Genomic DNA, 57,671 nt, shown 5'->3' on the forward strand with positions numbered 1-57,671 from the left:
TGATAAATTGTTAAAGAACTGTCGCTAAATTCAAATCTATAAAACAAGAATTTAAGCGAAAATAAAACGACGCACCGCTAATCTCATTCACAACAGCGCGTCGTTGTGTGGGGCGTATTATAGATAAATACAAAATCAATGCAACCCCTTTTTTGAAATTTTTTCCGCTTTTTGATTAAATGACTATTTAATCAGCAATACCCTGCAGAAATCCTCAAAAAAAAATACCGCACTTTCAATAAAAGCACTTGGATATTCCAAAGGGGTTTATCTATTAAACTACCAGCCTTTTACAACACCATCTTTGAAATGTTTCTTAGCCTCAGCTTCAACTTCTTCAGTTTGATAAGCTTTAACAAAATCTTGGATAGCTTTGCTGTCTTTATTATCGTCTCGTGCCACGATGATATTTACATATGGCGAGTCCTTATCTTCTACGAATACACCATGCTCAGAGGCGTTTAACCCAACTTGACCTGCATAGGTATTATTCACAACGGCAAGCGCAACATCATCTAATGCGCGCGCGGCTACTGAAGTGTCTACCTCTTGGATTTTGAGTTTTTTCGGATTTTCAACGATATCTAATGATGTAGAAAATAAATTTGTGTTATCTTTTAACTTAATTAAACCTTGTTTTTCCAACAAAATTAATGCACGTGCAAGGTTACTAGGATCGTTTGGCACGGCAACAACATCACCTTCTTTTAACTCGCTAACATTTTTAATTTTTTTCGAATAGCCGGCTAACGGATAGACAAATGTGTTACCGACGATAACGAGATTATTCAAGCCTTTCTCTTGAGAATCTTTATCTAAATATGGCTTATGTTGCATTGCATTGGCATCTAAATCTTTACTTGATACTGCTGAATTTGGCAATGCATAATCATTGAATAATACATATTCTACATCTAAGCCATATTTTTCTTTTGCAACTTTAGCTGCAACTTCTGCCACTTCATGTTCTGGCCCTGCCATTACACCCACTTTAATTTTTTCCGCTAATGCATTGGTTGAAACGAGTGCGGCTAGCGCGGTTAAAGCAAATACTTTAGTTAATTTCATAATAATCCTCACTTAATCAATATTTAACGATGATCGACTTTTTTAGCAAGATCATCACCTACTTTCTGACTAATCATGACAATTAGCACAATAATAATGGTAGACAGCCATTTCACATAGCCCATGTTACGGTATTCACCATAATTGATCGCCAAGCTACCTAAGCCACCGCCACCTACAATCCCCGCCATCGCGGAATAACCAATTAAGGTCACGAGAGTTAAGGTAATACCGTTAACTAACATTGGCAAGGCTTCCGGTAAATAAAAGCGGCGGATAATCTGCCAATTTGTCGCCCCCATCGCCTTTCCTGTTTCCGTTAATCCCACCGGAATTTCCATAAAGGCATTGGCGGTTAAACGAGCAACAAATGGCATTGCCGCGACACTTAACGGAACAATTGCAGCCGTCGTCCCCAATTTTGTTCCAACAATAAATTTCGTAACAGGTAACAAAATAATGAGCAAGATAATAAAAGGTACAGAACGTCCAATATTAATAATAACATTGAGTATTCTATGTAATGATGGCTTTGATAGAATCTGTCCTTTGCCTGAAGTAAACGTTAAAATACCTAAAGGCACCCCGACAACCACTGCGAATAGGGTTGCAACAAAGCTCATATAGACCGTTTCCCATGTCGAAGTAGCAACTAACTCCCACATTTTTGGCGTTAACTGCGCCATGAAATCATTCCACATACCCTAGCACCTCAACTCTCACATTGTTTTCCATTAAGTAAATTTTAGTTTGCGTAATAGCATCTTCATCGCCTTCTACTTCAGCAATCACAAAACCAAATTTTACCCCACCGGCATAGTCGATTTGTGAACTTAAAATGCTCAACTCTACCCCAAATTTTTTTGAGGCTTGCGAAAGCAATGGTGCATCAACAGATCGCCCAGTAAATTCAAATTTAATAATTGGCCATGCTTGGTTGTGTTTTGGACTATCACTCAATTTTTCCAAATATTCTTCTGGCAAGTTAATATGAAAGGTCGAACTAATAAATTCTTGCGCCAGTTCACTTTTTGGATTTGAGAAAATTTCACTCACCGTGCCTTGTTCAACTAATTGTCCCTTATCAATCACAGCCACTTGATCACAAATACGCTTTACTACATCCATTTCATGCGTAATTAATAGAATCGTAATGCCCAAAGTGCGGTTAATTTCTTTTAATAATTTTAGTATAGATTGCGTGGTTGCAGGATCTAATGCACTGGTCGCCTCATCACATAGCAACACTTTGGGATCGCTTGCTAACGCACGTGCAATCGCAACTCGCTGTTTTTGGCCGCCCGATAAATTAGCTGGATACGCGTCTTTTTTATCACTTAAACCAACCAACTCTAATAATTCATTCACTTTTTGCTGAATAATATTTTGAGGCTTATTTTCTAACTCTAGTGGTAATGCTATATTGTCAAAAACAGTACGAGAACTCAGCAAGTTAAAATGTTGAAAAATCATGCCAATATGGCGACGAGCATGCACAAGCTCTTGTTCACTCAGTTGAGTGAGCTCTTGACCACCAACGACAACCTCTCCGAAAGTCGGACGCTCTAATAAATTCACACAACGAATCAGGGTACTCTTACCCGCACCTGACGCACCAATAACACCAAAAATCTGTCCTTTAGGAACATGCAAATTAATATTATCCAATGCCGTTAATCTTTTGCCTGAAACGTCAAAAATTTTACTGACATTTTTTAGCTGAATCATATAAAAGACCTTTTATTATTGTTTTAGTAAAATGCGCATTATGCAACTTATTTTAGACGTCTAGATTGCCATGTCAATAAGTATTCACCATATTTTTATAATGTTCGGTTATTAATTAGAATATTTGCCAAAAAAAAGCAGAAATAGCATAATGCAATAAAAATAGAACAAAGTAGGTATAACAAATGAATAAAGCGATTTTTTTAGATCGTGACGGCACTTTAAACATCGATCATGGCTATGTCCATGACATTGATCAATTTGAATTTATCGAAGGCAGCATTGAGGCATTACAACAATTAAAAGCGATGGGATATTTATTAGTGCTTGTCACAAATCAATCCGGTATTGCACGTGGTTATTTCAGCGAAGACCAATTTTTACAACTCACTGAATGGATGGATTGGTCCTTAGCTGATCGTGGTGTTGATTTGGACGGAATTTATTATTGCCCACATCATCCGGAAGGAATCGGCGAATTCCGTCAAAACTGCAATTGTCGTAAACCTAAAGCAGGCATGTTGTTACAAGGCATAAAAGAACTCAATATTGATCCCAAACAATCTGTCATGGTAGGTGATAAAATTGACGATATTATCGCCGGTAAAACTGCAGGAATTGCGACCAATATTTTAGTTCGCACGGGTAAACCGATTACCTCTGAAGGCGAGAATTTAGCAGATCATATATTAGATTCAATAGCCGCATTACCTACGATATTAAAAATCAAATAAACTAAACCGCACTTTGGAAAGGTCAAAAGTGCGGTTAATTTTATGATATTTATTTTTATCTTCGACGTTTAGGCGATTTTATTCATTACTGGAGCTGAGCTAAATAATTTGCAATAAATGGCAATGCCGCTCCTTGCACCGTGACATTATCGCGTAAATTCGCAATTTTGATAAAATTGTCTTGTAATGGGAAGGGATAAAGTTTTCTTACTTCTTGCTCAAGATAAACAATATCCTCGCGGCACAAATAGCGCGCAATGTCTCCTCCTAATACAATATCTCTTTCAATAATGAGATAAACTGCATTTAACCCTTTTGCTAAATAACGTAGAAATTGTTGCCAACGCTCAGTAGTTTGAGGATCAGATTGACGAAGTTTCGAGAAAAAATCACTTAATTTCTCATTATCATGTAATAATGCGGATAATGAACAATACGCCTCTAAACAACCACGCTGCCCGCAATAACAAGATTTGCCATCATGATGAATTTGTAGATGCTCCAATGCGCCTGAAAAGCTATTTTTCCCCTTTTCAATTTGGTTATTAAGAATAAATGCGCCACCTAAATGTTCACTAATAGACAAATAAAACGCATTATCTAAATCCTGATTTTTCCACAGTTCCATTCTCGCTGCGCATTTTACATCATGGAACAGATGTATAGGATAATCGAGCATACATTGCAAAGTCTCAATATTAAAGTGTTCAAAATTTAAGATTTTGCTATATAACAACGATTTGCTGTCTCGCCCCACAATCCCCTGAACAGAAATACCAATACCCAAAATTTGCATTTTTTCATATCCTAATGCCTCAATAAATGTATTAATCATCTGAGACAATTCTTCAAGATACGTTTGCGTATGCTGATATTGTAATGTTTTTTTTTCCAGCTTGATTGGATTTGCATTAAGATCTAAAGCGACAAGTTTAATTCTTTTTTGTTGAATTTCGACACCTATCGCAATAAAGGCATCATTGACTAACTGATAGGCTGTGGCTGGACGCCCTCCTTGTGATACCAGTACACCATTTTCCTTAATTTTATTTTCACGTTCCAATTCAGCCATATTATTTAATACGGTAGGAAGGCTTAAACCAAGCAAATTGGCAATCTGCGGTTTCGAGAGCTGCGAGTAAGAAAAAAATAACTGATAAATACTATTGTAGTTATTTTGTTTGATGTGTTGTGCTTTGACCGTATTAACCATTTTTCTCTTTAAAGTGTTATTTAGCTGCGCAACATCTTGTTACTAAATCGTGATCTTTGTCACAAATTTGTAACAAAATGCTAGTTTATTCAATTTATTTTAATGATGTGGCTTGCTAAATGCAAATAAACCCAGTAACCTAAAATTACTTTAATAAAATAACTTAATTAAAGTTAATTTATATATTATTGGAGGACACGATGGGTATCTTAGAAAAAATGCGCTTAAGTGGTAAAACCGCTTTTGTCACAGGCGGGGCGCGAGGCATTGGTAAAAGTGTAGCAATTGCCTTTGCTGAGGCTGGCGCGAATGTTGTTATTGCTGATTTAGATTTACTTGAAGCAGAAAAAACGGCACAAGCACTTGCCACAACAAATGGGGTGAAAAGTATTGCGGTCAAAACCGACGTGACTGACCCTGAAAGTGTGAATCTTTTAATTGAAACAGTAAAAAAAGAATTTGGGCAGTTAGACATTGCTTTTTGTAATGCGGGGATTTGTATCAACGTGCCGGCAGAAGAAATGAGTTATGCGCAATGGGCGAAAGTGATCAACATTAATCTAACAGGCGTGTTTTTAACGGCGCAAGCGGCCGGCAAGCTTATGATTGAGCAAGGAACAGGCGGATCGATTATTAATACCGCCTCCATGTCTGCCCATATTGTTAATGTTCCTCAGCCACAATGTGCTTATAACGCGTCAAAAGCAGGTGTCATTCAATTAACGAAATCTTTAGCAATCGAATGGGCGAAACATAATGTGCGAGTAAATAGCCTAAGTCCAGGTTATATCGGGACAGAACTCACTTTAAATTCTCCGGATTTACAACCCTTAATTAAAGAATGGAATGCCATGGCGCCTATGGGACGTATGGGAAAACCGGAAGAATTGCAATCTATCTGTGTTTATCTTGCGGGTGACACCAGTAGCTTTACTACCGGTTCGGATTTTATTGTAGACGGTGCATTTACCTGTTTTTAAATTTTTATTCGTCTCTTTAAAAAGAGCGGTCAAAATCACCGCACTTTTACAACGGAGGAACTATGACACAAACGATCTCTGCATTGATTGAAAATGGTGAAGCATATTTGGGAATAGAACTTGGTTCAACCCGAATTAAATCCGTACTGATTGATAAAAAAGGCACGATTCTCGCAACAGGTGGATTTAACTGGGAAAACCATTTTATCGACGGTATCTGGACTTACTCTTTAGATGAAGTTTGGACGGGTGTGGCGCAAAGTTATCAAGCGTTGGCGAATAATATTAAAAAACAATACGGCATTACATTAACCCGACTAAAAGCGATGGGTGTCAGTGCCATGATGCACGGTTATATCCCATTTGATCAGCATAGTAACCAGCTGGCAGAGTTTCGCACTTGGCGAAATAACAATGCCGCAGAGGCCGCAGATCAGTTAACCGATATATTAAATTTTAATATCCCCCATCGCTGGAGTATCGCGCATCTTTACCAAGCTATGCTTAATAAAGAAGAGCATGTAGGTAAGATTGACTTTATGACAACACTGGCAGGATATGTGCATTGGCAATTGACGGGAGAAAAAGTACTAGGCATTGGCGATGTCTCCGGCATGTTCCCAATCGACAATCATACCCGCAATTATGATGCAAAAATGGTGCAAATATTTAATAACTTGGTAGCAGAAAGGCAATATAGCTGGAAATTGGAACAAATATTGCCGACAGTTCTAGTGGCGGGACAACCAGCCGGCATGCTCACGGAAAAAGGGGCAAAATTGCTTGATCCTAGCGGCAATTTACAAGCAGGCTGTCCACTTTGCCCGCCTGAGGGAGATGCGGGGACAGGTATGATGGCCACCAACAGCATTCAAGTGAAAACAGGGAATGTCTCTGCCGGCACCTCTGCTTTCGCAATGGTGGTCTTAGAGAAGCCATTATCCAAAGTTTATCGTGATCTAGACATGGTTACGACACCAGCAGGGGATCCTGTCGCCATGGCACATTCGCAAAATTGCAGTTCAGATTTAAATGCATGGCTTCAACTTTTCAAACAAGTATTAAATACATTTAATACGGAAGTCAGTACGGATATGCTTTATGAAAAATTATTTGAACAGGCACTATCCGCTGAACCGAGTGGCGGTGGCTTACTTTCTTACTGCTTCTATTCCGGTGAGCACGGTGTAGATTTAACCACGGGTTGTCCGTTATTTCTCCACCCTGCTCAAGCGGAATTTAATCTTGCTAATTTTATCTTAGTTCAACTCTATACCGCATTTGGTGCAATGAAGTTAGGTATGGATACATTGACAAAAACCGAACAAGTCAATATTGACAAAATTTATGCTCACGGGGGCTTATTCAAAAGTAAAGGTGTGGCGCAAAAAGTCTTAAGTGCAGCACTTAACGTACCGGTTGCCGTATTAGAAACAGCGGGTGAAGGTGGTGCTTGGGGGATTGCATTATTAGCCGCCTATATGGATCAAACCGAAAATACGCTTGCGGAGTATCTTGATAATCTCATCTTTGCAAACAGTGTAGATAACATCGTTCAGGCAGAACCTCATTGGGTAGCGGGTTATGAAACCTTTATCCAACGTTACCAAGCAGGATTAGCCGTCGAACGTGCAGCTGCAATATTTGCAGAGAGCTTTCACTAATTCACATTCATGGGGTATCCCATTTTATGGGGGATTCTGACCGCACTTTCTGGTTCAGTCAGTATCTCATAATATTTTATTTACATTAACCAAGGTGGTTTATATGAAAAAATTACTCACAGCACTTGCGCTTTCTTTATCCCTTGTTGGTACAGCGGTTGCAGATGAAAAAGTGAAAATCGGTTTTGCAAATAGAACCTTAAATGGTGCATTTTTTAACGGTTTAACTGAATATATGAAGATCCATGCAAAAGAAGCCGGTTATGATTTGATCACAACAGATGCGCGTGGTGACATGACTAAGCAAATTGCAGATGTCGAAGATATGATTTCTCAAGGAATTGATTTTCTTGTTCTCAATCCGCAAGACCCTGTTGCAGGCATTAAAATTGCACAATCTGCAGCAAAAGCGAATATTCCTGTTATTGCCTTAGACAGCGATATTGCTCTCGATGCACCAGTTATCACGCGAGTCATGGCAAATAACGCTGCAAATAACCGTATGATCGGTGAATTAGCGGTTAAACAGTTTGGAGATAAGCCAATTAATTTGGTGATTATCAGTGGCAGCCAAGGTAATTTGGTTGGTGAAGATCGTCGAATGAATTTCTTACGTGGCGTACTTGATTCTCAAATCCGTCAATATAATCACAGTAATATCAACGTGTTAACACAAGTATGGGGAAATTGGGATCAACAAGGTGGATTAAAAGCGATGGAAGACGCATTAGTCGCCAACGGTGACAAAATTAATGCGGTTTATTCTGAAATGGATGATATGGCATTAGGTGCAATTCATGCATTAAAAGCCGCCGGTCAATTAGACAAGGTAAAAGTCTATGCTCATGACGGTTATAAATTTGGTTTAAATGCGGTTAAACGAGGTGAGTTACAAGCGACAGCTTCGAATAACCCTAACCAACTCACTAAATTAACCGTTGATATCATCACCCAATATAAAGACGGAAAACGTGATTTCCCTGATTATTCCTACATTAAACCACTTCTCATCGACAAATCAAATGTTGATGAAGTCTATGATGAAAACTCTTTATATTAATTTTACGTAACACCCATGCCACATTTCAGTGTGGCATTTTCAAAATATAAGGAGACTTGAGTTATGTCCGATTATGCAATTGAAATCAGCAATGTTTATAAACATTTTGGCGGGGTCAAAGCCTTGCAAAATATTAATCTCAATGTAAAGCGCGGTGCTATTCATGCCTTAATTGGTGAAAATGGCGCAGGAAAATCGACCTTAATGAAAATCCTGTCGGGCATTTACATTAAAGATGGCGGTGAAATTAAAATTAACGGTAAAACCGTTCATTTTACAAATCCCAAACAAAGTAAAGAAATGGGGATCGGGATTATCCATCAAGAATTAGCTTTAGCGCCTGATTTATCTGTTGCTGAAAATATTTTTTTAGATGATTTATCTTTTGGCGGGCCATTTATCAACTGGAAATTACTGAATAAAAAAGCGCAAGAGGCGCTAGAAAAGCTTGGTTTTCATATTGATCCGAAAATGCGTTTAGGCGATCTCAGTGTGGCTTATCAGCAAATGGTCGAAATAGCCAAAGCCCTTGCCAAAAATGTCAATATTTTGATTTTGGATGAGCCTACCGCAGTATTAGCCGATCCAGAAATTGATATTTTGTTTGAAAATCTGAAAAAACTCCAAGCAAGCGGCGTGACGATTATTTATATTTCCCACCGTCTAGAAGAGTTGTTCCGTATTTCCGATACCATCACAGTTATCAAAGATGGCGCAACGGTTATTGAATTAGATCCTAAAACCTCAACCGAAGATGATGTGATTACTAATATGGTTGGGCGTGAGCTTCAAAGTTTATATCCAGCCAAAACGCCTTGCCAAGATATAGAAATGCTGCGAGTCAGCCATCTAAACCGTAAAAACTTACTTAACGATATTTCGTTATCTGTCAATAAAGGGGAAATCGTTGGGCTAGCCGGATTAGTCGGCGCAGGTCGAACCGAAGTGGCAAGATGTATTTTCGGCATTGATAAATTTAACTCAGGTGAAATTTATAAAGATGGACAAAAATTACGATTAAATAGCGTCGTGGATGCGATGAATTATGGCATAGGATTAGTGCCTGAAAGCCGAAAAGAACAAGGAGCAGTACTCTCTCGTTCAATTTTGGAAAATATGACAATGTCTTCTCTAGATAAAATCACCCCATTTTGCCTTATTGATCACACCAAAGAACGGCAACTTGGCGAATAATTATCACATTTATTACAAATCCGTCTCGGTAAATTAACTGACCCGGTATCCAGCTTAAGCGGTGGCAATCAACAAAAAGTCGTTCTCGCAAAATGGCTAAATACTGATTGTGATTTTCTGATTTTAGATGAGCCCACACGCGGTGTCGATGTCGGCGCTAAATCAGAAATTTATCGAATTATCTCAGATTTAGCGAAAACCGGTTATGGCTTATTAGTGATTTCCTCTGAACTCATCGAATTAATCGGTCTCTGTCATCGAGTGTATGTAATGAGTGAGGGCAATATTACAGGTGAATTAAAAGAGAATGAAATCACCGAAGAAAATATTATGCGCTTAGCCATTCCAAAACGAGCAACAAATTAGGAGTAACTCATGAGCCAATCAAATGAATCCATATTCAAAAAAGTCTATACATTGCTTTTAACTCACTCAACTTTAGTTTTCTTTATTGTGATGTTAGTCGCAGCTGCATTTTTATCTGATCGATTTTATACGGTCAATAATATCACTAACGTCTTACGACAAAGCGTTCCCCTTGGTATTGTTGCATTAGGTTTATTATTTGTCATTTTAACCGGCGGCATTGATTTATCTGTCGGTTCCATCATGGCTTTAGTTTCCGTTGCTGTCGCCTTATGGATTCCCGATTATGGCATATTCGGCAGTAGCCTATTTGCCATCGCTTTAGGGGCATTTATTGGTGCCGGTGCAGGTATTCTTATTGCCTATTTCAAAGTCGCCCCCTTTGTCGCCACGCTCGCAATGATGACCATTGCACGAGGCATTTCCCTCATTATCTCAAAAGGCCAACCCGTCTTTATCGACAATGTCGCTTTCACTGATTTTGGCACCGCCAATTTATTGAATATTCCTACTTTATTTTGGGTCTTACTCCTTATCTTAGCGTTTGCGCTATTTATTTACAAAAAAACCGCTTTCGGTCGATTGGTAATCTCCTTAGGTAGTAATGAAGTCGCCACTCAATTTGCCGGAATCCGAGTAGAACGCTATAAATTCGCAGTATATGTCATCAGTGGTATTGCATGTGCAGTTGCCGGTATTCTTGCAACAACACGTACCGGCGTAGGATCACCTGTTTTTGGCATTGGCTTTGAACTTGATGCTATCGCAGCCGTAGTTATCGGAGGAGCCAGTTTATCCGGTGGGCGAGGTACGGTCATTAATACGCTAATCGGTGTGTTAATTCTTAGCATTATCTCTAATGTCATGAATTTAATGAACATTCCAGGCTACCATCAACAGGTTGTAAAAGGCGGCATCATTATCTTGGCGGTATTGTTGGAAAGTTTAAAAAACAAACAGCAATTAAGTCGTTAAGTGAAAGTCATTTCAAAACATCAATAATAGGTAAGCATATGGGATTATTTAAATCAAAACAGGTCACAGACAAACAAGATAAAACAAATTTATCTACATTGGCTACTGACATTATTACAGCCTGCGGTGGCAAGGAAAATATTAACCAAGTAGATTCCTGTATCACCCGCTTAAGACTGAATATAAATGATGTGGATAAAATCAATTATTCAGCATTTGAACATTTAGGCGCAAAAGGCGTTGTATTATCTGAAAATAACCAACTTCAACTGATTTATGGCACTAAGGCACACCTGATATTGGAAAAATTGAAAACGTTAATCTAAGCATTTATCACATAGAAACATGAAGGAGAAAATATGACAATTCTTACAGGAAAAGTCGCCGCAATAACAGGGGCAGCCTCAGGAATCGGATTAGCCTGTGCAAAAGCCTTACTTGACGCAGGCGCGAAAGTCGTATTGATAGACCGAGACAGTGCCAAATTACAAGATCTTGTGGCTGAGCTGGGAGAAAACGCGTTCGGTTTGGAAATTGATCTATTAAATCCACAGCAAGTCTCCGAAGAAATGCTACCCAAGATTTTAGCATTAACCGGAAGATTGGATATTTTTCATGCGAATGCTGGCGCTTATATCGGTGGGGCTGCCGCTGAAGGCGATCCGGATGTGTGGGATAAAGTTTTAAACCTGAATGTTAATGCATCATTCCGCGCCGCCAGAGCCGTATTGCCACACTTTATTGCTCAAAAATCAGGTGATCTGGTGTTTACGAGTTCGATCGCCGGCGTTGTACCTGTGGTTTGGGAGCCGATTTATACCGCATCGAAATTTGCTGTTCAGGCATTTGTTCATTCAACACGACGTCAAGTTTCACAATATAACGTACGAGTTGGTGCGGTGTTACCAGGCCCGGTGGTAACTGCATTATTAGACGACTGGCCAAAAGCCAAAATGGAAGAGGCTTTAGCAAATGGGAGTTTAATGCAGCCTATCGAAGTGGCAGAAGCGGTTTTATTTATGGTATCTCGGCGACAAGGCGTAACCGTGAGAGATTTAGTTATCGTGCCAAGTACAGTAGATTTATAAAAATATCGCCTAACACACCAAACATAAATCACGGTGTTCCTGCTTGAAACACCGTGATTTAGCGAGCTAGTTACCGACAGAGTAAATTAAACCTACTTACCTTTTAATTTTCTAATTTTTTTCTCTTCCGCAATCGCCACAAAAGCTAATAACACAATACAACATACGACGGAAATATCTAATGCAGCGAAAGTACCTGCCCAACCCGTTAAACCAAAAATAGGCGTACCATCGGCAATCATACCTAATCCTAATTTTGCAAAACTATCTCCAATTAAATAAGCGAATGTGCCTTTAATCCCATCTGCTACAGCGACACCTTTTTTCGGCACAAATCCTACCGCCGCGACACCGATTAATAACTGAGGACCAAACACTAAGAAACCAAGTGCAAATAATGTAACTAAATACGCAATTTCATTTGTTGCATATTGATAATATTGCAACGCAAAGATAATCAAACCTAACGCAATACAAGCCATTAACGCTCGACGACCATTTGCTAAATCCGATAACCAACCCCATAAGAATGTCCCGACTAATGCGCCAACTTCAAATAAAGCAAAACCGGAAATTGCAGCATCTTTTGAAAACCCTAACTGTTCATAAGCATACACCGGAGACCACTGATCGATCCCAATACGCACAATATAAAGGAAAATATTCGCAAAACATAACAACCAAATGACTTTATTTTTTAACACATATTTCTGAAAAATCTGCCATTTTGTTAATTGCTCTTCTTCCGCAAGGCGATCTTCTTCACTCACCTCTTCATCAAACAGCTCCTCAGCCTTACCCAAACCATAAGCTTCTGGCGAGTCAGAACCATAACGTAAGCCGATAAAACCAATAATTAATGCAATAATTGATGGAAAGATAAACATACCAATAACATGTCCATCAAAAAAGACATTCGCCCCAAACAACGCAACCGCAGCGGCCCCCGCCCCTCCAGCATTATGGGATAAATTCCACATACCTAAATACGCACCACGTTTTTTACGAGGCGTCCATTTAGTAATGGTAGAATAACTTGATGATCCTCCTGTGGATTGGAAAAAACCACTCAATGCATAAAAAGCGATCATACCAAATAGGGCAACACTTCCCCCACCCATACTGGCACTAAACCCAAGCATACAAATCGCGGATAGAATCAGCATAAAGGGAACAAATTGTTTGGTATTTTTACCGTCTGCATAATAAGACACTACGGTTTTACCGATACCATAAGTGATGGAGAACCCCAACCCGATTAAGCCAAGATCCGTTTTGGTTAAACCATAGGTTTCAATCATATCGTTTTGAGCAACATTAAAATTCTTACGAATCAAATACATTGCCATATAACCGATAAAAACCACTAAATAAGATTGCATGAATGGTTTAAACCACATTTTACGACGCTCTTCCACTGGAAGGTCTAATGTTGGTTTACGCACTTCATTAAGAAATTTAAGCATAATGTGCCTCTTTTAGAACAATGTGATATTTGGGCAGATATTACGCAATTTCCATAAAATTGGCTTGAGACAAGCTTTTATAAAAGATAGGAATTATTCCTAGATTGAGGGATTACTAGGGAAAAATGTGATATACCTCACATTTCTCCCTATAAAAGTAAAATTCACTTTTTAAGAAAAATTTCGGCCTTATTTAACATCATCAGCACGAATGGCTTTGACTGGAAACAACCCTAATTCACCCGCTGATGATTTGCCTTGTACATCACCAACAAACAAAGCGATTTTAGCGCGAAATGCTTCAACGGCTTCACGATCTGCCATAAATGCTTCAAACTGCTTTAAATTAGCATTTGGATATTGCCAAATTGGCTTGTAGCCTTGTGGTGCTGGCACATCTTCACGCACCGACCACATATACCACACATTTTGTTGTGTATCTTTATCCAATAACCAGCTTAAATAGAGTTTCGCTGCTGCTGGGTGTTTAGCCTCTTTTAAAATTGCCGCACGCTGCGCCCATGCAACAAATCCACCTTGTTCAGGCAACATAAATTGAGATTGAGCCTCAGCACTTGGTTTTAACATACCGTCTGTTGAAAAAGTGGTAGCATATTTGCCAGATTCCACATCGTCCGCTGGCGCTTGTGTTCCACGCACAAAGTGCGGTTCATTTTGCATGAGTTTTTCAAGCCACTGCCAACCGTTTTCATCGATCATCTGTTTATATTGGAACAAAACTGCATCGTCATCGTTTGGATAAGTAGAGATAATTTTTCCCTTTAAAGCCGGATTTAAGTAATCTTTCGCTTCACGAGGAGCAGGAATATCTCCTAATGCCTTCTGGTTGTTTACGTTACTAAAAGCATCTACAAACACGCCTGTCCAAGCACCATCTTGATCTTTAAAATCCGCGTAAACCTTGTCCCAGCCTAGTGGTTTATATGGCATTAACACACCTTCGGCTTTCCATTTCGGAAAATCTTGTAAGGTTTGTAGTTGTACTACGTCTGCCACCACATTTTTCACCTCAATTTGATAGTTAATACGGGCATCGTGAATTTTGCTGTAATCCACAATCGTATCTAAAATGATACCTGGGAAGCGTTTTTCAAAAGCCGCTTTAATGCCATCTTGTTGATCAGGCGTATCGCCACCTGCGTAAACAACCAAACGGCCACCTTCTTTGAGCGCGGCTTGGTATAATTCATCTAAACTTTGAGTTTCAACGCCATTTTTCGCCTGAACACCAAATGCAATCACACTACCTAATACTAAGGTCACTAAATTTTTAATCATACAAAATCTCCCATTGTTAATCTCACTTAAAAAATGTTAAGTGCGTGTATTTTACTTTTTTTAAAAATGAAAAAAATAGGGAAATATGAAATAGATTTTTTACTAAAAAGAAATAATAAATCAGAGCGAACAGTCACAATAACCATTCGCTCTGCAAAAATATAGTGAAGAATTAGAACTTATATGACACAGTTGCCGTGCCACTAATTCCCTCACCATAATAGCAATAAGAACCATCGCAAGCGGCGATATATTTGCGATTGCCCACATTATCAAGATTCACTTGGGCACTCCAATTCTCATTAATTGTGTAACGCGCAAATAAATCCACTACAGTATACGATGGGACTTTTGTACCTTTATAAGACACCCATGAAGCCCCATCAATTTTACTTTTACCCACATAACGCACACCGGCTCCCGCAGTTAAACCTGATAATACACCATCAGTGAAATTATAGGCCACTCGCACACTAGCATTATGTTTAGCATAAAGTGGGTTATAATAATTACCACTCGTCGTTTTATCAAAACGAGTTTGATAAGTATAGGCTAACTGAGCACTCACGTTATCCGTAATATTGCCTTGCACTTGTACTTCAATACCTTTGCGATCTGCCGTATCACCGCTAACTGAATTCCCTGTACCATTTGTATTAGACACTAATGCACCTTTATCTTTCGCTTTATAGGCAGCAACAGAAATCAAGCCATCAAACCAAGTTGGTAAATATTTCACACCAACTTCGTATTGCTGGGTCGTCTGTGGATCGTATAATCGCTGTGTGCCACTTAAGCCTGAAGGCAAGCGAAACGACTCACTATAAGCAAAATATGGATTTAGCCCCATTGGCGAATAATACATGATAGAGCCCGAATAAGACGTATGATTTTTCTTAATAGATTGCCCGTTTAGCTCCTCGCTTTTAGCTCGGTCATGACGAATACCAGCACTAATGCCAACAGTATTAAATAATTTCACACTATCTTGCAAATAAAAACCGGTTTGACGATTTTTTGTCATCACATGAGGCATAACTGAAGTATCAACCCCTACACCATAGTTAGGATTGAAGATATTGACCAAACTTGGAGTGACCGGAGATGGTTGTGGAAACGGCGCATAAGATTGATAACGCCCATCTGTTTTTTGATAACGATAATCCACACCCACAACAAGAGTATTATCAATATGTTCATTAAATTTTGCATTCCAAGTCAAACGATTATCTGCACTATGACTTGTGGCTTTACCATCATTAAATACTGCATCACGCGTTGCCTGATATGTTGTAGGATCAACATAAGACCAAACATAAGTACCCAAATGATAATTATCAATATAAGTATAACGATAATTAGAACTAAACGTTATATCATCGGTAAACTTATGGCTAAATTCATAACCTAGAGAATATTGTTTATTCGTCTCTGTATCCACACTTGGATCACCTAAATTCGTATGCACACCAACTTTTTGCCCGTCCATTCTTATTAACGATCCTGTCATTGGCACAAAATTACTGCTTGGCGCGCCAACATCTTTTTGTACGCTACCTAATAACGTCAATTGGGTTCGTTCCGAAATATCCCAAGTTAATGATGGCGCAAAATAGTAGGTTTCATTCCAAGTACCCGCCCAATCACCGTCAGTCTTACTATACGCCCCCACAACGCGATAGCGTAAAGAATTATCTGCATTTAAACGGCCGGTATAATCAACTCCCACTCCACGTTGATTCTTGTTACCCGCGAATACGGTGACTTCACCTTGTCCAATTTGATCTTTATGTGGGCGTTTACTGATATAGTTAATCAAACCACCTGATAACGCAGCACCATAAGTCATAGAGTCTGCACCTTTAATGATTTCCACCGCCTCTAATCCAAATGTTTCCACATGTGGTTGATAAAAACCTTGTTGTAAAATAGGCGTACCATCAATGGATTGAGTTGCATCAGTGCCACGAATTCGAAACCAGTTTGTATTGGTATCTGAACCATATGCCTGATTCGTAAATCCAGCTTGGTAGCGTCCCAACTCGTCTGCTTTCTCAATGTGCTGTTCTTGTAAAACCGCTTGGTTCATCACAGTGACTGATTTCGCTTGCTCAAAAGGATTAATTTCTAATTTGTTCATCGACCCCACGACTTCTATCGCATCAAGGGCTTCTGTATCATTTTGCTCTGCGAATACTGGCTGCATGGCTAGCATTACAGCTGTCGCTGTTGCACTATATACAAAGTATTTTTTCATTTCAGTTCCTTATTTAGGTTTAGATTAATCTTGAATTTCATTTTGTAATTTTTCTACGGCATCATGACTCGCAATTTCGCGTTCTTCACCGACTAACTCTCGTAGCTTGCCTTGATGAATCAAAAACAAACGGTCAGCTAAGTAAAAATAGCTATCATCATGACTAATCGCAAAAACTGTATGGCCTTTGGCTTTAAGCAAAGGCAATAAAACTTGGTAAAACACTCGACGAAATGTCGGATCTTGATCGGCAGCCCATTCGTCTAAAATTAGTAATGGCCGGTTTTCTAATACCGATACCAGCAAAGCAAGGCGTTTTCGCTGCCCTTGCGATAAATTAGTCGTTAAAAGCTGGTTATTTTCCACCCGCACTTTCTGCTCTAATTGCAACCTTGCTAACCATTGCCCCACTTCATAACTATCCGCAAATCCAGCTTTACCTAACAACTGGGTAAAAAGATGGAAATCGCTAAAGATGGCTGAGATTTGCGCACGATATGCTGCTCGATTGGTTATATCAATTTCAACACCATCAACAAAAATCTTTCCGCTAGTTGGTTCAAATAACCCCGCAAGCAACATAGAAAAAGTCGATTTCCCACTACCGTTTTTGCCAATCAAAAAAGCCATTTCACCGCGCTTTAACGTTAAATTTATCGGTTCTAGATGAAACCCAACGCCACGTGTTTGTTGAGGATAATGATACGTCACATGCTCAAATCGGATTTCCTGCCAATTGATTGACAATGGCTGCTCAATATCAAAATTTGCGTGATAGGGTGCTAGCTTTAAGGTAGCAAGCTTATCTAATGCGACTTTCGCCGTTAAAATTGTAGGTAAAGCCCCGACAGCTGAAATCAATGGAGTACGCAGAAATAAAATTGTTAAGGCAATGGTTGTCGCAGTTGCTAAATCTGCCCAGTTTCGCCCTAAAGCGAGATAAAAAGTGATACCAACTGCGCCTAAAACCATTACATTAGTCCAGTTATTCGCAAAAGAATGTAAGCTATCCGCGTAAATAGAATTAATATATTTGCTGTGAACGCTACGCTCTAATTCTTGCTCATAATACCACTTCGCGCGCGCTCGATTTAACGCAAGCTCACGATGTCCATCAATCGCAGATTGATAATTAGCATATAAATGATCTTCCGTTTCACGAATCACATGCAAATATTTATACACTTTCTTCACAACGAAATTGCTTACCCAAATTGTCACCCCTAACCAAAGTGCGGTCACAAAAAAGATTTTTTCTGACAAATAATAAAGATATCCACTGGCACATAATGTCAATACAGAGCCTTGCACCAACTCTGGCAAACGCACAAAGGCAATCACAATTTCCCGAATATCACTAGACAAACTGGCCAATAACTTAGCTTTCCCTAATTGATTTAAATGTTCTGTCTGAGTATCTAGAATTTGTTTCACTAACTGCTTGCGCATAATATAAACAAAACGGTGTCCAAGCGTTGTTAGACTGACTTGTGCCAACGTTGAAGTCAGTAAAAATAGTAGCAATAAACCAATAAATCCCCATAACAAACCTTGTGACAAATCTGTAGTTTGTAATAGCCGATTATTGATAAATGCCAACACGCCAACACCAACCCCACTAAATAAGAAAGTCAGCAACATGACACTAACCAAATGCCAACGGTAATGTTTTAACGTGTTCAAAAAAATTGCCATCTATATTTTTCTCATCATGACTAAAAAATATGCGCCACCCAATAATGTGACCACTAAACCTGCTGGTACCTCGTAAGGAAATAACCATTGGCGGCCAATCCAATCTGCAAGCACCATCATACCTCCTCCAATCAATGCGGACACCAAAATTTGTTGAGGCACTTTATACGCACCTAAAAAGCGTGCAAGGTGAGGAACGAATAAACCAATAAAGCTGAGTGGACCAATAATCAATGTTGCCAGAGCGGTCAATATGGCGGAAAAAAAGATCAAAATCCACCGCACTTTTTTTAAGTTTAAGCCTAACGCTTGTGCCATAGGGGCTTGTAGCGCTAATAACGCTAACCAGCGACTAAATAGAAAACTGATAAGGAATAATGTTAGGCTCAATATAAAAAAAGGTAAGGCAAAGTCCGCATTAATATGCTGAGTTGATCCCGTTGCCCATGAAATAAACTGGGTTGCTCGAGGATCGCCACCAGCAATAGCAAGACGTTGTAATGTATCAAATAACGCAGAGAGAGAAATCCCTGTTAATAACACTTTTTCGGGTAACATGCCATTACGCTGATTAATTGATGACAACACAAATAACGCCAATAATGCCCCGCCAATTCCCGCTAACCAAAACCATTGTATGGCCTGAGTGGAGAATAAAAATAGCACAAGTAAGATACCCATACCCGTTCCCGAAGAAACCCCCAATAATTCAGGGCTCGCCATTGGATTGAGGGTCAAGCGTTGTAACAATACGCCCGCAACCGCCAGTAAGATACCCACGCCTATTGCGACCATGACTCGTGGATAACGCAATTGCCACAATACCGCTTGTAAATCATCATTAACTTGCCAATGCCAACCCTCTCCGCCTTGTCCTGCCCATAATGCTAAGACACAAATAGCAATAACAATTAGGCATAAAATCCCTAAAAAGTGCGGTGAAAATCGACGAATTTTTTCTGGCATTTGTTCGACTAAACGCCCTGAATGTGGCATCGCACGAAACATCAACCATAATAGCAAAGGCGTACCTAACAATGCTGTCACCGCGCCAGTTGGTAAATTGATCCCTTTCCATAAGCTTAAAAATTGTAGGGAGACATCTGTAACGCCTAATAATAAGGCCCCTGTTACAAAAGAAGCTATTAACTGGAATGTAAAAGTACGTATCCCCAATTGACGTACAATCGTTGCGGAAGCCAAGCCAATAAAACCAAGCATCCCGACTGAACTCACGACACAAGCGATTAAGTAAGAAGCCACCATCACACCAATAAAACGTAGACGGTTGACCGGCACCCCCAAACTCACCGCATTACTTTCATTTAATGACAAAATCGTTAACGGGCGTAAAAAAGCCGAAATAATCATGCCCATTAATAAAATTTGCAAACTTAACCATTGGCTATCATGCCAAGATTCTTGTACTAATGAACCAGCGCCCCACTGCGCCAATCCTCTTGACTCTTCGGGATAAAATAACAACATTAAAGCCGAAAATGCCCCAAAATAAAGGTTCAATACTAAGCCTGCTAAAATCAATAACAAAGGCGATAAACTTTTGCGCCATGCTAAGCAAAACACGAAAAACAAGCTAATAAACGCTCCAACTAACGCAATGATACTACTTCCGAAATCCAGCCAACTCGGTACAAAAATTGCCGTTAAAAATAGAGTTAATTGAGCGCCACTACTAATACCTAGCGTGTTATCTGATGCCAATGGATTCGCCATAACTTGTTGCAGCAATAAACTTGCAAACCCTAACGCGCCACCAGCCAATAAAGCCATCACAACACGAGGCAAGGTATAACTTTGAATCAATAATAACTCGAGGTTATCCGTTGACTGAAATAGTTGAAAAATACTGACACCATCAGGCAATTGCACACCAAATAATCCGACACTCAACCCGACAAATAGTGCAAACAAACCATAAAAAAACATATTCATTGGTTTTACCATGCCTCACCCCCATGTTGCAGGGAAGCCACAAACACTTCCGCAAAACGTAACGCTGAAGGCACACCCCCAAAAGTCCAAATTGCGGGTAAAATCAGTGTATTTTGCGATAAAGGCAAATGTTGCCACAAGGTATTATGTGTCATGGCTTGAGCGATATTAGAGGGATAAGGTTTCACTACCACAAAACGACTTTCACTCGGTAACTGTGCTAATTGTGCAATGGTGATCGTTTCAAATCCCCAATGGTTATGTGTGCCATTCCATGCATTTTGGAAACCCAGCTGTCGTAATACCTCTCCAAAGAGGCTATTTTCTCCGTAAATTCGTAAATGACGAGTATCAATAAACTGCACTAATGCAATAGGACGTTGAATAAACGGTGTCGCTTGTTGACGAAGTGCGGTCAATTTTTGTGAAAATTCTTGTAATAATGTCACCGCACTTTCCGGACGATCAATCAATTTTGCTACCTCATATGTTGCATTCTTCACATTTTGCCAAGCATTTCCGGGCGCATAAAAATCGACATTCTTGACCGTACCAAACTGCGATAAGGTGGATTGTGACCCAGCGTAAAATGAGGTATTAATAAAATACAATGACTGCCCTTTTGTCTGATAGGCTAACCAAGCTAATTGTTCTAGGTTAGGTTGATGACGAATGCCTAAATCTAAGATTGTTGTTGGTAATTGTGGCTCAACTACCCATTTTTGATAACCAGCCACATCACCGATAGCCACCGGTTTTTCACCCAAAGCAATTAATGTTTCTGCCACAGTCCAATCTAAAGTCGCATATTGTCTTTCCGTCGCACTGGTAGCCGCGACACTCAGGCAAGAAAGGAAAAGTGCGGTCAGTATGAAATAAATTTTTTTCATTAATAAAAACTCACCGGCCGCCCCGTTTTGGGATGTGGCATGACATTGAGTTCAATACCATAAATAGATTGTAGTGATGATGTATTGACTATCTGTGCTGCATTCCCCTGCGCTAATAGTTTACCACTATGTAATGCGATCAGATGATCACAGAAATATGATGCCAAATTAATATCATGAATCACAATCACAACGCCTAATCCTAATTCTCGACTCAATTGATGAATCAATTGCATCACCTCTACTTGATGGGCAATATCAAGAGCAGCCAAAGGTTCATCAAGCAATAAAAATTGGCTTTGCTGTGCCAATAACATGGCCAGCCAAATACGTGAACGCTCACCACCGGATAATGTATCAACCAGTTGATCAGCAAATTTGAAAGTATCTGTTAGGGACATTGCCTGCTCAATAACCTGTTTATCGGTTTCAGTTTGACGACCAAATAAACCATTCCACGCATAACGCCCCATCGCGATGAGCTCCCGTGAAGTTAACTGTGTACTTGTTGGCAAATGTTGTGGTAAATAGGCCACTTGTTTCGCAAATTCACGACTACTCCATTGCTGGATAGGCGTATTATTCACTAAAATGTCTCCCGAGCTTAACGGCTGCTGACGCGCCATTAATTTGATTAATGTCGATTTACCCGAACCATTATGGCCAATCAAGCCATATACTTTTCCTTGTTCAAACGCCAAATCTACTGGGTGCAATAACATGCGGTGAGGAAGGGAAAAAGAAACCTGCTTTAACTGAAACATATGCCCCCAAGATTGACGGAAAAAGATGGCGAGATTCTATCCTTAAATGCGAACGATTTCAATTTAAATACACATTATAGAGCAAAAAAAATAGGCGCGTATAACGCGCCTATGGAAACTCGACATCTATCAACTGACTTGAGTAAAGAAATCTCGGATACCCACTAACATATTATTAATCGCAACTGCAGCCAAAATCAGTCCCATAACACGACTAATCACAGCCGCCCCCGTATTACCAATGATTCGTTGAATCTTATTAGCCGCGAGGAATAATAAGTAAGTAATTAATAACACTGACAACATAATCAATGCGGTAAATGATTGATCGAGCAAACTAAAACGATGGTTATCCGTTAATAACACAATTGCCATCATCGCACCTGGTGATGCAATGGAAGGCACCGCTAGAGGATATACCGCCAACTCACTTAAACTTGAAGAGAGACGAATCTCTTGTTCTGGTTTACTTTCACCAAAAATCATCGTTAATGCAAACAATAACAAGACCAAACCGCCGGCGATCTGAAATGCTGTAAGCGGAATTTGCATTGCTTCAAGTAAAAATTGTCCTGCGACTAAAAAGAAAATTAAAATACCCGCTGAAATTAAAATGGCGTTACGGGCAATTTTTCGACGATCATCAACCGGTAATCCAACTGTTTTCGCTAAGTAAACAGGAACAGAACCAATGGGGTCAATAACCGCCCAAAGAACAACAAATTGAACAATAAGTGAATCAAACATTTGGCAAACTCAATAAAATAGAAAATAATAAGCAAAAGTAACAGAGTTTAATTATATTACAACAAAGCGAAGTATAGATAATGATTTTTTTCACAAATTTAACCTTAAAACGCGGGCAAGTTGAATTACTACAACAAGCAAATGCAACGATCAACCCTGGCCAAAAAGTTGGGCTTGTCGGTAAAAATGGATGTGGAAAATCCAGTTTATTTGCTTTACTCAAAAACGAAATGTCTGCCGAAAGTGGCGACATTAAATATCCAGCCAATTGGTCTATCTCATGGGTAAACCAAGAAACGCCAGCCTTAGATATTTCCGCCTTAGACTATGTAATTGAAGGCGACCGAGAATATTGCCGCTTACAACAAGCACTTTCACAAGCGAATCAACATAATGATGGTGAACAAATTGCACATATACATGCCCAACTCGATACCATCAATGCTTGGACGATTCAAGCACGCGCTTCTGCGTTATTACACGGTTTAGGCTTTGAACAAGCGCAATTAACCCATTCCGTTAAGTCCTTTTCCGGAGGGTGGCGTATGCGTTTAAATCTTGCTCAAGCGCTACTTTGTCCCTCAGATCTCTTGTTATTAGATGAACCCACGAACCATCTAGACTTAGATGCGGTTATCTGGTTGGAGCGCTGGCTAGTAAACTATCCCGGCACATTAATTCTGATTTCTCACGATCGCGATTTTCTGGATCCCATTGTAAATAAAATCTTGCACATTGAAAATCAGCAACTCAATGAATACACCGGTGATTATTCTTCATTTGAAATTCAACGTACCACAAAATTGGCACAACACAATGCACTTTATCGGCAACAGCAACAAAAAATTACACACTTACAAAAATATATCGATCGCTTTAAAGCCAAAGCAAGCAAAGCAAAACAAGCACAAAGTCGAGTCAAAGCACTCGAACGAATGGAGCTAATTGCGCCAGCTTATGTCGATACGCCTTTTCATTTTGAATTTCGCGCGCCCCTTGCCTTACCCAATCCATTATTAATGATGGAACAAGTGAGTGCCGGATATCACAATCAACACAACGAAGATCATGTAGAAATCCTACAAAAAATTAAACTGAATTTAGTGCCGGGATCTCGCATCGGTTTATTAGGGAAAAACGGCGCCGGAAAATCCACATTAATCAAGTTATTAGCCGGTGAGTTAGCTCCGCTATCCGGCCATATTCAATTGGCAAAAGGTGTGCAATTAGGCTATTTTGCTCAACATCAACTCGATACACTTCGCGCTGATGAATCTGCCTTATGGCATTTACAAAAGCTTGCACCCCAGCACACCGAACAACAATTACGTGATTACCTTGGCCAATTTGCCTTTCATGGTGATAAAGTCCATCAAACAGTACACCACTTTTCTGGTGGTGAAAAAGCACGATTAGTACTGGCCCTGATTATTTGGCAGCGACCAAATTTATTACTGCTAGATGAGCCAACCAACCATCTTGATTTAGATATGCGACAAGCCCTGACTGAGGCCTTAGTCGATTATCAAGGGTCGTTAGTTATAGTCTCCCATGATCGACACTTATTACGTAATACCGTCGATGAATTTTATCTCGTCCATGATAAGCAAGTCGAAGAATTTAAAGGCGATTTAGACGACTATCAAAAATGGCTTAATGAGGTAAACAATGGTAATCATGCGGTTAAAAACCAAGAAAATGAACTCAAAATAAAAGAAAACTCCCATGAAAATCGAAAAGATCAGAAACGTCGGGAAGCAGAATTACGCCAACAAACCGCACCAATTCGTAAAAAAATTGTCCAACTAGAAAACCTAATGGATACGCTTTCAGCACAATTAGCGGACATTGAAACTCAGCTAGCCGATACGGATTTGTATTTAGCAGAAAATAAAGAAAAACTCACCGCACTTTTGGCACAACAAACAGAAAATAAAAAATCACAAGAAAATACCGAAACACAATGGTTGAGCTTACAGGAAGAATTGGAACAAATATTAGGAGAAGCATAATGACGTGGATATTACTCACTATTTCAATTGTGATTGAGGTTATCGCAACCAGCTTATTAAACGCAAGTGCAGGCTTTACGAGACCTTGGCATACCGCTGGTGCGTTGTCCTTATACGCCCTTTCCTTTTATTTTGCCTCAAAAGTGATGACTATGTTGCCCGTGGGCATCGTGTATGCCATTTGGTCCGGTATGGGAATTGTTCTTATCTCAGCGGTGGGAGTAATTTGGTTTAAACAAAAACTCGATGTCGCCGCCATTATCGGGATAGCACTAATCATAAGCGGGGTAGCGGTGATTAATCTGTTTTCAAAAAGTAGTGTGCATTAAAGTAAACATAATTAGAGGGTTATCTTAGATAACCCTACTCCCCTTAACCTATTCTAATTAGTATTTACGCTAATCTAGTACCGCCTCAACATTGACAAAGCCACCTACCCTAACCACGCCTTATGCACCTGATAAACACGATTTATCTCACGTTGTATCATCTGTGCAGTTTGTTTATGAATGCCAAGCTGGCTAGACACCGCCCCAAAATCAATTGCGCTTACAACCTGCTCAATATCCGCCCGAGCCTGTGCCCAGCTGTCGTATCCTGCTTGTGTCGCCAGTTGCTCTATTGCTTTTTTGGGTACTTGCTTACCAAAGCCAGCAAACGCTGTAGAATGCTCGCCAAATCGGGTTGGGCTAAAAGTAATATCATAACAAGGGCTAGGCTGCCAGTTCCCCGCATCATCTTGAATAAAGGAGAAATTTTTACTGTGGTCGTCTTGATTAAGCGTCAATAAATTAAAAACCGCTCGTCTAAATTGCAATTTCCCCACTTCTGAAGATTTACACAGCAGACGGCTCAGCTTAATAAAATCTACATAATCCAGCGCGGGCAGACGAAAATCCAAGCCTAAAAGCCCAGCGACACTATGCACATGATAGCGACCTTGCCAGTTGGTATAATCAAAACGCTTAAGCGCAAGCCAATGGCTATCATCAGTATGAATCAGCTGATGAGTAACAGGCTGCAGCCCTGCCTTAGCCGCCATCATCAAATACGCAGCCTCGCACAGCCCCTCTTCATGCCCGAGCGGTAGATTTTTGGAAGTAAACTTCACAATCCACGCCTCATCATCCACTTTAGGGCTAGTGCGGCACGTTCGACTGTCCACGCCATTCATAAAAATCTGCGCCTTAGGCCTTGCACCGCCTGAACTGCCTGTCAAGAGCAGTGATTTTAGCAGCTCATCAATCTCCCCATCAAATACCGCCTGCGCCTGCTTACCAAGCTCTGCAAGATCTAGGCTATCTTCTGTATTTGGCTGGGACATAACAGGTTCAAATGCTAATGCGCCAATACCTCGCTCGCCCACAAAAGCAAGTCTGTCCATCGGCGTGATACGGTGAGGCAAAATCCCTTGAGTGCGAAAATATCTGTCTTGCAGCATAAGACCCCAGCCATCGGGCAAACTGTCGGCAAAGACCCCATGCAGCCCTGAAAATGCGGTACTTGTCGCCAGTTGTGGCGCTAAGGTATCGGTCAAATCAAAGGGGGATAAATTGCCAAATCTGCTGACATAATCAGAATCATAGGCAAAATACACTCCCTGCTGGTTTTGCGCCAACTGCCCAGCCAGCACCTTATTACCATCAGACAATCGGCGATACACCGTCAATTTGCAAATCGGCTCAAAAGCGCTCATTTAACACCTCATCAATGCTTCTTGGGGCGGGCTTATCCATATTGGGTTTGGTTAAATTATAAAGCCTTTTTAAATCATCAAGGCTTAGCCACAGCTTTAAAAACTGGCGCAAGGAAATCTCGCCGGTGGTCTCAAATTTTTTAATCGTGGGTGCTGGCACGCCTGATATATCAGAAAGCGCTTGGCGAGAAAGTTTGGCGGATTTGCGCTTCTGCCATAAATACGACGCAAAAGCTTGCTTGACGTCATGGTCGTCAATTAGGGTTAAATTCATCATGTGTTGCTTATCATCATTTAGATATCATTATATCCAATTTTAGCATATTTTTACATTTTGGGATATTATCATATCCAAAATATAAATATCTACCTGCCCCTGATAGGTAATCAATTTGCGCTGTTATGCGGTATAGACATTACGACATTATTACTCAAATATCTCTCCACATTCTATGTAATCAGCAAATTCATCTTGGCGAAACCCATGAGATAACATGTAACGCCAGATTTTTTGCTTATTTTTAAGATCTTGCTTTTCCGCGAAATCAGGAAATTTCCGACCTAATACCTTCAACGCAAGGGCATACCAATCAATGTCGACTTCGTCTAATACTTCATCAATCACTGCGCTTTCCACACCTTTTAATTGGCGCAGCTCTTGTTTTATTCGTATAAGTCCATAACCACGCTGGCTACGGCTATGAATGTAATTTTCGCAAAAACGTTTATCGCTCTGCCAGTTTTTTTGCTGACAATATGCCAGGACTGTCTGAATATCTTCTTCCTCAAATGCCTTTTCTTGCATCTTACAACGGATTTCATACTCGCTGTACTCGCGACGAGACAGAAGATTGAGTACATAACTGAGGGCTAAAGATGACACTTTTCTTTCCATAAGAATCCATACATCTCTTAATCTGATTTTTTCTCTATTGTACCTGATGGCAAAAAAGTATAAAGCAAAACCCTTGCCTTATTCGGCAGACTCAAACAGTACGGGCTGCTTACACTGAAAGCTCAAACGCACCGCTAGCCCGACCTCATATTCCTCCACGCTTTGTACCAGCAACACACTCTCGCCAATCTGTATACGATATTGATATAACTGCCCGAGAAATTGCCGTCCTAAAATCCTTGCACTACCGGCTAGATCTATATGCAATTGAATGTGCTGCGGTCTTAATAACCAACGTAATGCCGTCATTTTGGGGGCCTGGTTTCCATTAGACAAGGTCATCGTCTGGGTAAACTCATGTTCTCCCAATATTGATACTAATTGGTTTTGTTCATTGATATGACAAGCAAGATAATTTGTGCCCCCTAAAAATTCTGCGACAAAAGGATTAATCGGTTGCCGATACAATGCGCTCGCCTCACCGATCTGCACAATCTTACCCTTTTCCATAATGGCTAGTTGATCCGCAAATACAAAGGCTTCTTCTTTACTATGTGTCACAAAAATAGCAGGAATATTCTGCTGTTTTAAGATCTCTTTAATTTCTGTCATCATCGCATAACGCACTTGACTATCAATATTAGAAAAAGGCTCATCTAATAACAACAATTTCGGCTCACAAGCAAGAGCTCGAGCAATAGCTACTCGTTGTTGCTGTCCGCCTGATAACTCATGGGGATAACGTTCAAGTAACCCGTTAAGTTGAACAAGTGCGGTCATTTTTTCAATAATTTTTTGTTTTTCTACCGCACTTTTTTCATGTAAACCAAAACCAATATTGTCTCTCACGCTCAAATGCGGAAATAATGCGTAATCTTGGAAAATAAGGCCGATATTACGCTGTTCTACCGCGAGCTGACTCACATCTTCTTGATTAAATAAAATGCTCCCTTGTGTCATCGGCTGCAAACCTGCGATCACTTTAAGCAAGGTCGTTTTGCCACAACCACTGGCCCCCAAGAGACATAAAATATCATTATTATGCAGCTCAAGATTCAGATTATCCAAGACAGTATGTGCGCCATAATAACTGCTAAGAGATTGAATTTTTAATGTTTTCATAAATGATTATGCTTTTTTACTCACAACAAGGGAGCGTGTCAATAAAATGACCGGAAACAGCCCCACTAAAACTAAAGTAACGGCCGGTAATGCTGCCAATTCTAATTGCTCATCAGAGGTAAAATTAAATACATGCGTAGCAAGGGTATCAAAATTAAACGGACGTAATAACAATGAGGCATTCAACTCTTTCATACTTTCAATAAATACCATCATTAACGCCGTCAAAATGCCTTTAGATAAAAGAGGCAAATGCACCTTTCTAAACATCTTTAGATTATTATAACCTAGCGTGCAACTGGCCATATCTAATGAGGGTGAGATTTTATTAAAGGAGGTTTCGATACTGCCAATCGCCATCGCGGAAAAACGAATGGTGTAAGCAACGACTAAGGCGAACATGGTACCTGAAAAAATTAACCCGACAGGAGGCAATCCCAACCCTTTTAACAGGGAATGTAATTGATGATCCGCCTGCGTGTAAACAATTAAAATACCAATCGCTAATACAGTGCCTGGCACAGCATAACCAAGAGAAGAAAAACCTAAAAAACCTTTTGCCCACCGTTGTTTCATCGGCGATTGTTGCAAGCTAAGCCGAGCATAAAAATGTAAAATTAACGCCAGTAGGACACACACAACGGAAGCAAGAATAGACACCGATAAACTATGTAGCGCATACTCAAAAAATCTTGTTAAACGGCCTAAAGCGAAATAGCCCACCGACCAATAGAGCAACTTAGCAAGAGGGAGAAAAAACGCTATGCTAACCAGCCCCCAGCAATAACATTGAGCGCCATAACACTTCACACCGACAAGGGGTTTGAGGCGTTGATGTTTTTCGTAACCACGTTGATAAATTTTTTGTTTACGGCGACTATAATTTTCTAACCATAACAATGTAAAAATCATCGCTAACATGAGTAAAGCAATTTGGCTGGCCGCCCCTAAATCGCCATAACCAAGCCAAGTATCATATACTGCGGTTGTCAATGTCGGTACAGCAAAATAAGAAACTGTACCAAAATCCCCTAACGTTTCCATTGCCACCAGTGTCGCACCAATGGCAATAGCCGGACGAGCTAATGGAAAAGTCACCTTATATAATAAACGCCATGATGTCGCGCCAAGCATTTTTCCACTTTGATTGAGATTTTCAGGTTGTTCTAATAAAGCAACGCGCAATAATAAAAAAATATAAGGGTAAAGGACCAAAGCCAGTACGAAACAAGCGCCCCCTAACGAACGAATTTCTGGAAACCAATAATCTGATCGACTTTGCCAACCAAACAGCTGACGTAGCCAAATTTGAAAATCACCGGAATAATCCAACATATCAGTGTATAAATATCCGACTAAATAGGCCGGCATAGCCAGTGGTAAACATAGAAGCCACTGCAAAATACGTTGCCCAGTAAACTGATAATTAGACACAATCCATGCCGCAGGTACAGCAAATACCAAGCTTAATATCACCGTACCAAGCACCAATAACAAAGAATTGATAGCATAATCCGTCAGAACGGTATGCCATAAATGCTGAATATTACGCCAATCCACCTGCCATGATTGATAAAATATCGCCAAAATAGGCAAAATAAAAAATAACGTAATACAAAGTGCGGTGAAAAACCAAAAAGTTTTGCGGTGAAATATCATAAAATTCGTTACATTAAAAAGACAACAAGGGACAACTCGTGTCCCTTTCCCAATAACAGCCAACAATTAAAGATCGAACTTCACTTCATCAATTAATTTCAAGGCTTTCTCGTAGTTTTCAGCGACTTTTTCCAATGCAATATCATCAGCCTTAAACTCGCCCCAAGATTGCACGATTTGAGATGGTGCAATATCGGCTTTTACCGGATATTCATGATTCAGCTCAGCATAATAACCTTGTGCTTTATCACTGCTTAAATATTCTAATAATTTAATTGCATTCGCCTTATTTGGCGCATATTTAGCAATTGCAGCACCACTAATATTGATATGTGTTCCCGTTGTATTTTGATTTGGGAAGTTAATATAGACTGCCTCTGCCCATTCACGCTGCTTATCATCTTCAAGCATTTTGCCGAAATAATAGCTATTTCCTAAAGCATAGTCGCATACACCTTCTTTAATGGCTTTTACTTGATCACGATCTCCGCCTTTTGGCTTTTGAGCTAAATTCGCCTTTAATCCTTCTAAAAACGCTTTTGCCTTAGCTTCACCATCATGCGCTATCATAGAAGCAATTAAAGACACGTTATAAGCATTTTTGCCGGAACGCACGCACACTTTACCTTTTAGCTCTGGTTTAGCCAAATCATAGTAGCTAAAATCCGCAGGCAATTTTCCAACACGATCTTTAGCAGTATAAATCGCACGTGCCCGCGTGGTTAAACCAAACCACTGATCTGCTGAATCTCGATATTGTGCAGGAATATTTTTCTCCAAAACTTCGCTTTGTACAGCTTGTGATAAACCCGCATTCACAATCTCCATCACGCGACTAATATCAACCGTGAGCAATACATCTGCTGGGCTCAATTCCCCTTCGCGTTTTACACGATCTACCAAGCCCTTATCTGCAAAAATAAAATTGACTTTAATGCCGGTATCTTTTTCAAAGTCTTTTAAAATGGGTTCAATCAAATAAGCCTGACGATAAGAATAAACATTCACATCATTCGCCGCAAATGCCGATGTAGTTATCGTGCTGAGCAAGGCGAGCGTTAAGGTGGGTAATATTTTTTTCATTGATGTTTCCTTTTCAATTTAGGGGGCGAAATGAACAACTTTCAAAATACGCTTTAATTTTAAAAACAATAAAAATTTAGTCAATGAGAATTATTATTATTTATGAGCAAATCATCAAATCTGTGATACCGATCACGCTCTATCACACTGACCAAAACAAGCTGCCTCCACAATTGAAATTGAACTATTTCATACTCATATTGCCTAATAAGTAATACCACACCTTAATATCCATTAACCTATAAAGGAAAAAATCATGAAATTCAATCGTTTACTTCTCCCTCTTTTTCTTTTACCTCTTACCGCATCGGCGAACGAGCTTCCACCACCCCAACCCACAAATGAAATCACATTTAGCACAGAAGTGGAAAAAGAAATTGTGCGTGATCTCATGCAGGTCGTGATGTATGTTCAAGAGGAAGGCACCGACTTACACGCATTAAATCAACGTATTACCAAAAAACTCAATGAAGCATTAGCACTCGCGAAATCAGAAAGTGCTGTTCGTGTAGAAACTCGCAGTCGCAGCACGCAAGTGCGCTATGGTAATAACGGAAAACAAAATGGTTGGGTAGATCGCGGCGAAATTGTGCTAGAAAGCCAAGACTCTGCGGCGTTATCTTCATTAATGGGAAAAATTGGTGATAAATTAACGATTTATAGTGTAAATGCCCTATTATCGCCACAAGCCCTAAAAAATGTTGAAGACGAAATGTTAGCGGATGTGCTGACCAAATTTAAACAAAAAGCAGAACTGATTAAAACCAACCTCAACGCCAAAGGTTATCAAATTATCGATCTCAATATAAACAACACGAACCAACAATCTCCTTATCCACGTATGTATGCTGCCATGGCTGAAAGTCGCGCATTAGAAAAGAGTAGTGGCATGGAGCTAGAAGCCGGAAAAGGCACCGTAAAATTACGAATTGATGCACGTATTCGTTTGCAAGATAACTAATCTTTCCGCTACAATGCAGTCAGCTTAAAAAGCGTAGATAAACAGAAACGGAGTATAAGATGAAAATCGCAAAAAATGTAGTTGTTAGTATTGCTTACCAAGTACGCACAGAAGATGGGGTTTTAGTTGATGAAGCCCCAGTAAATCAGCCACTAGAATATTTACAAGGACATAAAAATCTCGTCATTGGCCTAGAAAATGCCCTAGAAGGTAAATCTGTCGGAGATAAATTCGAAGTTCGTGTTAAGCCCGAAGAAGCTTATGGTGAATACAATGAAAACTTAGTACAACGTGTACCAAAAGATGTCTTTATGGGCGTTGATGAATTAGAAGTCGGTATGCGCTTTATTGCGGATACGGATGTTGGCCCATTGCCCGTTGTGATCACAGAAGTTAGCGCTGATGATGTTGTTGTAGATGGCAACCACATGTTAGCGGGTCAAGAACTCTTATTTAATGTTGAAGTTGTTGCCACACGTGAAGCAACAGCGGAAGAAATCGCACATGGTCATATCCATCAAGCCGGCGGTGGCTGTTGTGGTGGACACGGACATGATGATGGACATGGCTGCGGATGTGGTAGCCACCACCACGAACACGAGCATGACCATAGTCATGGCGGTTGTGGCTGCGGTCATCAACATTAATCCCAATCCCCTATCCATTAAGAGCGAGAAAACTCGCTCTTAATTTTAATGAAAACCTTGACTAATCAATATTTCAAGCGTAACATTCGCCCCGATTTAGTAACATGAGGACACACACTTTGGACAGTCATAGTCGATACCGATTAACGTTTTAACCTATCGCCTCATGTCTTATTATTGGCGATAGTTATCGCTGATAATCCCTTATCCGCACACATTTTTCGGCATCTTTTTAAAAAATAACAGAAAATCGACCGCACTTTATGCTGTTATTTTGAATTTTGTTCATTGCGTTGTTCATAAACCCTTTAGGGAGTATGAAAAAATGATAAATGCCTTTGCCTTAGAAGAAGCTCGCTTAGCGCGTATTGAAGCAGACGAACATCTCAATACCGCCATTTGGCTAGATCTGCTTGAGCCTACTGCCAGTGATCGAGAAGTGTTACAAGAGGCTTTAGGACAAAACCTAGCCTCCTATTTAGAATTAGAAGATATTGAAGCTTCCGCGCGTTTTTTTGAAGACGAGGACGGTTTACATTTACATTCTTTCTTCTATTGTGAAGACGAAGAAAATTATGCCGATATTGCAACGGTTGCCTTTACTTTACGGGACGGGCGTTTATTTACTTTACGCGACAGAGAACTTCCTGCTTTTCGTTTATATCGTATGCGTTCACGCAATCAACGGCTAATAGAATGTAATGCCTATGAATTACTATTAGACTTATTTGAAACTAAAATTGAGCAATTAGCCGACGTTATCGAAACCATTTATGCTGATTTAGAAAAACTCAGCCGCGTGATTTTAAAAGGGAAACAAGGGGAAGCTTTCGATTCGGCATTAGCAACATTAACCGAGCAAGAAGATGCGAGTTCAAAAGTGCGTTTATGCTTGATGGATACACAACGCGCGTTAAGTTTTTTGGTACGTAAAACACGTTTACCTGCCAGCCAGCTTGAACAAGCACGCGATATTCTACGCGATATTGAATCATTACAACCCCATAACGAATCTCTCTTTCAAAAAGTGGATTTTCTTATGCAAGCAGCAATGGGTTATATTAATATTGAGCAGAATAGAATTATGAAGTTCTTCTCTGTCGTGTCCGTTATGTTCTTGCCAGCGACCTTAATTGCTTCCATGTATGGTATGAACTTTGAATTTATGCCGGAATTACGTTTCAAATATGGTTATCCGATGGCGATTTGTTTAATGATTTGTGCGGCGCTTACGCCTTATCTTTATTTTAAACGTAAAGGCTGGCTATAAAGGGAAATAGCGAACCATTTCCCTTTATTTAGCACTAACCTGAAAAGCTATTACATTGTGCTGGATCACCGGTTTGTAAGCCTCGTTTAAACCAAGTTAAACGCTGTGCAGATGTACCATGTGTGAAGCTATCCGGCACAACATAACCTTGACTACGTTTTTGTAAACGATCATCACCTACGGCTTCTGCCGCATTAAATGCTTCTTCTAAATCGCCTGTTTCAAACCAACCTTGTTTTGCTGCTTGATACGCCCAAACGCCCGCAAAACAGTCAGCTTGCAATTCTAGTTGCACAGATAAACGATTCGCATCTTTTGTGCCGGCCTGTTGTTGCGCACGATTTACCTGCCCTAACACCCCCAGCAAATTTTGTACATGATGACCAACTTCATGGGCAATCACATAAGCAAATGCGGTATCACCCGCTGCGCCAAGTTTATGCTTCATATCGCTATAAAAAGATAAATCCAAATATACTTTTCGATCATTTGGACAATAAAAAGGCCCCATGGCTGACTGCCCTGTGCCACAAGCTGTAGGCGTTGCGCCATAATATAACACCATTGTTGGTGGGGCATAATGTTGACCATTGCGCTTAAAATAGTTTTCCCAAGTTGACTCTGTATCCGCTAAAACAACACGGGATAATTTATTCAGTGATTCTTCTTCGCTTTCACTTAATGATGAACTGGACATTTGTCCTCCACCAAAACTCGGCGTTCCGACAATGCCAGATAAATCGACACCATAATAAGCACCGACTAACAAAATAATAAAACCTAAAATCCCTGTCGTTTTTTTCCCGCCGCCACGACGACCTGCATTACGACGATCTTCAACATTTGAACTTTCTCGACGACCTTGCCAACGCATAATATTTCCTTTAATCAATTACAACATTCATATTCATTATACTGAAAGTGCGGTTAAAAAGCAGAAAATTTCTAGTACCATGCAGCGACTAAAATAGAGGTGGGAAAAATTCTGCTAAATCACGTCATTTGTTTTCATTTATGAAAATAAAGTTCTCATTTTTTATGCTTCTTTTTTACTCTGTTTATCATTATACTGCTCATAGTTTTACCACTGAGGAAACATACAATGAAATTCAAAACCATACTAGCAACGACACTACTGGCGAGTCTATTAGCCGCCTGCAGTACCACATCTAAAAGTCAATTAGAAGAAGCTAATCGCAAAGTAGCTATAGGCTTCTATCAAGATGTGTTTATCAATAAAAATATTGATGCTGTCAGCAAATATATTGGTGAAACCTATATTCAACATAATCCTAGTTTACCTGATGGACGTGATATATTAATTGAGAGCCTTGCTCAACGCTTTCAACAAGAGCCGGAGCGCAGCAATCAAATCCTTCGGACTGCGGTTGAAGGTGACTTAGTGTGGTTACATGCTTTAGCTAAGAAAAACCCACAAGATCGCGGGCGAGTCCTCGTCGATATTTATCGAATCAAAGACGGAAAAATTGTTGAACATTGGGATGTTATCCAGGCTATCCCTGAAAAAAGTGCGAATAACAATACGATGTATTAATCTATTAATTAAAAGGAAACACAATGAAAAAAACACTTCTAGCCCTAATGCTGGGCCTATCACTTGCAACATCTGTTCAAGCAACAACATCTGCTGAGCCAACTCAAACACAGGTTAGTCAAGCACAATTAGAGCGCAATAAAGCAAATGTTTTAGCATTTTATGAGATGACGTTTAATCAGCATAAAGTACAAGAAGCCACCGATCTTTATATCGGCAAAGAATACTTACAACATAATCCAACCGTAGCCGATGGTGGACAAGCTTTTGTGGACGCATTTGCGCCATTTTTAAAAGAACACCCACAATCTCGCGCAGAAATCAAACGCGTTATGGCTGATGGCGATTTAGTAATGGTGCATGTACATAGTAAACTGGACGATAACGATCGCGGTGAAGCTGTTGTTGACATTTTCCGTTTGGATAATGATGGGAAAATTGTGGAACACTGGGATGTTATCCAAGCGGTACCAGAGAAAACAGTGAGCGGACGCTCAATGTTCTAATCAAGAAAAATAAGCGGAGCTGCAAAATAGCTTGCAAATCTCCGCTTATATCAACATCAAACCTTATCTTGTTACTTTAATTGAAGTAGCGATTCCACATTCAATAAAATCAATTCGTTATCATCAGCTTTGTTCGGTTCGCGACTACTTGAATAAGGTAAATTATTGTCGTTCCCTACAATAATGTGTTTATCATCAACAAGATCCACATTTTCAATCGTGAAGAATGGAAACTTAAACACTCCTTCACTGAGTGGCTTTTGCGCGATTTTATTCGGGTCTTGGATATTTAATAAATCAATATAACCCAATTTTTCTACGCTTTGTCCAACATTACTACGATCAAATTTAATCAGATAAACTCGCTTAAACTCAGGTAAGTTACTAAAACAAGTTGTTGAATCCGCAGATTTATCTTGGCAAGCATATTCACGCACACCTTCACCATTATCACGCTCAATAACCAATGCCCGATTTTCATCAATCATATTGAAATCACCAATGGCATTGCCATTTTTTTCCAACGGATATTGCCAAAAATGCCCCGTCCATTTTTTATCTGCAATATCAAATTCTAAGATACGCAAATACTCTTGGTTATTGTTATTTTCATAATGATTGGCGGTGTTATCCCATAACGGCCCTTCGAGTAAAGGATATAATTTACTTCCATCAATTGAAGCTGCCATGCCCTCAAATCCCTTAGAACGCTTAACTTCAAAGGAAATTTTCTCTGTTGGGGTAGCTTGGGTTTTTAGGCGATAATGATCAGGTGAATGAACCACTTTACCGTCTACCTCTGTCTGAAACACATTTAACACTTTGCCTTTGAGATCAGTTTGAATTAAATAGGGTCCAAATTCTTCCCCAATCCAAATATTATCATCAATAATTTGGAAACTTTCCGGATCAAAATCTGCACCGGTTAAATAGCGCTGCTCAGTAGATTCATGAACAATATAAAATGGCACTTTTTTATCAGGATCATGTAAAAAAATCGTTTCTAAAGGTTCAAATTTATGGTTGTTAAAATCAATATTATAACGGGAGAGATATAGCATAAAATCTGGGGAGTTGGCTTTGCTACCTGCGCCATTATCGGTTAATAACCAATAGCTCCCATCAGACATTTTCTTTATACCGGAATGTCCTTGAAGTGGCTGTCCGTTAAAAGGCAAAGCAACCCCTGTTGGACGCTTATCTGACGTCCCCTCTACACTACCTAACTTTTCAACACGCTCACTCGTTGTAAACTTCCCTGCATGCTGCAAGACTTGTGGTGCATCTTTAGGGGCAGGAATAAAAGATTGAGCGGGTAAAATGGCATGTCCTGCAAGGGTCGCAGTATGTTCAGTCGCCATTGCATATAGCGGCAAGGAGAGAGATAAATAAAGAGCGGTCAGTTTTAGTTGCTTTTTCGCTATCATGAATTTTTCCTTTATAAAGTTTATTGAAGAAACTGACGATATTATAGAAAGGAAAAATGACAATTTAATGACAGCAATACAAAGTGCGGTCAGATTTAACCGCACTTTGGAAGAGGTCTAACTTACCAACTATAACGATAAACTAGCTGTATTTTATAAGGCTGATCTAACTTACTGCCACTGGTCACCGCACCTTCTAAACCTAGACGATGTTGCCCCATATTGGCATTCACCCCTAACACGCTTTCTACTCGGCTACCAGTTTCTGCTACTTCAAACGCATATTGGTTAACATGGACATAATTGGTATTAGTATAGGTTTTGGCTAAATTCACTTCTGCATAAGGTTGTAACTGCCAACCGGTAAAGTCAATGCCTTTCGCCACACGTACACCGACACGACCCGTATAAGCATTTAAACGCTCTTCATCGCTTTTACTAGATAACCCTGTCCAAGCAAATTGCACCTGTGGAGTGATTGTCCAGCCTGAACCTAAATGATGAATTCGACCGATTTCACTTGAGAGACTATAGCCATGATATTTACGTTCCCCTGTGCTACTTGATTTGCTATTTAAACGGGTATACTTCGCTATGTTATCCCAATAAAAACCGTTATTGCCTAAATACGTGCCATATATCCCTGCGGAAAGGCCTTTTACTTTGCCTGAGCCATATTCACCTTTAAAATCGACATCTGAACGTCCATTGCTTACAAAAGCACCCACGCGGACATTGTCGCTCACTGCTTTATCGGCACCAACTTGTAAGATATGTATATCTTGGTCAAAACCTGAAGCTTGGCTATTATGCGCAGTAGAAAGAGCGGTCAATTTATTGCGAGAATTCACATTACGTACCCAAACATTCCCTTTTTCACCCGTTTTTAACTCGCCTAAACGTTGGTGTAAACCCGATAAATCCCCTTGTGTCAATAAGAGCTGTGCTTGGCGTAATCCCACTAAAGCATTAGATTTTTCACTCAGCACCACTTGGCCGCTATCCGCTTGTGTTGGCGCTGTAGCTGGCCCTGTCGGGGTGGTTGGGGTAGCTGGTGTTATTGGGGTAGCTGGTGTTATTGGGGTAGCCGGTGTGTTGTCCACTATGGGCGGCGTTACAGGCTCTACTACAGTATCTGTTGGGGTACTTGGTTTTTCTTCCTCTGTCACTGGCACTGGCTGTGAGCGTTCCCCCTCTCGGTTAGATAATAACCAATTTGTTCCCTCTTTCACTAAACGATAACGATAAGCCCCTGCATCAACATAGTCACGATTAAGTAAGCTAAATTGCGCCTGCCCTGTTTGAGTTTCAACCAATGTCACCTTACCATTCGCGGCATTAGGTTCATTACCTGAATCCTTGATAGTTAACCCAAAATCCCCTGAATCTTTGCCCAATACGACTATTTTATCGGATTGTTGGTTTGCGAGATCGGTATTTAGAATAAATGTACCTGTGCCAGAAAGATCACCATAAATACGAAACACTTGGAGTTGCCCATTTTCCGATAGAAGTTGAACCGTTCCTTTATCCATCATTAAGTGATCGACTAAATTATCAGTATAACGATAATAAGGCACAATCCATGTTGAATTATTCAGTGACATATCTAACATAACTCTAGGAATCGGCTCACCTCTAGAATTAGTTGTGTCAATATTCGTGTATCCTTTTAGTGTTGAATTATTTAAAACAAAATGCACATCAAGATTTTTAGAATGCCAATCATCTTGCATAAGCGCTTGAGAAATCAATGTACTATTATGTATATTCAGGATTGTTTTATGTGCTTGGGCATTTTGTGAAGATGACAGTTTTAGAATCCTGTTTACATCGCTATTAGAATCATAAACATGAATCGTTGAAGGCTTGTCAGTTAACACCGAAAATAAGCCTCCAAAATCCATACCGCTTACATAAGAACTTTGTAATAACGTACTGTTTTTTACCTCTAACTTACCATTTTCAAGATAAAAAAGACTGACTTCTGGCAAAGCTCGAAATTTACTGTTTAAGACAATCGCAGAAGAATCTATCAATCCTAAAATATACCCCTTAGGCGGGGTATAGGCATAAAAATCACTCTCTTTAATCGTTAAGGTAGAATTATTTGCAGCAATCATACCTATTATAGAAGATGATAAATATCTATAATCAAATGAACTTTTATTTATCTCAAGATTACTATTAGTCACCGTAATAGGCTGCCTTGAAACTTGATCCCATTCAAAATTACGATCTTCTAAATGCTCAAATTTACACTCCGATAGACTTGCTTGTTCTTGATTATTTATTTGGAATCCTTCGTTTGCACATTCTATGGCATAAGTTGCTGACGAATAAAGCCCTGAGATAAACAGGACACTTGATAATACTGATAATTTAAATGCTTTCATAAATTTCTACCAATCGAATAAACTAATAGTCATTTTACGCTAATATATTAAGAGAACAAATAAAAACTAATCATAAAAGTACCGCACTTTTATCATAAAAAAGACCGCACTTTGGCGGTCTTTTTTGCTTTACATTTTAATTTGAAGAAATACGCTTCATATCTGTCATATAACCACGTAACTCTTGCCCAATATATTCAATCGGGTGATTACGAATTGCATCGTTTACATCACGTAAAACGATATTATCAATTTCAACGGTTGGCGTTGCTTCACCTAAATCACCTTTTTGTAAGGTTGGGATAATTTTTTCCGCAAGAATCGGGGTGGCAACATTAGAGAATAAATAGTTACCATATTCTGCCGTATCTGAAATCACCACGTTCATTTCATATAAACGTTTACGAGCAATAGTATTTGCAATTAATGGTAATTCATGTAGTGACTCATAATATGCGGATTCCTCGTAAATACCACTTGCAACCATCGTATCAAAGGCGAGTTCTACACCAGCTTTCACCATTGCGACCATTAATACACCATTGTCAAAATATTCTTGTTCAGAAATTTTGCCTTCGTATTTTGGTGCGTTTTCAAAAGCGGTTTTCCCTGTTGCTTCACGCCATGCTAATAAGTTTTTATCACCATTTGCCCAGTCTTCCATCATGACACGAGAAAATTCACCGCTAATAATATCGTCCATGTGTTTTTCAAATAAGAACGCTAATTCTTCTTTGATTTGCTCAGAAAGTTCAAACGCTCGTAATTTAGCCGAATTCGATAAACGATCCATCATTAAAGTAATACCGCCTTGTTTTAGGGCTTCAGTGATGGTCTCCCAACCGAATTGGATTAATTTACCTGCATAGGCTGGATCTTTTCCGTCTTTCACTAATTTGTCATAACATACAATTGAACCAGCTTGTAACATACCGCATAAAATGGTTTGTTCACCCATTAAATCTGATTTTACTTCTGCTACAAAAGAGGATTCTAATACGCCAGCACGATGACCACCAGTTGCTGCCGCCCATGCTTTAGCAATGGCTAAACCTTCCCCTTGAGGATCGTTTTCAGGATGTACTGCGATTAATGTTGGCACCCCAAATCCGCGCTTGTATTCTTCACGCACTTCAGTACCTGGACATTTTGGCGCAACCATCACCACAGTAATATCTTTACGGATTTGCTCACCCACTTCGACAATATTTAACCCATGTGAATAACCTAAAGCAGCACCTTGTTTCATTAATGGCATAACATCTGCAACCACTTTTGAATGTTGTTTATCTGGCGTTAAATTGATCACTAAGTCAGCTGTTGGGATTAACTCTTGATAGGTTCCCACAACGAATCCATTTTCTGTCCCACGTTTGAAAGAATCACGCTTTTCCGCAATGGCTTCTGCACGCAAAGCATAGCTCACATCCAAACCTGAATCACGCATGTTTAAACCTTGATTGAGACCTTGCGCGCCACAACCCACGATAACGATTTTTTTCCCTTTTAAGAAATTTGCTTCATCTGCAAATTCCGCACGATCCATAAAACGACAGCGTCCCAACTGATCTAACTGTTGGCGTAAATTAAGTGTATTGAAATAGTTTGACATTGTTAATCCTCTAATAGGGTCTGTTGACATTTGTTTATTTAATATGAGCATTATAGTCTTTTTTTGTATTGCGTAAATTGATATTATTAAAACCAAGTATTGCAAAAAACGCAACATTATATCATGAGGTTATTCATTATGCAGTTTAATGATCTAAAACTGTTCTTACATCTTGCTCAGTCCCAAAATTTCAGTAAGAGCGCGGTACAAAATCATATGTCTCCCTCCACCCTTTCCCGTCAGGTTCAACGTATGGAAGAGGAATTGGGGCGCCCTTTATTCTTTCGAGATAACCGACAGGTATTATTAACGGAAACAGGCGAAAAGTTTCTGCGCTTTGCTCAACAACAGTGGCAACAATGGACATATTTCAAACAAGAATTACTCGATGAACAACATACATTGAGTGGAGAATTACGCTTATTTTGCTCAGTGACGGCCGCTTATAGCCATTTACCGCAAATTCTCGAAAAATTTCGCCGCCGCTATCCCCAAGTCGAAATTAAACTGACCACCGGCGATCCTGCTCTCGCCGTATCTCATATAGAAACAGAGCAATCTGATTTAGCCCTTGCAGGAAGTCCTTTGCACATACCAAACACATTAGATTTTCATCCGATTGATAATCTAAATTTATCACTAATTGCGCCTCGAGTGGCTTGTGTTTCAACACAATTACTCCAAGAAAACCCTATAGATTGGTCAAAAATCCCGTTTATTTTGCCTGTCGAAGGCCCAGCTAGACAACGTATTGATCAATGGTTTCGCCATCAAAAAATTAAACACCCACAAATCTACGCAACCGTATCCGGCCATGAAGGAATAGTGCCAATGGTCGCTCTCGGCTGTGGCTTAGCCTTGTTACCTGATGTGGTTATTCGACATAGCCCAATGAATACTCAAGTCTCTTATTTACATCTCGAAACCCCGATTGCGCCTATAGAACTTGGGGTATGTGTACAAAAAAAACGTCTCGATCAGCCTCTTATTCAAGCTTTTTGGCAAATGTTATAACACCCCTCACCAAAAGTGCGGTACACTATGCTCAAGTTTTTGAGGGGGATGTATGGTAAAAGGGATTGTAAGCTCACTGTGCGCTTCAATTTTATTCGGGTATTTATATTACTTTTCCACGTTGTTACAACCACTCAGTGGGGAGGACATTTTTGGTTATCGTATTATTCTTACGATACCCTTTGTTATCGCCGCTATTTTTGTCTTTAAACAAAAAAACATTTTTGTTCAACATCTTAAAAATATCCGTCAACGCCCTTGGTTAGCCCTCATTTACATGCTAAATAGCTTTTTAATGGGGTTCCAAATGTGGCTGTTTTTGTGGGCACCGAATAATGGTAGCGCCCTGAGTGCCTCTTTTGGTTATCTTTTGTTGCCTTTGGTGATGGTTGTTGCGGGACGGGTTTTATTTAAAGAACAAATTTCGACCATTAAGCTTATCGCGGTCTTAATTGCTGGTCTCGGGGTGATTTCAAACATTATCCTGAAAGGTGGCTTATCTTGGGAAAGTTTGGTGGTTTGTATCGGTTATACCTTATATTTTTCCTTGAGAAAACATTTTAAAATCTCCGATCTATCCAGTTTCTGTATTGAAATGTTACTCATGCTACCAGTGTGTATTTATTTTGCTTGGCAAGTAGATATGCCTGCAATTTCCCAAATAAATGAGGATATTTATTATCTTCTCCCTTTATTAGGGCTAATCAGCGGAACCGCCTTAATTACTTATGTATTAGCCAGTAGCATGCTGCCGATGAATCTACTGGGTTTATTAGGCTATACCGAAACAATTTTGATGGTAATCGTCGCCTTTATGATTGGCGAAACCATTGATTCACAAAGTTATCCTTTATTTATTTGTTTAAGTATTGCCATGACTTTGATTATTGCGGACGGGATTTATAAAACAAGACGGGGACGCCGGCTATAAATTAACCCCCCGTCATTATCCATGCTGATTCAATACATCAGCCTTATTTTTTCAAGGCACCTAAAATGCTACGCATAATTTGTCTTGTTACTTGGTTGCGAATATTACGTCCAACGGATTTCGCCACACTGCTGACAACTTGTTCAGTCATGGTTAATTGTTCACCACGTTTCTTTTTGCCAAAAATCATACGGCTTAAGCTTCCCATAAACCCATTCTCTTCTTCAGCCTGAGCCTGTTCAGCTTGTTTCTGCGCAACCGCTTCAAGGTTAGCTTGTTGTGCTAACAATTCAAATGCAGATTCATTATCAACAAAATCACGATAAACCGGGTAAAGCTCATCATTTTGAACCCATTCTTGACGTTGTTCTGCGCTCAAAGGCTTTAATTGGCTTTTTGGTGGATAGATATAGGCAATTTCCACAGGCGTCGGCATGCCTTTTTCATCTAAGAAAGACACAAGGGCTTCCCCCACCCCTAAACTGGTAATCGCTTCAACCACATTCACATTAGGATTAGTTCTGAACGTTTCTGCTGCGGATTTTACTGCTTTTTGATCGCGTGGTGTAAATGCGCGTAATGCATGTTGCACACGATTCCCTAATTGCCCTAAAACAGTATCAGGCAAATCAAGTGGATTCTGAGTGACAAAATAAATCCCTACGCCTTTAGAACGAATCAAGCGTACAACCTGTTCTACTTTATCGACAAGCACAGCTGGCGCGCCATCAAAAATGAGATGCGCCTCATCAAAGAACATCACAAATTTAGGCTTATCCGGATCGCCGACTTCAGGTAATTGTTCGAATAACTCAGACATTAACCATAACAAAAAGGCACTATACATTCTCGGAGAATTAATTAACTTTTCTGAGTTTAAAACATTAATGACGCCACGCCCATCTCGGGTTTGCAACCAATCTTCCAAATTAAGCGCCGGTTCTCCAAATAAATTTGTCGCACCTTCATTTTCAAGCGTTAATAATGCGCGCTGAATAGCGCCTACACTAGCGGCTGAAACATTACCATATTCTACTTGATAGGTTTTGGCATTTTCTGCTACATGCTTTAACATCGCGCGCAAATCTTTCAAATCAATCAATAATAAGCCTTTATCATCTGCGACACGGAAAACTAAATTCAATAATCCCTCTTGTGTGGCATTGAGATTTAATAGACGAGATAACAGTAAAGGCCCCATTTCAGAAATGGTTGTACGCAATGGAATACCCGTTTCTCCAAAAACGTCCCAAAAGGACACCGGATAACCTGAAAGATAGGCTTCGCCACCTAATTGAAATTGTTCAATGCGTTCGGCGATTTTGCCTTGCAATGTGCCCGCTTGCACCAAACCTGATAAATCGCCTTTCACATCCACCAAAAATACCGGCACGCCATCATCACTAAACGCCTCTGCCATTTTACGCAAAGTAACGGTCTTCCCCGTCCCTGTTGCGCCAGCAATTAAGCCATGGCGATTCGCCATTTTTGCGGTAATACCCAGTACATGACTTTGGTGAGTTTGGGCGAGGAAATATTGGCTCATACGATATCCTTGAATAAAAAAAGTGCGGTCTATTTGTAAAAAAATTTTATCAAAATTGACCGCACTTTAAAAGAAATTGCCACATCAAAACTTACATAGCACTAATATATTTCAACATAACCCCTGCTGCAATGGCAGAACCAATTACGCCAGCAACGTTTGGTCCCATTGCATGCATAAGAAGAAAGTTTTGTGAATCAGCCTCTAAACCTAATTTGTTTGATACACGTGCTGCCATAGGGACAGCTGACACACCTGCCGAACCAATGAGCGGATTAATTTTATGTTGGCTAAATTTATTCATTAATTTTGCCATCAATACCCCACTGGCTGTGCCAATACCAAATGCGATCACCCCTAACACTAAAATGCCTAAGGTTTGTGGTTGCAAGAATTTATCCGCAACTAATTTTGCTCCCACCGATAGCCCTAAGAAAATCGTGACAATATTAATTAAGGCATTTTGGGCCGTATCACTCAACCGCTCAACCACGCCACTTACTCGCATCAGATTACCAAAACAAAACATGCCCAGTAATGGCGCAGCATCAGGTAATAACAACGCCACGAGTATTAATAAAATCACCGGAAATAATATTTTTTCGCGCTGACTCACATGACGTAGTTGCACCATCTTAATTTTCCGTTCCTGCTCTGTCGTGAGTGCACGCATAATTGGCGGTTGAATTAACGGCACTAATGCCATATAGGAATAGGCTGCAACTGCAATTGCACCAAGCAACTCAGGCGCTAATTTACTCGCCAGATAAATCGCCGTAGGTCCATCTGCTCCGCCAATAATCCCAATCGCCGCAGCTTGTGGCAAAGTGAAATCAATTAATCCTGTCCAGTTCAAGAACAACGCACCTAATACTGTGGCAAAAATACCAAACTGCGCTGCTGCACCAAGTAATAAAGTTCGAGGATTCGCCAATAAAGGACCAAAGTCAGTCATGGCGCCGACCCCCATAAAGATAATTAAAGGTGCCGCGCCGGAGCCAATCGCTACTTGATAAAACGTTGCTAATACGCCACTACTATAGCCTAAATCCCGCGCCAAATACTCCGCGTTAGCTAGCTGGGAAACCGACAAATTTTCCACTGCCTGTTTCATTGCTTCAAAGTGGGGTTCAACTTGTAAAGCATTAGCAAACACCATAAGATGCTCAGTATTATTGCTATGTAACAAATTTTCTACCGCAGTAAAAGCCATTCCTGTTTCAGGAATATTAGCCAAAAGACCACCAAAGCCAATTGGCAAAAGCAATAACGGTTCAAACTTTTTGACGATGGCTAACCAAAGCAAAACCAAACTAATCACTAACATTAGGGCTTGCCCCCAATGTAGATGCATAAGTCCAGTCCCTTTAAGCAATGCTAGAATACTTTCCATATTCACCGCCTATACTAAGCTCATCAAACAATCGCCTACGGTTACAGTATCGCCTTTTTTAATCTTAATACCTTGAACCGTCCCCGCTTGTGCTGCGCGAATTTCTGTTTCCATTTTCATGGCTTCAAGAATCAGTAAAACTTGATCTTTCGCCACTTGCTGCCCTTCACTGACTTTAACGTCCCAAATATTCCCTGACATTGGTGCATTAACAGGTACACCCGCTGAACTCTCTGTTTTTGTTTCTGCTACTGGAGAAGCGGACGTTGTTTGACTAGCGGCTGGCGTAATCGCACTGACATCCCCTCCCTCACTCACTTTAACCACAAAAGCTTTACCTTCTAGCTCCACAGTATAAACCGCAGCGCCTTGTACAGGGGCGGTAGGCGCTGTGCTTTTCTCTGTTGCACTGAGTTGCTCTACACTTGGGGCTGGCTCAAATGCCGCTGGATTTTCACGATTTTCCAAAAACTTCCAACCGATTTGAGGGAAAAGGGCCACAATTAATACATCATCAATGGCATTTGCTGCCAACTTGATGCCTTTTTCTTTGGCTTGCTGCTTGATTTCTTCTTCTAATTTCACCATTTCAGGCGCAAGATGATCCGCCGGGCGATCGGTGATTGCTTCCTCGCCATCCAGTACTTTCGCCTGTAATTCAGCATTCACTGGCGCAGGCGTACGACCATATTCACCTTTTAGGATCCCGGCGGTTTCTTTAGCAATCGTTTTATAACGCTCTCCCATCAATACATTCATCACCGCTTGCGTACCCACAATTTGTGACGTTGGTGTAACCAATGGAATAAAGCCTAAATCTTCACGTACTTTCGGAATTTCTTGCAACACTTGATCCAGCTTATCAGAAGCATTTTGTTGTTTTAGTTGGCTTTCAAGATTTGTTAACATTCCACCTGGTACTTGTGCCACTAAAATTCGACTATCAATTCCGCGTAATTGCCCTTCAAATTTGGCATATTTTTTGCGTACCTCACGGAAATAGCCCGCAATCCGCTCTAGGCGAGAAATGTTTAAACCACTGTCATACGGTGTTCCTTGTAGCGTTGCGACAATAGATTCAGTGGCCGGATGCCCATAAGTACCGCTCATAGACGATATTGCAGTATCAACCCCATCAACACCCGCTTCAATCGCTTTTAATAACGCCATTTCAGCCATGCCTGTTGTTGAATGGCAGTGCAAATGTAGACGAACATCATCGCCATAACGCCCTTTAATCGCGCCAACTAATTCACTTGCAGCCATTGGGGTTAAAATACCGGACATGTCTTTGATCACAATAGAATCTACACCGATCTCTAATAATTGTTCTGTAATCTCCAACCACGTTTCCAGTGTGTGTACAGGGCTTGTGGTATAACTTAATGCGCCTTGTGCATGCCCGCCTTGTTTACGAACCGCTTTTAAAGCCTGTTGCATATTTCTCGGATCGTTAAGGGCATCAAACACACGAAATACACTCATACCGTTGGCAACAGAGCGTTCAACAAAACGATCCACCACATCATCTGCATAATGGCGATAGCCTAAAATATTTTGTCCTCGTAACAACATTTGCAATGGAGTTTTTGGACACGCTTTTTTCAATTCACGCAAGCGTACCCATGGATCTTCCCCTAAGAAACGAATACAAGCATCAAAAGTTGCACCGCCCCACGCCTCCAAAGACCAATAGCCGATTTCATCAAGCTCTGCCGCAATCGGCAACATATCCTCTAAACGTAAACGAGTAGCAAATAACGATTGGTGTGCATCACGTAACACCACATCTGTAATAGCAATTTTTTTATTAGAAACTGTCATTGAAATCTCCTTCGATCATTATTGTAAGCCTTGTTGACGGCGATAATGTGCAACCGCAGCAACAATTACTGGACGTAAACGTTCTATATCGTCGACTTGAGAAAGTGCTAGGGAAGCGGGTTGAGAAGCAGTTTGAACGGGCGTTGGTGTTGGAAAAAATCGTTCAATTACTTTAGAAATGAAACCAATTGCATAAATTAAGATGCCTAAGAAAACTAAGACAAATCCCATGCCTGCTAACATAAGATTTAATCCTTCCTGTAATAGTTGTGCCTCTGTCATAAAACGAATACTCCATTATAGGTAGAATAATAATAGTTTAAAGTAAATTAGATATTAGAATATTGCTTTAGATCAATACAAGTCTTTATAAAGTCTGCACCTAATTATGTGGTTTTACACCGCGTTTTTAGGTGCAGTACAATCCCTTTTATAGCAACTTGGTCTTATCTCTCACCGCCCCTTTATCGGCTGATGTCGCGAAATGTCCAAAGACTTTAAGAGCAAAAGAGACTTCACGTTGGCGGTTAGCTGGTTGCCAGCCTTTTTTATCTTGTTCTGCTCGGCGTGTCGCTAATTCTTCATCAGATACTCTCAAGTTAATGGAACGATTTGGAATATCGATATCGATAATATCGCCATCACGCACTAAGCCAATTGCCCCACCTGATGCGGCTTCTGGAGAGGCGTGTCCGATAGATAATCCAGATGTCCCGCCTGAGAAACGTCCGTCAGTTAATAAAGCACATTTTTTACCTAATCCCATTGATTTTAGGTAAGAGGTTGGGTAAAGCATTTCTTGCATACCCGGTCCACCTTTCGGGCCTTCGTAACGGATAACGACAACGTGCCCTTCACGCACTTTACCGCCTAAAATACCCGCTACCGCATCTTCTTGGCTTTCAAATACAATGGCTTCGCCGGTGAATTTCCAAATAGACTCATCAACCCCTGCTGTTTTGACAATACAACCATCTAAGGCGATATTACCCGATAGCATCGCTAAGCCACCCTCTTGGCTGTATGCATGTTCTTTCGAGCGAATACAACCATTTTGGCGATCATTATCCACCGTGTCCCAACGGCAATCTTGTGAGAAAGCTTGAGTAGTGCGGATACCTGCTGGCCCTGCACGGAAGAATTTATGTAGATCCGCATCTTGGTTACGCATAATATCGTATTGATCGAGCTGTTCTTTCAGGCTTAAACCTAAAATTGTTCGTGTGTGATTATGCAATAAACCAGCACGATCTAGCTCGCCTAAAATGCCCATAATCCCGCCTGCACGGTGAACATCTTCCATATGATATTTATTGGTATTTGGGGCAACTTTGCTCAAGCATGGCACAATGCGAGATAGACGATCAATATCGTTCATTGTGAAATTCACTTCCGCTTCTTGTGCGGTGGCTAATAAGTGTAATACCGTATTAGATGAACCACCCATCGCAATATCCAGGCTCATCGCGTTTTCAAATGCCTCAAAAGAAGCAATTGAGCGAGGCAGCACGGAGTAATCATCTTGCTCATAGAAACGTTTAGTAATTTCAACAATTTGACGACCAGCTTTTAAAAATAATTCTTTACGATCTGCATGAGTTGCTAACATTGAACCATTGCCCGGTAAACTTAAGCCTAAGGCTTCGGTTAAACAGTTCATTGAGTTTGCGGTAAACATACCTGAACAAGAACCGCAGGTTGGGCAAGCTGATTTTTCGATAATATCAATGTCTTCATCACTGACACTCGCGTCAGCCGCATCGATCATGGCATCCACTAAATCTAAGCGACGAACATCAATTAAATTGCTAGAGAGTTTCGCTTTACCAGCCTCCATCGGGCCGCCTGACACAAAGATAGTTGGGATATTTAAACGCATTGCTGCCATTAACATTCCCGGAGTGATTTTGTCGCAGTTAGAAATACACACCATCGCATCTGCACAGTGAGCATTAACCATATATTCCACACTATCGGCAATTAAATCACGGCTTGGTAAGGAATAAAGCATACCGCCGTGTCCCATGGCAATCCCATCGTCCACCGCGATAGTATTAAATTCTTTTGCAACGGCTAAACCTGTTGCTTCAATCTCTTTTGCAACCAGTTGTCCCATATCTTTTAAATGAACATGTCCCGGTACAAATTGGGTAAAAGAGTTTACCACTGCAATAATCGGCTTACCGAAATCATTTTCTTTCATTCCTGTCGCACGCCATAATGCGCGCGCCCCTGCCATATTACGACCTTGTGTGCTGGTCGCTGAACGTAGTTTTGGCATTGTAATCTTTCTCCAGTGTTATGTTTAAATTTAAAATCAAATATCTATTTCTTCAATTTTCTATTCATTCTACTGCTTTGCTCTTAGCTCAGCCAAGTGAGCTTGGATTTCTGCAACATTTTCTTCCGTAAAAAAGCCTTCAATATTTTTCCAAATGGAATGGAAACCATAAGGGCCTTGTGTCATTTCAAGCTTAGCTTTTGGTAAGCTCCACCCTTGATAAATTACCCGATACATTGCCGAAATTAGCCCGGTGCGATCTGCGCCATGGTAACAATGGATCAATACGGCACCTTGTTTCTGTTGTTGCTCAATTTGCCAAAGTACCTCAGCAACTTCTTTTGGCGTAATATGCCAAGTTAATAGCGGAGTATTGATCAACGTCAGAGGGTATTGCCCAAACGCTTGTCTATCATCATTACGATCAAAAAAACGTAAATTAATTAACGTCTTAATGTCATTCTGTTTTAGCAATGCATAATGGTCTGGCAATAACTGTTCGCTACGATATAGTTTATCATCAATTCGATATAAATTTGCCTCATAGTCAATAACTTCCGACCAATGCACCGTATTTTGCGGCGTAGTAGGTGAAGTCGTATTGCTACAAGCATTTAAACCGAACAAAGTAATTAAGAGAAATGTGAATAGTTTCATAGGGTTTTACTCGCTTAACTCAATGACATCCGGTAATTTTAGTAGCTGATTTTTCAATAAATCTAATGCTCTTTCGCTACGTACGGTTAAATTTAAGGTAAAGGTTTCACCTTGATTATTCCCATTTAATGCAAGCACCGTAAACCCCCGATGGCGTACTACTCGCAAAATACGCTCCAACACTTCTGGGCGATATCGGGCGGTAAGTTGTAATTGATATTCTGTCATGTTCTTATCCTAAAATCAGTAAAAGAGTCAGAGATGCTTTGCTCTCATGATAATTTTTTTGCCAAATCGGACCGCACTTTGGGATTAATCTTCCTCTTCAAGCATATCTGCATTACAGGCGCCCGGCGGAACGAGTGGCCAAACGCTTTCTTCTGCAGGAATACAGACATGTAATAAATAAGCAGTTTTGCTCTCTAAGAAACGATTTAATGCGCCATCGACTTCCTCTGCCCGTTCGATACGTTCAGCTGGAATGTCAAATGCTTTAGCAAGGGTCACAAAATCCGGATTATCATCTAAAATTGTTTGACTACGGCGCTGTTCCCAAAACAAATCTTGCCATTGGCGCACCATGCCTAAACGCTGGTTGTCCAATAATAAAATTTTTACTGGCAATTTCCCACGTTTAACCGAACCCAGCTCTTGAATATTCATCATAATTGAACCATCACCCGTAATCACAATCACAGGATCATTTGGACGAGCTTTTGCTACCCCCACAGCAGCAGGTAAACCAAAGCCCATTGTGCCAAAACCGGCAGAAGTAATGTAATTTTCAGGCGCATAATGCGCAATATGCTGAGCGGACCACATTTGATGCTGCCCCACATCCGTCGTAATCACGGTATTTTTCGATTTACGCTCTGATAAAGTATTAAGCAACGCTTTGGCATTAATTGGACCGGCACCTTGATTATCGACATAACAAAAATCGTATTCTTGCTTTAATTGCTTCACACGGGTTTGCCATTCTTGAATGTTCAATGGCTGACTAAGTGCATTAACCGCTTCAATCAAACCGCCTTTTAATGGCACATTGGCTTGACGTAATTTATTAATTTCAGCCGCATCAATATCAATATGGATTACCTGTGCATTAGGGGCGAAAGTATCCAGTTTACCGGTTACACGATCATCAAAGCGCGCTCCACAAGCAATCAGTAAATCACATTCCTGCACTGCAAAATTCGCAGCTTTAGTACCATGCATGCCAAGCATTCCCATATAATAAGGGGTGCCCGCTTCAATGGTGCCAAGCCCTTTTAAAGTCGACACTGAAGGCATTTGCGTAAGCCTTAAGAAATCTCTGACCGCTTGTGTGCCACCAGCCATATTTACTCCACCACCAACATAAAGTATCGGGCGTTTGGCCTGAGCAAGAAGACGTTTTGCTGCCTCAAGTTTTTGCGGTTCTTGAGCTTCCGGCTGGTCTTTTGGATAAACAAGAGGTTTAGCAGAAGTTTCCGCAATTTGCACATCTCGTGGAATATCAATCAATACCGGCCCTGGTCGCCCACTTTGTGCAATTTGGAAGGCTTGTGCCATCACTTCTGGCAACTCTTCAACATTTTGAACAATAAAACTATGCTTTGTACAAGCCAGTGATAAACCTAATACGTCAGATTCTTGGAAAGCATCGGTGCCAATTAAATGAGAAGCCACCTGCCCTGTAATCGCCACAATAGGAATGGAATCTAAGGCGGCATCACCTAATCCAGTGACCAAGTTGGTTGCACCAGGCCCAGAAGTAGCAATACAAACGCCCACTTTTCCTGTCGCACGCGCATAACCAATCGCAGCAATGGCCGCCCCTTGTTCATTGCGAACTAATAGATGATCTAAACCCGAATCATACAGAGCATCATAAGTCGGCATAATCGCGCCACCAGGATAACCAAACAAGGTGGTTACTCCGTGAGCTTTAAGGCTCTCAATCACTAATTTTGCACCATTCATATTGTTACCTATTCTATATTCTTATGGGATAAAAAAACCCTCACTGATTCAGCGAGGGTTTACGACCTAAAATCTTTTATTGATATTTCGTCTTAGCAACCGCTCGCCCCGCCGTGATAATAATCACTACGAGGTGCGTAATAATGCCAATAACTAAACGGAATGCCGTCATAATTCAATATCCAATGCTGGTCAAGTATGTATGTTGTGTGCTTATTAAGCAGAGATATAGATACCATATTTTAAGCACGATGCAAACTCTTTTTTCTCTTCTTTGCAAAAATACGCAAACGTTTGGCTTAAATTGGCTATCTCAAGCATTGCTCGACACGGTGATATACCTGCTCTACGGAAATCGCCGACATCTCACCACCTTGAATATAATGCTGGTGTTTACCGTATGTCCCGATTAATTTTGGATCCGTTGCGCCATATAACGTAATGTTAGGCTTGTCCAATGCTGCGGTTAAATGCGCCAACCCCGTATCAACAGACACCACCGCTTTCGCTTGCCCAATATAATAAGCCAGCTCCGTCAAAGTCGATTTCGGTAAAATCTTAACCTGTGTTAGCCCTTGTGCAATCAATTCTGCACGTGTTAATTCACTTTCATTACTCCAAGGCAAACGCACTTCAACACCAAGTGCGGTCAATTTTTCCGCTAATTTTCGCCAATTTTCATCAAGCCAGAATTTATCCGCTCGGGTTGTGCCGTGAAAAAATAAGACAAAATCCACCGCACTTTTTTCCCTATTGAAATGTTTACTAATCCCATAGTCGCCTTGTATAGACGGCACTTCATAACCCAATGCGCTCACAAATAGTTGGCGAATTCGTTCAACGGCATGTTGCTGATAACTAATGGCATATTGTTTATCATAAAACAAACTGGCAAGGGGTTCACGAATGGAGTGGCGATCATAACCGTGTGTGATACCTTTCGCCAAACGCGTAGCGAATAACGCGCTTTTGATTAACCCTTGCGCATCAATTACGGCATCATATTGCTGTGTTTGAAGTAAAGTGCGGTAGGTTTTCCATTCTTTTCGGGTTTGAGCGGAAAACGGCGATTTTCGCCAACGGCGTAAAGCGATAGGGATAACGCGATTGACTGCCTCATGCCAACGGGGAATTTCAGTAAAATTTTCCTCCACCACCCAATCTACCTGCAAATCCGGAATGGCGTGTAGCGCGTCCGTTAATGCAGGAAAACTGTGTAGAATATCCCCCATTGATGACGTTTTTATCAAACAAACTTTCATAGATTTTCCAAAAGTGCGGTCAGTTTTGCAAACACTTTTTCCGGCGCAAGGTCAATCAAACTTTGGTGATAGCCACCGTCCGCTTCACCTTTACGAATTTTGATTAAACCGCCCTCAATAGTGCGTAATACCACAGCTTTATCGGACAGCGGCGGCGTATATTGCGGGCTAGTTGGACCATAACAGGCGATCAGCGGCTTATTTAAAGCGGCGGCAATATGCATTAAACCGCTGTCATTACTCACCACTCCCACACAGTCGGCTATCAGATCAACGGCTTCGTTCAAGTTGGTCTTGCCGCATAAATTCAAACAATAAACTTGTTGGCTGTTATCTAATGTTGTTCGGATTTGTTCGCCTGCCTCTTGGTCTTTTTGTGAACCCAATAAATAAATCCCATAGCCCGCCTCAATCAACATAGCTGCTAATTTTGCATAATGATAATGAGGCCAGCGTTTTGCCGGTCCAAATTCCGCACCGGGACAAAAACCAATCGCCGGACGGTTTTCAATAGGGGCAAAAAGTGCGGTGAATTTTTCTTTGGTTTTTTCCACCGCACTTTGTTCCACCTGTAGATAAGGGGTTGGGATCGCCAGTTTTTCCGCCGTCGGAATCGCCGCTTTTTCATAACCGAGAGCCACATACCGCTGCACCATCATGGGATAATCTTTTTTATTATTGCGCAAGTCGTTCAGAAAAAAATAACGGCTTTCACCTTTCCAGCCCCGTCGCAGAGGAATCTTGGCAAACAGCGGAATAAACGCCGATTTCAGCGAGTTTGGCAACACAATCGCCATATCATACTGATTACGCAGTGATTTCCCGATACGATAACGTTCGGTGAGATTAAATGCACCGTGTCCGATTGGCATGGTCAGCGCATTACGCACTTCCGGCATTCGCGCTAATAACGGTTTGCACCAATTCGGTGCGAGCACGTCGATGTGACAATTCGGATATTGCTCTTTTAGGGTTTGATATAAACTGTGCGACATCATCATATCGCCGACCCAAGATGGACCGATTATGAGGATATTCATATTTTTATTTGCTATGTTGGTTGAAAGATAAAAAAGAAGTGCGGTCAAAAATCAAAAAATTTCTACCGCACTTTATCACCCTAAATTGATTTATTTAACCACGCCATATATTCCGCCACGCCTTCGGCAACGGTTTTAAACGGTTTATCATAACCTGCATTACGCAAGTTAGTGAGGTTGGCTTGAGTGTATTCCTGATAACGTGATTTCAAATGTTCTGGGAACGGAATAGTTTCAATATGACCTTTGCCATGATGTTTAATCACGGCTTTTGCCACTTCCTCAAAAGATTCCGCTTTGCCTGTACCTAAATTATAAATGCCCGATACGCCGTTTTTCCATGCCCAGAGGTTGACTTGAGCCACATCGCCCACATAAACAAAATCACGCAGAAAATGTTCGCTGCCGGCAAATAGTTTCGGATTTTCACCTTTTAAAATCTGATTATTTAAATGAAACGCCACGCTCGCCATTGAACCTTTGTGTTGTTCACGCGGGCCGTATACATTGAAATATTTAAAGCCACACACCGGTGATTGCGCTTCCGGTAATAAAGCCCGCACATATTCATCAAATAAGAATTTGGAGTAGCCATATACATTCAATGGACCTTCATATTGACGCCCTTCGATAAAATCGGTTTTATCTCCATAGGTCGCGGCGCTGGAGGCGTAGAAAAATGGAATTTGGCGATCAAGGCAATAATGCAATAACTCTTTGGAATATTCATAGTTATTTTGCATAATGTATTTGCCGTCCCATTCCGTCGTAGCGGAACAAGCGCCCTCATGGAACACCGCATCAATATCGCCAAAATCATCACCCGCAATGATGGAAGCAATAAAATCTTCTTTGTCGCAATAATCCGCAATATCCAAATCCACTAAATTAATGAATTTTGTGCCATCTTTTAAATTATCTACCACTAAAATATCTTTGCGACCCATTTCATTGAGCGCTTTTACAATATTACTCCCGATAAACCCTGCACCGCCTGTTACAATAATCATCGTGTTATCCTCTGTCTGTTAAATTAGCGCTATTGTAATAGATTTTACTGATAAATTCCAAAAATCGCACGAATATAACTCGCCACCGCTTCATCTTTATTGAGGCCGATTTGTTCAAGGGTTGGGCAAGCTTGTTTTAAACGCGGATCTGCATTGAACATCACACAGCCTTTCCCCACTTCCTGCAACATTTCTACATCATTCATTCCATCACCAAATGCAATGCAATCTTGGGGCGTATAATCTCGACTCGCTAATAGATGTGTAAGTGCGGTACCTTTTGACACATTTTTATTCATCACTTCCAAACAATTAGGCGTAGAAAAAGTAATCGCGGTCTGCTCTCCAAAGCGTGTCTTAAGCGCTTGTTCTAATTCAATTAAATCTTCCGCTGTCTTTCCAATAAAAAAGACTTTTTCTGTACCACGTCCATGATGATGACGAAAATCGACCACATCATACATAAACCCAGAGTCCTGATGATATTTGCGCAAGGCCGGTATATCAATATTAATAAACCAACCCTCGTCTTGATAACTGTTGACACAAACCCGTGTCGCATCAAAAGGCATATTCATGATTTCAAATGCCAATTTTTCCTCTAAATTATTGCTATAAAGTAAACTGCCTTGTAAATCATGAATTCTCGCGCCATTGGAGGTAATCATGGCGGCATTTTTCACATTAATCTTATCTAAAATTGACATGACATCCGTGTGGTTCCGCCCTGTGGCTAAAATAATATCTACATTTTTTTGTGCAAGCT

52 protein-coding genes and 1 pseudogene (1 of these 53 running past the window's edge) are annotated in these 57,671 nt (G+C 40.4%); 19 read left to right on the plus strand and 34 right to left on the minus strand.

Translation table 11 applies throughout. The features are described from left to right. Positions 1-279: 279 nt before the first annotated feature. Genes CVP05_RS05620 through metN form a run of 3 tightly spaced genes read right to left on the minus strand, consistent with a single transcriptional unit; the run spans position 280 to position 2,796 of the window. Positions 280-1,068, minus strand: coding sequence for a MetQ/NlpA family lipoprotein (locus CVP05_RS05620; RefSeq protein WP_100288600.1), 789 nt, complete (start codon positions 1,066-1,068; stop codon positions 280-282). Between the two features lie 23 nt (positions 1,069-1,091). Continuing rightward, positions 1,092-1,769, minus strand: coding sequence for a methionine ABC transporter permease (locus CVP05_RS05625; protein WP_100288601.1), 678 nt, complete (start codon positions 1,767-1,769; stop codon positions 1,092-1,094). Next, positions 1,759-2,796 (minus strand): methionine ABC transporter ATP-binding protein MetN, encoded by a 1,038-nt coding sequence (gene metN / locus CVP05_RS05630; protein ID WP_100288602.1) that lies wholly within the window; start codon positions 2,794-2,796, stop codon positions 1,759-1,761. The genes CVP05_RS05625 and metN overlap by 11 nt, the downstream gene beginning before the upstream one ends. A gap of 185 nt (positions 2,797-2,981) precedes the next feature. On the opposite strand from metN, the gene gmhB reads away from it, so the two are divergent. After that, positions 2,982-3,530, plus strand: a complete 549-nt coding sequence (gene gmhB / locus CVP05_RS05635; RefSeq protein ID WP_100288603.1) for a D-glycero-beta-D-manno-heptose 1,7-bisphosphate 7-phosphatase — start codon at positions 2,982-2,984, stop codon at positions 3,528-3,530. Positions 3,531-3,615: 85 nt separating this feature from the next. Here gmhB and CVP05_RS05640 read toward each other — a convergent pair whose 3' ends face one another. After that, a complete protein-coding gene (locus CVP05_RS05640; RefSeq protein ID WP_100288604.1) occupies positions 3,616-4,743 on the minus strand; it encodes an ROK family transcriptional regulator in 1,128 nt (375 codons plus the stop codon). Between the two features lie 200 nt (positions 4,744-4,943). On the opposite strand from CVP05_RS05640, the gene CVP05_RS05645 reads away from it, so the two are divergent. From CVP05_RS05645 to CVP05_RS05675, 9 genes and pseudogenes are all read left to right on the plus strand, one after another. Then, positions 4,944-5,723 (plus strand): SDR family oxidoreductase, encoded by a 780-nt coding sequence (locus tag CVP05_RS05645; protein WP_100288605.1) that lies wholly within the window; start codon positions 4,944-4,946, stop codon positions 5,721-5,723. Positions 5,724-5,785: 62 nt separating this feature from the next. Next, the gene (locus CVP05_RS05650) at positions 5,786-7,387 is read left to right on the plus strand and encodes a xylulokinase (protein WP_100288606.1); all 1,602 of its coding nucleotides are present in this window, start codon (positions 5,786-5,788) and stop codon (positions 7,385-7,387) included. A gap of 103 nt (positions 7,388-7,490) precedes the next feature. Next, positions 7,491-8,447 carry a substrate-binding domain-containing protein gene (locus CVP05_RS05655; RefSeq protein WP_100288607.1) on the plus strand — a complete coding sequence of 319 codons (957 nt, stop codon included), beginning with the start codon at positions 7,491-7,493 and terminating at the stop codon, positions 8,445-8,447. A 63-nt stretch (positions 8,448-8,510) separates the two neighbouring features. Then, positions 8,511-9,641: a sugar ABC transporter ATP-binding protein gene (locus CVP05_RS05660; RefSeq protein WP_207761352.1), complete on the plus strand. Its 1,131-nt coding sequence runs from the start codon at positions 8,511-8,513 to the stop codon at positions 9,639-9,641. Positions 9,642-9,659: 18 nt separating this feature from the next. Further along, positions 9,660-9,767 (plus strand): annotated as a pseudogene (locus tag CVP05_RS12890) (hypothetical protein); the annotation flags it as partial. A gap of 90 nt (positions 9,768-9,857) precedes the next feature. Continuing rightward, positions 9,858-10,007: a hypothetical protein gene (locus CVP05_RS12770; protein ID WP_243389211.1), complete on the plus strand. Its 150-nt coding sequence runs from the start codon at positions 9,858-9,860 to the stop codon at positions 10,005-10,007. A 9-nt stretch (positions 10,008-10,016) separates the two neighbouring features. After that, complete coding sequence (locus tag CVP05_RS05665) at positions 10,017-10,982, plus strand: ABC transporter permease (RefSeq protein WP_100288608.1); 966 nt, start codon at positions 10,017-10,019, stop codon at positions 10,980-10,982. A 38-nt stretch (positions 10,983-11,020) separates the two neighbouring features. Continuing rightward, a complete protein-coding gene (locus CVP05_RS05670; RefSeq protein ID WP_100288609.1) occupies positions 11,021-11,308 on the plus strand; it encodes a PTS sugar transporter subunit IIB in 288 nt (95 codons plus the stop codon). A 33-nt stretch (positions 11,309-11,341) separates the two neighbouring features. After that, positions 11,342-12,070: an SDR family oxidoreductase gene (locus CVP05_RS05675; RefSeq protein ID WP_100288610.1), complete on the plus strand. Its 729-nt coding sequence runs from the start codon at positions 11,342-11,344 to the stop codon at positions 12,068-12,070. 92 nt (positions 12,071-12,162) lie between these two features. On the opposite strand, the gene uhpT is transcribed toward CVP05_RS05675, so the two are convergent. The 8 genes from uhpT to CVP05_RS05715 all read right to left on the minus strand — a co-directional run bounded on the left by uhpT (position 12,163) and on the right by CVP05_RS05715 (position 23,141). Beyond that, positions 12,163-13,536: a hexose-6-phosphate:phosphate antiporter gene (uhpT, locus tag CVP05_RS05680; protein ID WP_100288611.1), complete on the minus strand. Its 1,374-nt coding sequence runs from the start codon at positions 13,534-13,536 to the stop codon at positions 12,163-12,165. 189 nt (positions 13,537-13,725) lie between these two features. Then, positions 13,726-14,835, minus strand: a complete 1,110-nt coding sequence (locus CVP05_RS05685; RefSeq protein WP_100288612.1) for an ABC transporter substrate-binding protein — start codon at positions 14,833-14,835, stop codon at positions 13,726-13,728. A 172-nt stretch (positions 14,836-15,007) separates the two neighbouring features. After that, entirely contained in the window at positions 15,008-17,092 is a 2,085-nt protein-coding gene (locus CVP05_RS05690) for a TonB-dependent siderophore receptor (protein WP_100288613.1), read from the minus strand. A 24-nt stretch (positions 17,093-17,116) separates the two neighbouring features. After that, positions 17,117-18,787, minus strand: a complete 1,671-nt coding sequence (locus tag CVP05_RS05695; RefSeq protein ID WP_100288614.1) for a multidrug ABC transporter permease/ATP-binding protein — start codon at positions 18,785-18,787, stop codon at positions 17,117-17,119. Next, positions 18,788-20,752, minus strand: a complete 1,965-nt coding sequence (gene fhuB, locus CVP05_RS05700) for a Fe(3+)-hydroxamate ABC transporter permease FhuB (protein WP_100288615.1) — start codon at positions 20,750-20,752, stop codon at positions 18,788-18,790. Continuing rightward, complete coding sequence (locus CVP05_RS05705) at positions 20,746-21,630, minus strand: iron-siderophore ABC transporter substrate-binding protein (protein WP_100288616.1); 885 nt, start codon at positions 21,628-21,630, stop codon at positions 20,746-20,748. Before CVP05_RS05705 ends, fhuB begins: the two co-directional genes overlap by 7 nt. After that, positions 21,630-22,394 (minus strand): ATP-binding cassette domain-containing protein, encoded by a 765-nt coding sequence (locus CVP05_RS05710; protein ID WP_100288617.1) that lies wholly within the window; start codon positions 22,392-22,394, stop codon positions 21,630-21,632. The genes CVP05_RS05705 and CVP05_RS05710 overlap by 1 nt, the downstream gene beginning before the upstream one ends. Before the next feature lie 129 nt (positions 22,395-22,523). Then, positions 22,524-23,141: a MarC family protein gene (locus CVP05_RS05715; RefSeq protein WP_100288618.1), complete on the minus strand. Its 618-nt coding sequence runs from the start codon at positions 23,139-23,141 to the stop codon at positions 22,524-22,526. 80 nt (positions 23,142-23,221) lie between these two features. Here CVP05_RS05715 and CVP05_RS05720 point away from each other — a divergent pair, with 80 nt between their 5' ends. Beyond that, on the plus strand, positions 23,222-25,153 hold the full coding sequence (locus tag CVP05_RS05720) for an ABC transporter ATP-binding protein (protein WP_100288619.1): 1,932 nt from the start codon (positions 23,222-23,224) through the stop codon (positions 25,151-25,153). Then, the gene (locus tag CVP05_RS05725; protein ID WP_100288650.1) at positions 25,150-25,482 is read left to right on the plus strand and encodes a DMT family transporter; all 333 of its coding nucleotides are present in this window, start codon (positions 25,150-25,152) and stop codon (positions 25,480-25,482) included. The genes CVP05_RS05720 and CVP05_RS05725 overlap by 4 nt, the downstream gene beginning before the upstream one ends. Positions 25,483-25,586: 104 nt before the next feature. On the opposite strand, the gene CVP05_RS05730 is transcribed toward CVP05_RS05725, so the two are convergent. The 6 genes from CVP05_RS05730 to CVP05_RS05755 form a co-directional block, all read right to left on the minus strand. Beyond that, positions 25,587-26,849: a type II toxin-antitoxin system HipA family toxin gene (locus CVP05_RS05730; RefSeq protein WP_100288620.1), complete on the minus strand. Its 1,263-nt coding sequence runs from the start codon at positions 26,847-26,849 to the stop codon at positions 25,587-25,589. Then, positions 26,836-27,126 (minus strand): XRE family transcriptional regulator, encoded by a 291-nt coding sequence (locus CVP05_RS05735; RefSeq protein ID WP_243389212.1) that lies wholly within the window; start codon positions 27,124-27,126, stop codon positions 26,836-26,838. The genes CVP05_RS05730 and CVP05_RS05735 overlap by 14 nt, the downstream gene beginning before the upstream one ends. 150 nt (positions 27,127-27,276) lie before the next feature. Then, a complete protein-coding gene (gene recX, locus CVP05_RS05740) occupies positions 27,277-27,732 on the minus strand; it encodes a recombination regulator RecX (RefSeq protein WP_100288651.1) in 456 nt (151 codons plus the stop codon). 90 nt (positions 27,733-27,822) lie between these two features. After that, entirely contained in the window at positions 27,823-28,866 is a 1,044-nt protein-coding gene (locus CVP05_RS05745; RefSeq protein WP_100288622.1) for an ABC transporter ATP-binding protein, read from the minus strand. 6 nt (positions 28,867-28,872) lie between these two features. Then, on the minus strand, positions 28,873-30,525 hold the full coding sequence (locus CVP05_RS05750) for an ABC transporter permease (protein ID WP_100288623.1): 1,653 nt from the start codon (positions 30,523-30,525) through the stop codon (positions 28,873-28,875). A gap of 66 nt (positions 30,526-30,591) precedes the next feature. Then, positions 30,592-31,608 carry a Fe(3+) ABC transporter substrate-binding protein gene (locus tag CVP05_RS05755; RefSeq protein ID WP_100288624.1) on the minus strand — a complete coding sequence of 339 codons (1,017 nt, stop codon included), beginning with the start codon at positions 31,606-31,608 and terminating at the stop codon, positions 30,592-30,594. Between the two features lie 256 nt (positions 31,609-31,864). On the opposite strand from CVP05_RS05755, the gene CVP05_RS05760 reads away from it, so the two are divergent. The 3 genes from CVP05_RS05760 to corA all read left to right on the plus strand — a co-directional run bounded on the left by CVP05_RS05760 (position 31,865) and on the right by corA (position 34,486). After that, on the plus strand, positions 31,865-32,569 hold the full coding sequence (locus CVP05_RS05760) for an SIMPL domain-containing protein (protein ID WP_100288625.1): 705 nt from the start codon (positions 31,865-31,867) through the stop codon (positions 32,567-32,569). Between the two features lie 59 nt (positions 32,570-32,628). After that, complete coding sequence (gene slyD, locus CVP05_RS05765; RefSeq protein WP_100288626.1) at positions 32,629-33,216, plus strand: peptidylprolyl isomerase; 588 nt, start codon at positions 32,629-32,631, stop codon at positions 33,214-33,216. Between the two features lie 325 nt (positions 33,217-33,541). Continuing rightward, on the plus strand, positions 33,542-34,486 hold the full coding sequence (gene corA, locus CVP05_RS05770) for a magnesium/cobalt transporter CorA (protein ID WP_100288627.1): 945 nt from the start codon (positions 33,542-33,544) through the stop codon (positions 34,484-34,486). 34 nt (positions 34,487-34,520) lie between these two features. Here the strand turns inward: corA and ypfJ are convergent, their stop codons facing one another. Beyond that, on the minus strand, positions 34,521-35,360 hold the full coding sequence (gene ypfJ / locus CVP05_RS05775; protein WP_100288628.1) for a KPN_02809 family neutral zinc metallopeptidase: 840 nt from the start codon (positions 35,358-35,360) through the stop codon (positions 34,521-34,523). Between the two features lie 228 nt (positions 35,361-35,588). On the opposite strand from ypfJ, the gene CVP05_RS05780 reads away from it, so the two are divergent. After that, complete coding sequence (locus tag CVP05_RS05780; RefSeq protein ID WP_100288629.1) at positions 35,589-36,041, plus strand: nuclear transport factor 2 family protein; 453 nt, start codon at positions 35,589-35,591, stop codon at positions 36,039-36,041. A 23-nt stretch (positions 36,042-36,064) separates the two neighbouring features. After that, complete coding sequence (locus tag CVP05_RS05785) at positions 36,065-36,547, plus strand: nuclear transport factor 2 family protein (protein WP_207761353.1); 483 nt, start codon at positions 36,065-36,067, stop codon at positions 36,545-36,547. Between the two features lie 71 nt (positions 36,548-36,618). Here the strand turns inward: CVP05_RS05785 and CVP05_RS05790 are convergent, their stop codons facing one another. The 3 genes from CVP05_RS05790 to ilvC form a co-directional block, all read right to left on the minus strand. Further along, entirely contained in the window at positions 36,619-37,974 is a 1,356-nt protein-coding gene (locus CVP05_RS05790; protein WP_100288630.1) for an esterase-like activity of phytase family protein, read from the minus strand. Positions 37,975-38,096: 122 nt separating this feature from the next. Beyond that, the gene (locus tag CVP05_RS05795) at positions 38,097-40,370 is read right to left on the minus strand and encodes an autotransporter outer membrane beta-barrel domain-containing protein (RefSeq protein ID WP_100288631.1); all 2,274 of its coding nucleotides are present in this window, start codon (positions 40,368-40,370) and stop codon (positions 38,097-38,099) included. Between the two features lie 136 nt (positions 40,371-40,506). Further along, on the minus strand, positions 40,507-41,982 hold the full coding sequence (gene ilvC / locus CVP05_RS05800) for a ketol-acid reductoisomerase (protein WP_100288632.1): 1,476 nt from the start codon (positions 41,980-41,982) through the stop codon (positions 40,507-40,509). A gap of 138 nt (positions 41,983-42,120) precedes the next feature. Here ilvC and ilvY point away from each other — a divergent pair, with 138 nt between their 5' ends. Together ilvY and rarD are read left to right on the plus strand one after the other, a co-directional pair. Continuing rightward, positions 42,121-42,996, plus strand: a complete 876-nt coding sequence (gene ilvY / locus CVP05_RS05805; protein ID WP_100288633.1) for an HTH-type transcriptional activator IlvY — start codon at positions 42,121-42,123, stop codon at positions 42,994-42,996. A gap of 52 nt (positions 42,997-43,048) precedes the next feature. Continuing rightward, a complete protein-coding gene (rarD, locus tag CVP05_RS05810) occupies positions 43,049-43,927 on the plus strand; it encodes an EamA family transporter RarD (protein WP_100288634.1) in 879 nt (292 codons plus the stop codon). Positions 43,928-43,970: 43 nt separating this feature from the next. Here rarD and CVP05_RS05815 read toward each other — a convergent pair whose 3' ends face one another. From CVP05_RS05815 to CVP05_RS05870, 12 genes are all read right to left on the minus strand, one after another. Next, positions 43,971-45,473 carry a helicase HerA-like C-terminal domain-containing protein gene (locus CVP05_RS05815; protein WP_100288635.1) on the minus strand — a complete coding sequence of 501 codons (1,503 nt, stop codon included), beginning with the start codon at positions 45,471-45,473 and terminating at the stop codon, positions 43,971-43,973. Positions 45,474-45,564: 91 nt separating this feature from the next. Beyond that, the gene (locus CVP05_RS05820) at positions 45,565-46,866 is read right to left on the minus strand and encodes a sodium ion-translocating decarboxylase subunit beta (protein WP_100288636.1); all 1,302 of its coding nucleotides are present in this window, start codon (positions 46,864-46,866) and stop codon (positions 45,565-45,567) included. Between the two features lie 9 nt (positions 46,867-46,875). Beyond that, the gene (gene oadA, locus CVP05_RS05825; RefSeq protein WP_100288637.1) at positions 46,876-48,690 is read right to left on the minus strand and encodes a sodium-extruding oxaloacetate decarboxylase subunit alpha; all 1,815 of its coding nucleotides are present in this window, start codon (positions 48,688-48,690) and stop codon (positions 46,876-46,878) included. Between the two features lie 18 nt (positions 48,691-48,708). Next, positions 48,709-48,972 (minus strand): oxaloacetate decarboxylase subunit gamma, encoded by a 264-nt coding sequence (locus CVP05_RS05830; protein WP_100288638.1) that lies wholly within the window; start codon positions 48,970-48,972, stop codon positions 48,709-48,711. A 148-nt stretch (positions 48,973-49,120) separates the two neighbouring features. Then, complete coding sequence (gene ilvD, locus CVP05_RS05835) at positions 49,121-50,971, minus strand: dihydroxy-acid dehydratase (RefSeq protein WP_100288639.1); 1,851 nt, start codon at positions 50,969-50,971, stop codon at positions 49,121-49,123. Between the two features lie 69 nt (positions 50,972-51,040). Further along, positions 51,041-51,628: a phosphatase domain-containing putative toxin gene (locus CVP05_RS05840; RefSeq protein WP_100288640.1), complete on the minus strand. Its 588-nt coding sequence runs from the start codon at positions 51,626-51,628 to the stop codon at positions 51,041-51,043. Between the two features lie 6 nt (positions 51,629-51,634). After that, positions 51,635-51,856 (minus strand): acetolactate synthase 2 small subunit, encoded by a 222-nt coding sequence (gene ilvM, locus CVP05_RS05845; protein WP_100288641.1) that lies wholly within the window; start codon positions 51,854-51,856, stop codon positions 51,635-51,637. Positions 51,857-51,940: 84 nt separating this feature from the next. Next, complete coding sequence (gene ilvG, locus CVP05_RS05850) at positions 51,941-53,593, minus strand: acetolactate synthase 2 catalytic subunit (RefSeq protein WP_100288642.1); 1,653 nt, start codon at positions 53,591-53,593, stop codon at positions 51,941-51,943. Between the two features lie 308 nt (positions 53,594-53,901). Beyond that, positions 53,902-54,855: a lipopolysaccharide heptosyltransferase RfaC gene (gene rfaC, locus CVP05_RS05855; protein WP_100288643.1), complete on the minus strand. Its 954-nt coding sequence runs from the start codon at positions 54,853-54,855 to the stop codon at positions 53,902-53,904. Continuing rightward, a complete protein-coding gene (waaF, locus tag CVP05_RS05860) occupies positions 54,852-55,895 on the minus strand; it encodes a lipopolysaccharide heptosyltransferase II (RefSeq protein ID WP_100288644.1) in 1,044 nt (347 codons plus the stop codon). Before waaF ends, rfaC begins: the two co-directional genes overlap by 4 nt. Positions 55,896-55,975: 80 nt before the next feature. Further along, entirely contained in the window at positions 55,976-56,905 is a 930-nt protein-coding gene (gene rfaD / locus CVP05_RS05865) for an ADP-glyceromanno-heptose 6-epimerase (protein ID WP_100288645.1), read from the minus strand. A gap of 44 nt (positions 56,906-56,949) precedes the next feature. Beyond that, positions 56,950-57,671, minus strand: partial view of a Cof-type HAD-IIB family hydrolase gene (locus tag CVP05_RS05870; RefSeq protein WP_100288653.1) — the 3' portion only. Its footprint extends 100 nt past the window's final position; the window shows 722 of its 822 coding nt (coding positions 101-822); its start codon lies beyond the right edge, outside the window — the gene reads right to left on this strand; its stop codon occupies positions 56,950-56,952.

The sequence above is a fragment of the Conservatibacter flavescens genome (genome assembly GCF_002795425.1).
Classification (GTDB): domain Bacteria; phylum Pseudomonadota; class Gammaproteobacteria; order Enterobacterales; family Pasteurellaceae; genus Conservatibacter; species Conservatibacter flavescens.

Bases quoted from the DNA above. Each gene is read 5' to 3' on its own strand.
- CVP05_RS05620 (WP_100288600.1), bottom strand. From the start codon at position 1,068: ATGAAATTAACTAAAGTATTTGCTTTAACCGCGCTAGCCGCACTCGTT.
- CVP05_RS05625 (WP_100288601.1), bottom strand. From the start codon at position 1,769: ATGTGGAATGATTTCATGGCGCAGTTAACGCCAAAAATGTGGGAGTTA.
- metN (WP_100288602.1), bottom strand. From the start codon at position 2,796: ATGATTCAGCTAAAAAATGTCAGTAAAATTTTTGACGTTTCAGGCAAA.
- gmhB (WP_100288603.1), top strand. From the start codon at position 2,982: ATGAATAAAGCGATTTTTTTAGATCGTGACGGCACTTTAAACATCGAT.
- CVP05_RS05640 (WP_100288604.1), bottom strand. From the start codon at position 4,743: ATGGTTAATACGGTCAAAGCACAACACATCAAACAAAATAACTACAAT.
- CVP05_RS05645 (WP_100288605.1), top strand. From the start codon at position 4,944: ATGGGTATCTTAGAAAAAATGCGCTTAAGTGGTAAAACCGCTTTTGTC.
- CVP05_RS05650 (WP_100288606.1), top strand. From the start codon at position 5,786: ATGACACAAACGATCTCTGCATTGATTGAAAATGGTGAAGCATATTTG.
- CVP05_RS05655 (WP_100288607.1), top strand. From the start codon at position 7,491: ATGAAAAAATTACTCACAGCACTTGCGCTTTCTTTATCCCTTGTTGGT.
- CVP05_RS05660 (WP_207761352.1), top strand. From the start codon at position 8,511: ATGTCCGATTATGCAATTGAAATCAGCAATGTTTATAAACATTTTGGC.
- CVP05_RS05665 (WP_100288608.1), top strand. From the start codon at position 10,017: ATGAGCCAATCAAATGAATCCATATTCAAAAAAGTCTATACATTGCTT.
- CVP05_RS05670 (WP_100288609.1), top strand. From the start codon at position 11,021: ATGGGATTATTTAAATCAAAACAGGTCACAGACAAACAAGATAAAACA.
- CVP05_RS05675 (WP_100288610.1), top strand. From the start codon at position 11,342: ATGACAATTCTTACAGGAAAAGTCGCCGCAATAACAGGGGCAGCCTCA.
- uhpT (WP_100288611.1), bottom strand. From the start codon at position 13,536: ATGCTTAAATTTCTTAATGAAGTGCGTAAACCAACATTAGACCTTCCA.
- CVP05_RS05685 (WP_100288612.1), bottom strand. From the start codon at position 14,835: ATGATTAAAAATTTAGTGACCTTAGTATTAGGTAGTGTGATTGCATTT.
- CVP05_RS05690 (WP_100288613.1), bottom strand. From the start codon at position 17,092: ATGAAAAAATACTTTGTATATAGTGCAACAGCGACAGCTGTAATGCTA.
- CVP05_RS05695 (WP_100288614.1), bottom strand. From the start codon at position 18,787: ATGGCAATTTTTTTGAACACGTTAAAACATTACCGTTGGCATTTGGTT.
- fhuB (WP_100288615.1), bottom strand. From the start codon at position 20,752: ATGGTAAAACCAATGAATATGTTTTTTTATGGTTTGTTTGCACTATTT.
- CVP05_RS05705 (WP_100288616.1), bottom strand. From the start codon at position 21,630: ATGAAAAAAATTTATTTCATACTGACCGCACTTTTCCTTTCTTGCCTG.
- CVP05_RS05710 (WP_100288617.1), bottom strand. From the start codon at position 22,394: ATGTTTCAGTTAAAGCAGGTTTCTTTTTCCCTTCCTCACCGCATGTTA.
- CVP05_RS05715 (WP_100288618.1), bottom strand. From the start codon at position 23,141: ATGTTTGATTCACTTATTGTTCAATTTGTTGTTCTTTGGGCGGTTATT.
- CVP05_RS05720 (WP_100288619.1), top strand. From the start codon at position 23,222: ATGATTTTTTTCACAAATTTAACCTTAAAACGCGGGCAAGTTGAATTA.
- CVP05_RS05730 (WP_100288620.1), bottom strand. From the start codon at position 26,849: ATGAGCGCTTTTGAGCCGATTTGCAAATTGACGGTGTATCGCCGATTG.
- CVP05_RS05735 (WP_243389212.1), bottom strand. From the start codon at position 27,126: ATGATGAATTTAACCCTAATTGACGACCATGACGTCAAGCAAGCTTTT.
- CVP05_RS05745 (WP_100288622.1), bottom strand. From the start codon at position 28,866: ATGAAAACATTAAAAATTCAATCTCTTAGCAGTTATTATGGCGCACAT.
- CVP05_RS05750 (WP_100288623.1), bottom strand. From the start codon at position 30,525: ATGATATTTCACCGCAAAACTTTTTGGTTTTTCACCGCACTTTGTATT.
- CVP05_RS05755 (WP_100288624.1), bottom strand. From the start codon at position 31,608: ATGAAAAAAATATTACCCACCTTAACGCTCGCCTTGCTCAGCACGATA.
- CVP05_RS05760 (WP_100288625.1), top strand. From the start codon at position 31,865: ATGAAATTCAATCGTTTACTTCTCCCTCTTTTTCTTTTACCTCTTACC.
- slyD (WP_100288626.1), top strand. From the start codon at position 32,629: ATGAAAATCGCAAAAAATGTAGTTGTTAGTATTGCTTACCAAGTACGC.
- corA (WP_100288627.1), top strand. From the start codon at position 33,542: ATGATAAATGCCTTTGCCTTAGAAGAAGCTCGCTTAGCGCGTATTGAA.
- ypfJ (WP_100288628.1), bottom strand. From the start codon at position 35,360: ATGCGTTGGCAAGGTCGTCGAGAAAGTTCAAATGTTGAAGATCGTCGT.
- CVP05_RS05780 (WP_100288629.1), top strand. From the start codon at position 35,589: ATGAAATTCAAAACCATACTAGCAACGACACTACTGGCGAGTCTATTA.
- CVP05_RS05785 (WP_207761353.1), top strand. From the start codon at position 36,065: ATGAAAAAAACACTTCTAGCCCTAATGCTGGGCCTATCACTTGCAACA.
- CVP05_RS05790 (WP_100288630.1), bottom strand. From the start codon at position 37,974: ATGATAGCGAAAAAGCAACTAAAACTGACCGCTCTTTATTTATCTCTC.
- CVP05_RS05795 (WP_100288631.1), bottom strand. From the start codon at position 40,370: ATGAAAGCATTTAAATTATCAGTATTATCAAGTGTCCTGTTTATCTCA.
- ilvC (WP_100288632.1), bottom strand. From the start codon at position 41,982: ATGTCAAACTATTTCAATACACTTAATTTACGCCAACAGTTAGATCAG.
- ilvY (WP_100288633.1), top strand. From the start codon at position 42,121: ATGCAGTTTAATGATCTAAAACTGTTCTTACATCTTGCTCAGTCCCAA.
- rarD (WP_100288634.1), top strand. From the start codon at position 43,049: ATGGTAAAAGGGATTGTAAGCTCACTGTGCGCTTCAATTTTATTCGGG.
- CVP05_RS05815 (WP_100288635.1), bottom strand. From the start codon at position 45,473: ATGAGCCAATATTTCCTCGCCCAAACTCACCAAAGTCATGTACTGGGT.
- CVP05_RS05820 (WP_100288636.1), bottom strand. From the start codon at position 46,866: ATGGAAAGTATTCTAGCATTGCTTAAAGGGACTGGACTTATGCATCTA.
- oadA (WP_100288637.1), bottom strand. From the start codon at position 48,690: ATGACAGTTTCTAATAAAAAAATTGCTATTACAGATGTGGTGTTACGT.
- CVP05_RS05830 (WP_100288638.1), bottom strand. From the start codon at position 48,972: ATGACAGAGGCACAACTATTACAGGAAGGATTAAATCTTATGTTAGCA.
- ilvD (WP_100288639.1), bottom strand. From the start codon at position 50,971: ATGCCAAAACTACGTTCAGCGACCAGCACACAAGGTCGTAATATGGCA.
- CVP05_RS05840 (WP_100288640.1), bottom strand. From the start codon at position 51,628: ATGAAACTATTCACATTTCTCTTAATTACTTTGTTCGGTTTAAATGCT.
- ilvM (WP_100288641.1), bottom strand. From the start codon at position 51,856: ATGACAGAATATCAATTACAACTTACCGCCCGATATCGCCCAGAAGTG.
- ilvG (WP_100288642.1), bottom strand. From the start codon at position 53,593: ATGAATGGTGCAAAATTAGTGATTGAGAGCCTTAAAGCTCACGGAGTA.
- rfaC (WP_100288643.1), bottom strand. From the start codon at position 54,855: ATGAAAGTTTGTTTGATAAAAACGTCATCAATGGGGGATATTCTACAC.
- waaF (WP_100288644.1), bottom strand. From the start codon at position 55,895: ATGAATATCCTCATAATCGGTCCATCTTGGGTCGGCGATATGATGATG.
- rfaD (WP_100288645.1), bottom strand. From the start codon at position 56,905: ATGATTATTGTAACAGGCGGTGCAGGGTTTATCGGGAGTAATATTGTA.